The 54519-nt window shown below is 69.7% G+C and carries 63 protein-coding genes and 3 tRNA genes (1 of these 66 only partly in view); 18 read left to right on the top strand and 48 right to left on the bottom strand.

The window, feature by feature from the left end:
* The 4 genes from G8E01_RS11455 to G8E01_RS11440 all read right to left on the bottom strand — a co-directional run.
* A protein-coding gene (locus G8E01_RS11455) for a response regulator (protein WP_166319972.1) crosses the window boundary here: on the bottom strand, nucleotides 1-266 show its beginning. Its footprint begins 427 nt before the window's first position; only the first 266 of its 693 coding nucleotides appear in the window; it begins with the start codon at nucleotides 264-266; its stop codon lies off the left edge, out of view.
* A complete protein-coding gene (locus tag G8E01_RS11450; protein ID WP_166319970.1) occupies nucleotides 254-1525 on the bottom strand; it encodes a sensor histidine kinase in 1272 nt (423 codons plus the stop codon). Before G8E01_RS11450 ends, G8E01_RS11455 begins: the two co-directional genes overlap by 13 nt.
* 63 nt (nucleotides 1526-1588) lie before the next feature.
* The gene (locus G8E01_RS11445; RefSeq protein WP_166319968.1) at nucleotides 1589-3583 is read right to left on the bottom strand and encodes a diguanylate cyclase domain-containing protein; all 1995 of its coding nucleotides are present in this window, start codon (nucleotides 3581-3583) and stop codon (nucleotides 1589-1591) included.
* Between the two features lie 36 nt (nucleotides 3584-3619).
* Nucleotides 3620-5686, bottom strand: a complete 2067-nt coding sequence (locus G8E01_RS11440) for a diguanylate cyclase domain-containing protein (RefSeq protein WP_166319966.1) — start codon at nucleotides 5684-5686, stop codon at nucleotides 3620-3622.
* A 93-nt stretch (nucleotides 5687-5779) separates the two neighbouring features.
* Between G8E01_RS11440 and G8E01_RS11435 the strand changes: the two genes are divergently transcribed.
* Entirely contained in the window at nucleotides 5780-6478 is a 699-nt protein-coding gene (locus G8E01_RS11435) for an EAL domain-containing protein (RefSeq protein ID WP_166319964.1), read from the top strand.
* Here G8E01_RS11435 and G8E01_RS11430 read toward each other — a convergent pair whose 3' ends face one another.
* The 3 genes from G8E01_RS11430 to G8E01_RS11420 all read right to left on the bottom strand — a co-directional run bounded on the left by G8E01_RS11430 (nucleotide 6479) and on the right by G8E01_RS11420 (nucleotide 8730).
* Nucleotides 6479-6688, bottom strand: coding sequence for a hypothetical protein (locus tag G8E01_RS11430; RefSeq protein ID WP_166319962.1), 210 nt, complete (start codon nucleotides 6686-6688; stop codon nucleotides 6479-6481).
* Nucleotides 6685-8103 carry a glycosyltransferase family 2 protein gene (locus G8E01_RS11425; RefSeq protein ID WP_166319960.1) on the bottom strand — a complete coding sequence of 473 codons (1419 nt, stop codon included), beginning with the start codon at nucleotides 8101-8103 and terminating at the stop codon, nucleotides 6685-6687. The genes G8E01_RS11430 and G8E01_RS11425 overlap by 4 nt, the downstream gene beginning before the upstream one ends.
* 78 nt (nucleotides 8104-8181) lie before the next feature.
* A complete protein-coding gene (locus tag G8E01_RS11420; RefSeq protein WP_166319958.1) occupies nucleotides 8182-8730 on the bottom strand; it encodes a TetR family transcriptional regulator C-terminal domain-containing protein in 549 nt (182 codons plus the stop codon).
* A 117-nt stretch (nucleotides 8731-8847) separates the two neighbouring features.
* On the opposite strand from G8E01_RS11420, the gene G8E01_RS11415 reads away from it, so the two are divergent.
* Genes G8E01_RS11415 through G8E01_RS11400 form a run of 4 tightly spaced genes read left to right on the top strand, consistent with a single transcriptional unit; the run spans nucleotide 8848 to nucleotide 13585 of the window.
* Nucleotides 8848-11721, top strand: coding sequence for a hypothetical protein (locus G8E01_RS11415; protein WP_166319956.1), 2874 nt, complete (start codon nucleotides 8848-8850; stop codon nucleotides 11719-11721).
* 40 nt (nucleotides 11722-11761) lie between these two features.
* The gene (locus G8E01_RS11410) at nucleotides 11762-12433 is read left to right on the top strand and encodes a FadR/GntR family transcriptional regulator (protein ID WP_166319954.1); all 672 of its coding nucleotides are present in this window, start codon (nucleotides 11762-11764) and stop codon (nucleotides 12431-12433) included.
* Nucleotides 12433-12762: an L-rhamnose mutarotase gene (locus G8E01_RS11405; protein WP_166319952.1), complete on the top strand. Its 330-nt coding sequence runs from the start codon at nucleotides 12433-12435 to the stop codon at nucleotides 12760-12762. The genes G8E01_RS11410 and G8E01_RS11405 overlap by 1 nt, the downstream gene beginning before the upstream one ends.
* 4 nt (nucleotides 12763-12766) lie before the next feature.
* Nucleotides 12767-13585 carry an amidohydrolase family protein gene (locus G8E01_RS11400; RefSeq protein WP_166319950.1) on the top strand — a complete coding sequence of 273 codons (819 nt, stop codon included), beginning with the start codon at nucleotides 12767-12769 and terminating at the stop codon, nucleotides 13583-13585.
* Here G8E01_RS11400 and G8E01_RS11395 read toward each other — a convergent pair.
* Both G8E01_RS11395 and G8E01_RS11390 read right to left on the bottom strand, forming a co-directional pair.
* On the bottom strand, nucleotides 13582-14520 hold the full coding sequence (locus G8E01_RS11395) for an aldo/keto reductase (RefSeq protein WP_166319948.1): 939 nt from the start codon (nucleotides 14518-14520) through the stop codon (nucleotides 13582-13584). The genes G8E01_RS11400 and G8E01_RS11395 overlap by 4 nt on opposite strands.
* Entirely contained in the window at nucleotides 14517-15812 is a 1296-nt protein-coding gene (locus G8E01_RS11390; RefSeq protein WP_166319946.1) for an L-fuconate dehydratase, read from the bottom strand. Before G8E01_RS11390 ends, G8E01_RS11395 begins: the two co-directional genes overlap by 4 nt.
* Before the next feature lie 111 nt (nucleotides 15813-15923).
* On the opposite strand from G8E01_RS11390, the gene G8E01_RS11385 reads away from it, so the two are divergent.
* The 6 genes from G8E01_RS11385 to G8E01_RS11360 all read left to right on the top strand — a co-directional run bounded on the left by G8E01_RS11385 (nucleotide 15924) and on the right by G8E01_RS11360 (nucleotide 22038).
* Complete coding sequence (locus tag G8E01_RS11385) at nucleotides 15924-16760, top strand: fumarylacetoacetate hydrolase family protein (RefSeq protein WP_166319944.1); 837 nt, start codon at nucleotides 15924-15926, stop codon at nucleotides 16758-16760.
* Complete coding sequence (locus tag G8E01_RS11380) at nucleotides 16757-17500, top strand: SDR family NAD(P)-dependent oxidoreductase (protein WP_166319942.1); 744 nt, start codon at nucleotides 16757-16759, stop codon at nucleotides 17498-17500. Before G8E01_RS11385 ends, G8E01_RS11380 begins: the two co-directional genes overlap by 4 nt.
* Nucleotides 17501-17645: 145 nt before the next feature.
* Nucleotides 17646-18863 carry an ABC transporter substrate-binding protein gene (locus G8E01_RS11375; protein WP_166319940.1) on the top strand — a complete coding sequence of 406 codons (1218 nt, stop codon included), beginning with the start codon at nucleotides 17646-17648 and terminating at the stop codon, nucleotides 18861-18863.
* A 14-nt stretch (nucleotides 18864-18877) separates the two neighbouring features.
* Nucleotides 18878-19819 (top strand): carbohydrate ABC transporter permease, encoded by a 942-nt coding sequence (locus tag G8E01_RS11370; protein WP_166319938.1) that lies wholly within the window; start codon nucleotides 18878-18880, stop codon nucleotides 19817-19819.
* On the top strand, nucleotides 19812-20666 hold the full coding sequence (locus tag G8E01_RS11365; RefSeq protein ID WP_166319936.1) for a carbohydrate ABC transporter permease: 855 nt from the start codon (nucleotides 19812-19814) through the stop codon (nucleotides 20664-20666). The genes G8E01_RS11370 and G8E01_RS11365 overlap by 8 nt, the downstream gene beginning before the upstream one ends.
* A gap of 25 nt (nucleotides 20667-20691) precedes the next feature.
* Entirely contained in the window at nucleotides 20692-22038 is a 1347-nt protein-coding gene (locus tag G8E01_RS11360) for an alpha-L-fucosidase (RefSeq protein WP_166319934.1), read from the top strand.
* Between the two features lie 35 nt (nucleotides 22039-22073).
* On the opposite strand, the gene G8E01_RS11355 is transcribed toward G8E01_RS11360, so the two are convergent.
* A complete protein-coding gene (locus G8E01_RS11355; RefSeq protein WP_166319932.1) occupies nucleotides 22074-23090 on the bottom strand; it encodes a LacI family DNA-binding transcriptional regulator in 1017 nt (338 codons plus the stop codon).
* Nucleotides 23091-23209: 119 nt separating this feature from the next.
* Between G8E01_RS11355 and G8E01_RS11350 the strand changes: the two genes are divergently transcribed.
* From G8E01_RS11350 to G8E01_RS11330, 5 genes are all read left to right on the top strand, one after another.
* On the top strand, nucleotides 23210-25303 hold the full coding sequence (locus G8E01_RS11350; RefSeq protein ID WP_166319930.1) for a beta-galactosidase: 2094 nt from the start codon (nucleotides 23210-23212) through the stop codon (nucleotides 25301-25303).
* Nucleotides 25304-25339: 36 nt separating this feature from the next.
* Entirely contained in the window at nucleotides 25340-26686 is a 1347-nt protein-coding gene (locus tag G8E01_RS11345; RefSeq protein ID WP_166319928.1) for an ABC transporter substrate-binding protein, read from the top strand.
* An 84-nt stretch (nucleotides 26687-26770) separates the two neighbouring features.
* On the top strand, nucleotides 26771-27715 hold the full coding sequence (locus G8E01_RS11340) for a carbohydrate ABC transporter permease (RefSeq protein ID WP_205827582.1): 945 nt from the start codon (nucleotides 26771-26773) through the stop codon (nucleotides 27713-27715).
* Complete coding sequence (locus tag G8E01_RS11335) at nucleotides 27712-28635, top strand: carbohydrate ABC transporter permease (protein ID WP_166319924.1); 924 nt, start codon at nucleotides 27712-27714, stop codon at nucleotides 28633-28635. Before G8E01_RS11340 ends, G8E01_RS11335 begins: the two co-directional genes overlap by 4 nt.
* Before the next feature lie 69 nt (nucleotides 28636-28704).
* Nucleotides 28705-31041: an arylsulfatase gene (locus tag G8E01_RS11330; protein WP_166319922.1), complete on the top strand. Its 2337-nt coding sequence runs from the start codon at nucleotides 28705-28707 to the stop codon at nucleotides 31039-31041.
* Nucleotides 31042-31142: 101 nt separating this feature from the next.
* On the opposite strand, the gene G8E01_RS11325 is transcribed toward G8E01_RS11330, so the two are convergent.
* The 5 genes from G8E01_RS11325 to G8E01_RS12605 form a co-directional block, all read right to left on the bottom strand.
* A tRNA-Met gene (locus G8E01_RS11325) sits at nucleotides 31143-31216 on the bottom strand.
* Nucleotides 31217-31239: 23 nt separating this feature from the next.
* Nucleotides 31240-31311 (bottom strand) — tRNA-Thr (locus G8E01_RS11320).
* A gap of 88 nt (nucleotides 31312-31399) precedes the next feature.
* Entirely contained in the window at nucleotides 31400-32563 is a 1164-nt protein-coding gene (locus G8E01_RS11315; RefSeq protein WP_166319920.1) for a M23 family metallopeptidase, read from the bottom strand.
* Between the two features lie 163 nt (nucleotides 32564-32726).
* A complete protein-coding gene (locus G8E01_RS11310) occupies nucleotides 32727-33545 on the bottom strand; it encodes an inositol monophosphatase family protein (protein WP_166319918.1) in 819 nt (272 codons plus the stop codon).
* A 20-nt stretch (nucleotides 33546-33565) separates the two neighbouring features.
* Entirely contained in the window at nucleotides 33566-34420 is an 855-nt protein-coding gene (locus G8E01_RS12605) for a hypothetical protein (RefSeq protein WP_205827570.1), read from the bottom strand.
* A gap of 245 nt (nucleotides 34421-34665) precedes the next feature.
* Between G8E01_RS12605 and G8E01_RS11300 the strand changes: the two genes are divergently transcribed.
* A tRNA-Tyr gene (locus tag G8E01_RS11300) sits at nucleotides 34666-34747 on the top strand.
* A gap of 168 nt (nucleotides 34748-34915) precedes the next feature.
* Here the strand turns inward: G8E01_RS11300 and G8E01_RS11295 are convergent.
* From G8E01_RS11295 to rpsJ, 32 genes are all read right to left on the bottom strand, one after another.
* A complete protein-coding gene (locus G8E01_RS11295; protein ID WP_166319916.1) occupies nucleotides 34916-35860 on the bottom strand; it encodes a cation diffusion facilitator family transporter in 945 nt (314 codons plus the stop codon).
* On the bottom strand, nucleotides 35860-36360 hold the full coding sequence (locus G8E01_RS11290; RefSeq protein ID WP_240921453.1) for an ArsR/SmtB family transcription factor: 501 nt from the start codon (nucleotides 36358-36360) through the stop codon (nucleotides 35860-35862). Before G8E01_RS11290 ends, G8E01_RS11295 begins: the two co-directional genes overlap by 1 nt.
* Nucleotides 36361-36476: 116 nt before the next feature.
* On the bottom strand, nucleotides 36477-37118 hold the full coding sequence (gene rplQ, locus G8E01_RS11285; RefSeq protein WP_166319914.1) for a 50S ribosomal protein L17, sunset domain variant: 642 nt from the start codon (nucleotides 37116-37118) through the stop codon (nucleotides 36477-36479).
* 35 nt (nucleotides 37119-37153) lie between these two features.
* Nucleotides 37154-38143 (bottom strand): DNA-directed RNA polymerase subunit alpha, encoded by a 990-nt coding sequence (locus G8E01_RS11280; protein WP_166319912.1) that lies wholly within the window; start codon nucleotides 38141-38143, stop codon nucleotides 37154-37156.
* 146 nt (nucleotides 38144-38289) lie between these two features.
* Nucleotides 38290-38688 carry a 30S ribosomal protein S11 gene (gene rpsK / locus G8E01_RS11275; RefSeq protein ID WP_110589697.1) on the bottom strand — a complete coding sequence of 133 codons (399 nt, stop codon included), beginning with the start codon at nucleotides 38686-38688 and terminating at the stop codon, nucleotides 38290-38292.
* Between the two features lie 25 nt (nucleotides 38689-38713).
* Complete coding sequence (gene rpsM / locus G8E01_RS11270; protein WP_155048157.1) at nucleotides 38714-39088, bottom strand: 30S ribosomal protein S13; 375 nt, start codon at nucleotides 39086-39088, stop codon at nucleotides 38714-38716.
* Between the two features lie 144 nt (nucleotides 39089-39232).
* Nucleotides 39233-39349, bottom strand: coding sequence for a 50S ribosomal protein L36 (gene rpmJ, locus G8E01_RS11265; RefSeq protein WP_155048158.1), 117 nt, complete (start codon nucleotides 39347-39349; stop codon nucleotides 39233-39235).
* Between the two features lie 66 nt (nucleotides 39350-39415).
* Nucleotides 39416-39634, bottom strand: a complete 219-nt coding sequence (infA, locus tag G8E01_RS11260) for a translation initiation factor IF-1 (RefSeq protein WP_029151296.1) — start codon at nucleotides 39632-39634, stop codon at nucleotides 39416-39418.
* A gap of 156 nt (nucleotides 39635-39790) precedes the next feature.
* The gene (locus G8E01_RS11255) at nucleotides 39791-40471 is read right to left on the bottom strand and encodes a DsbA family protein (RefSeq protein WP_166319910.1); all 681 of its coding nucleotides are present in this window, start codon (nucleotides 40469-40471) and stop codon (nucleotides 39791-39793) included.
* 27 nt (nucleotides 40472-40498) lie between these two features.
* A complete protein-coding gene (gene map, locus G8E01_RS11250) occupies nucleotides 40499-41356 on the bottom strand; it encodes a type I methionyl aminopeptidase (RefSeq protein ID WP_166319908.1) in 858 nt (285 codons plus the stop codon).
* Between the two features lie 9 nt (nucleotides 41357-41365).
* Entirely contained in the window at nucleotides 41366-41959 is a 594-nt protein-coding gene (locus G8E01_RS11245; protein WP_166319906.1) for an adenylate kinase, read from the bottom strand.
* Nucleotides 41956-43278, bottom strand: a complete 1323-nt coding sequence (gene secY, locus G8E01_RS11240; RefSeq protein WP_166319904.1) for a preprotein translocase subunit SecY — start codon at nucleotides 43276-43278, stop codon at nucleotides 41956-41958. The genes G8E01_RS11245 and secY overlap by 4 nt, the downstream gene beginning before the upstream one ends.
* A 121-nt stretch (nucleotides 43279-43399) precedes the next feature.
* Nucleotides 43400-43861: a 50S ribosomal protein L15 gene (rplO, locus tag G8E01_RS11235; protein ID WP_420826128.1), complete on the bottom strand. Its 462-nt coding sequence runs from the start codon at nucleotides 43859-43861 to the stop codon at nucleotides 43400-43402.
* On the bottom strand, nucleotides 43858-44043 hold the full coding sequence (gene rpmD, locus G8E01_RS11230; protein WP_155048162.1) for a 50S ribosomal protein L30: 186 nt from the start codon (nucleotides 44041-44043) through the stop codon (nucleotides 43858-43860). The genes rplO and rpmD overlap by 4 nt, the downstream gene beginning before the upstream one ends.
* Entirely contained in the window at nucleotides 44043-44738 is a 696-nt protein-coding gene (gene rpsE, locus G8E01_RS11225) for a 30S ribosomal protein S5 (RefSeq protein WP_338100813.1), read from the bottom strand. The genes rpmD and rpsE overlap by 1 nt, the downstream gene beginning before the upstream one ends.
* The gene (gene rplR / locus G8E01_RS11220) at nucleotides 44735-45094 is read right to left on the bottom strand and encodes a 50S ribosomal protein L18 (RefSeq protein ID WP_155048163.1); all 360 of its coding nucleotides are present in this window, start codon (nucleotides 45092-45094) and stop codon (nucleotides 44735-44737) included. The genes rpsE and rplR overlap by 4 nt, the downstream gene beginning before the upstream one ends.
* A gap of 2 nt (nucleotides 45095-45096) precedes the next feature.
* Nucleotides 45097-45633 (bottom strand): 50S ribosomal protein L6, encoded by a 537-nt coding sequence (rplF, locus tag G8E01_RS11215; protein ID WP_166319898.1) that lies wholly within the window; start codon nucleotides 45631-45633, stop codon nucleotides 45097-45099.
* A gap of 6 nt (nucleotides 45634-45639) precedes the next feature.
* Nucleotides 45640-46038 (bottom strand): 30S ribosomal protein S8, encoded by a 399-nt coding sequence (gene rpsH, locus G8E01_RS11210; protein WP_155048165.1) that lies wholly within the window; start codon nucleotides 46036-46038, stop codon nucleotides 45640-45642.
* Nucleotides 46039-46195: 157 nt separating this feature from the next.
* A complete protein-coding gene (gene rplE, locus G8E01_RS11205; RefSeq protein WP_155048166.1) occupies nucleotides 46196-46777 on the bottom strand; it encodes a 50S ribosomal protein L5 in 582 nt (193 codons plus the stop codon).
* Nucleotides 46778-46787: 10 nt separating this feature from the next.
* Nucleotides 46788-47159 carry a 50S ribosomal protein L24 gene (gene rplX, locus G8E01_RS11200; protein ID WP_155048167.1) on the bottom strand — a complete coding sequence of 124 codons (372 nt, stop codon included), beginning with the start codon at nucleotides 47157-47159 and terminating at the stop codon, nucleotides 46788-46790.
* 3 nt (nucleotides 47160-47162) lie between these two features.
* Nucleotides 47163-47531, bottom strand: coding sequence for a 50S ribosomal protein L14 (gene rplN / locus G8E01_RS11195; RefSeq protein WP_166319896.1), 369 nt, complete (start codon nucleotides 47529-47531; stop codon nucleotides 47163-47165).
* A gap of 29 nt (nucleotides 47532-47560) precedes the next feature.
* Nucleotides 47561-47848, bottom strand: a complete 288-nt coding sequence (gene rpsQ, locus G8E01_RS11190; RefSeq protein ID WP_155048168.1) for a 30S ribosomal protein S17 — start codon at nucleotides 47846-47848, stop codon at nucleotides 47561-47563.
* Nucleotides 47848-48156 carry a 50S ribosomal protein L29 gene (gene rpmC / locus G8E01_RS12990; RefSeq protein WP_155048169.1) on the bottom strand — a complete coding sequence of 103 codons (309 nt, stop codon included), beginning with the start codon at nucleotides 48154-48156 and terminating at the stop codon, nucleotides 47848-47850. Before rpmC ends, rpsQ begins: the two co-directional genes overlap by 1 nt.
* On the bottom strand, nucleotides 48156-48575 hold the full coding sequence (gene rplP / locus G8E01_RS11180; RefSeq protein ID WP_155048170.1) for a 50S ribosomal protein L16: 420 nt from the start codon (nucleotides 48573-48575) through the stop codon (nucleotides 48156-48158). The genes rpmC and rplP overlap by 1 nt, the downstream gene beginning before the upstream one ends.
* On the bottom strand, nucleotides 48575-49330 hold the full coding sequence (rpsC, locus tag G8E01_RS11175; RefSeq protein WP_166319894.1) for a 30S ribosomal protein S3: 756 nt from the start codon (nucleotides 49328-49330) through the stop codon (nucleotides 48575-48577). The genes rplP and rpsC overlap by 1 nt, the downstream gene beginning before the upstream one ends.
* Nucleotides 49330-49725 carry a 50S ribosomal protein L22 gene (gene rplV, locus G8E01_RS11170; RefSeq protein WP_155048172.1) on the bottom strand — a complete coding sequence of 132 codons (396 nt, stop codon included), beginning with the start codon at nucleotides 49723-49725 and terminating at the stop codon, nucleotides 49330-49332. Before rplV ends, rpsC begins: the two co-directional genes overlap by 1 nt.
* A 26-nt stretch (nucleotides 49726-49751) precedes the next feature.
* Nucleotides 49752-50033: a 30S ribosomal protein S19 gene (rpsS, locus tag G8E01_RS11165; protein ID WP_166319892.1), complete on the bottom strand. Its 282-nt coding sequence runs from the start codon at nucleotides 50031-50033 to the stop codon at nucleotides 49752-49754.
* 12 nt (nucleotides 50034-50045) lie between these two features.
* Nucleotides 50046-50885 (bottom strand): 50S ribosomal protein L2, encoded by an 840-nt coding sequence (gene rplB, locus G8E01_RS11160; RefSeq protein WP_166319890.1) that lies wholly within the window; start codon nucleotides 50883-50885, stop codon nucleotides 50046-50048.
* 27 nt (nucleotides 50886-50912) lie between these two features.
* Complete coding sequence (rplW, locus tag G8E01_RS11155) at nucleotides 50913-51212, bottom strand: 50S ribosomal protein L23 (RefSeq protein ID WP_155048174.1); 300 nt, start codon at nucleotides 51210-51212, stop codon at nucleotides 50913-50915.
* Nucleotides 51209-51865 carry a 50S ribosomal protein L4 gene (rplD, locus tag G8E01_RS11150; protein ID WP_155048175.1) on the bottom strand — a complete coding sequence of 219 codons (657 nt, stop codon included), beginning with the start codon at nucleotides 51863-51865 and terminating at the stop codon, nucleotides 51209-51211. The genes rplW and rplD overlap by 4 nt, the downstream gene beginning before the upstream one ends.
* A 5-nt stretch (nucleotides 51866-51870) precedes the next feature.
* Complete coding sequence (gene rplC, locus G8E01_RS11145) at nucleotides 51871-52530, bottom strand: 50S ribosomal protein L3 (RefSeq protein WP_166319888.1); 660 nt, start codon at nucleotides 52528-52530, stop codon at nucleotides 51871-51873.
* Nucleotides 52531-52538: 8 nt separating this feature from the next.
* Nucleotides 52539-52847, bottom strand: a complete 309-nt coding sequence (rpsJ, locus tag G8E01_RS11140; RefSeq protein WP_110589670.1) for a 30S ribosomal protein S10 — start codon at nucleotides 52845-52847, stop codon at nucleotides 52539-52541.
* A gap of 487 nt (nucleotides 52848-53334) precedes the next feature.
* Here rpsJ and rfbB point away from each other — a divergent pair, with 487 nt between their 5' ends.
* Nucleotides 53335-54333, top strand: a complete 999-nt coding sequence (gene rfbB / locus G8E01_RS11135; protein ID WP_166319886.1) for a dTDP-glucose 4,6-dehydratase — start codon at nucleotides 53335-53337, stop codon at nucleotides 54331-54333.
* A gap of 55 nt (nucleotides 54334-54388) precedes the next feature.
* Here rfbB and G8E01_RS13130 read toward each other — a convergent pair whose 3' ends face one another.
* Entirely contained in the window at nucleotides 54389-54508 is a 120-nt protein-coding gene (locus G8E01_RS13130; RefSeq protein WP_420826127.1) for an elongation factor 1-alpha C-terminal domain-related protein, read from the bottom strand.
* Between the last annotated feature and the right edge of the window lie 11 nt (nucleotides 54509-54519).

The raw sequence follows: 54519 nt of genomic DNA, 5'->3' as shown, positions 1-54519 counted from the left end.
CGCTCCTCCACGTACTGCGAGAGCACGAGGACCGCCTGGGCGGGATCCTGCCGGCGCAGGGCGAGGGCCGCGCGGATCCCCTCATCCGTAAACGTCGGCGGGAGACGCACGTCGACGATCGCGAGGTCGGGTGACAGGTCGGCGGCCGCGGCGAGCACACGCGAGGCGTCGGGCAGGGCCGCGACCACCTCGTGGCCGGCGTCGGCCAGCAGGCGCGAGATGCCCTCGCGCAGGAGGACGGAGTCCTCGACGATCAGGATGCGCACGGGACGCTCACCTCCAGGGACGTGGGCCCGCCGGCGGGGCTGTCGAGCCGTGCCGTCCCGCCGAGGGCCGCAATGCGGTTCTGAATGCCGTCGATGCCGCCGCCCGGGATGACCCGGGCCCCGCCGACGCCGTCGTCCTCGACCCGCGCCCACAGCGCGCCCGCGTCGGGGCGGTCGCGCACCACGACGCGGGCGGCGCTCGCGCGCGAGTGCTTCGCGGCGTTCGTGAGACTCTCGGCGATCGCAAAGTAGACGGCGGCCTCGGCGTCTCGCCCGGCGCGCTGCGACATGCGCACGTCCAGGGTGACGGGGATGTGCGAGCGGCTCGCGAGGGCGCTGAGCGCCGCGTCGAGGCCGCGGTCGTCGAGGACCGAGGCGTGGATCCCGCGCGCGAGCTGCCGGAGCTCGGTGATGGCCGCCTTGGTCGAGGTGTGCGCCTCCGCGACCAGTTCCTTCGCGCGCTCCGGATCCGTGTCGATCTTCTGCTGCGCGAGTCCGAGGGTCATGCCGACAGAGACGAGCCGCGGCTGGACGCCGTCGTGCAGATCGCGTTCGATGCGGCTGCGCTCGACGTCGCTGGCGCGGATCGCCTCGTGGCGCTGGTTCACGGCGTCGCGGGCCTGGGCGGCGAGCTGCGCCTCACGGATGGGCGCGATCAGCACGCGGGCGAGCACGCCGTGGAGCAGGGCGACCCCGACGAGCGCGGCGAGCGCGAGCGCCGCGACGACGATGCCCGCGACCGGCGCCCACCCCGATTCCAGGGGCAGGAGGTCCCACAGCACGCGCGCGTTCGGCGGCGCGTAGAGCGGCGCGAACGCCGCCGCAACGGCCGCCACGAGCGCCGCGACGAGCGCCACGGCGATCCAGCCGAGGACGGTCGCGATCGCGAGGTGGGCGATCGCGCGCCACATGCCGCCGTCGATGAACTGGAGCCAGATGGTGTGGAGGAACCCGACGAACCCGCGCTTCGGCGAGCGCCTCGCCCGCAGCATCGGCATCCCGAAGCCGTAGAGCCCCTCGACGCGCGCCGTCTCGAGGAAGGCCGCGGCGAAGAGCGCGTAGACCATGGCGACGAGCAGGAGGACGCCGAGGCCGAAGGCCGCGAGGCCGCCCACGCCGGTCGTCAGGAGCGTCCCCAGCACCGTGAAGCACGCGGCGCCGTAGAACGCCATGAAGCCGAGGTGCGCGATGGTGCCGATCAGCCGCAGCGGCGAGGACAGCGGCGGCGGCGCGACGGGAGGGGCGGTCTGCGAGGTCATGCCTCCAACGTATGCGGGGCGCAGCGCGCACACAGCGGGGCGATCCTCCGGGCTCGCCGGGGGTTATCCCTCCCGCGTGGGGGGACGGGCCGTGCCGCGGAGCGCCTTCCGCACGCCGAGCGCCTGGTCCGCGCGGTGCAGCACAGGGTCGAGCTCTTCCCCCGCCTGCGCAATGGCGATGCCGTACGTCCAGGGATTATCGGCGTGCGCGTGGAGGCGCTGCAGGATCCGTTCGGCGTCCTCCAGGCCGATGCCCGGGAGGAGAATCACGAATTCATCGCCTCCAATCCGCGCGATCACGTCGACGGGACGAAGCTCAGAGCGCCACGACTCCACGGCGTCTCGCAGCGCGGCGTCGCCTCGCGCGTGCCCGAAGGTGTCGTTCAGCGTCTTGAAGTGGTCAAAATCGATGGCCGCAACCGCGAACGCGCCGGTCGTGCGCGCTGCGTGCCGCTCGACCCGGGGCACGCGCAGCGCGAGCCCCCGTCGATTCAGCGCGCGGGTGAGCGGATCGCGTCCCGCCGCGCGCATCAGGCTCGCGCTGGACGCGATGATGACCTCGAGCAACAGCCACGCGGTGAGGGCGGACACGACGATCGGGCCCGCTCCGATGAGCTCAATCATGCTCGGCGCCAGCAGGAACGCGCCGCCGAAGGTCGCGATGACGACGCCGACAATCATGCGCGCCGCGCGCGGGGAATAGAACGTCGCCACGATGACGGCGATAAGCGGCAGCCCGAAAATCGCCTGGAAGATCGCCCCGCGTTGGTCGGTGAACGTGGCGTGCGCGAGCGCGCTCACGGCGAGGATCGTGATCCATATCACGATGCCCACCGAGGGGAACTGCCTTCCCCGCACCGCAACGATCACCGCGAAGGCCAGACTCGCGGCCCCACCGATGAGGGAGATCACGGCGCCGGTGCGGCTTTCCGTCTCCCATGCGGCCACGAAGGCGCTCGCGGCGAACGCGACCCCGGCGAGCACCCAGATCCAGGTGTAGCGGGTCTCGCGGGCGAAAATGCTCACGCGCGTACTCGCGCCCCCGGAACGGTCGGGGTGTCGCGCCGAACCCGCCGAACCCACACGACGCTTATCGGCGTACAGGGCGGGGTCGGCCGCACGCACCGTGTCTTCGATGGTCCCCGTCAGAGGGACCATGCCCGCGGCGAACGCGTGGGGAGGATTCGTGCGGAGTGAGGTCAGCACCTTGTGCGCGGCGTGCTCGTCGAGAGCGCTGAACACCATCACGAACTCGTCCCCACCCCACCTGGCGACGACACCGCCACGCGGCAGGTCCCGACGCCAGCCGTCGACGCTCTCGCGGAGCACTTGGTCGCCCTCGGCATGGCCCAGGCGATCATTGATCTGCTTGAGGCCGTTGAGGTCCGCGGCCACGACCCACACCTGCTCGCCGTTGCGCCGCAGGCGGCTCAGCCACCGCGCCAGCCCGCGGCGATTGAGCGCACCGGTCAGGGGGTCGACCAACGAATACGCCCGCATGTCTTCTGCCAGCGCGATGGACAGCTCCGCGATGATCACGCTGACCACGAGCCCGAAGAGCATTCCCCACGGATACGCGAACAACGCCTCCCGGAAGGTGTCGTTTCCGATGAGACCACACGCGAAAATGCCGATGATGACAACAACGAACCCGCGCGCGACCGCGGGGCGAAAACTCCACCCCGCGTACGCGGCCGCGATCGGGACGAGCAGCGCCGGGCTCACAAAGCGCTCAGCGGTCGTGACGTGGGTCAGCCCCATGCTCACCGCGACGGCCAGGGCGAGGATCGCCACAGCCCCTGCACGCGGGGAAAACCGCCGCCCGGCAACAAGAGCGGCGACGATCATTCCGCTGCACAGCAGGAGCGCGCACCACGTGACGACGCGGACGGCAACCGACCCGCCCGCGGCGATCTCGCTCGGCAAGAAGTAGGCGACGACAAGGAGGACGACGGCGCATCCGACGGCGGTCATGGCGGACGCCGTGGACTGCATGCGCGCGAATCTGCGTGCGCGCGACTTCACCACAGCGCCCACGCCGTCCGTCGATCGCGTCACGCTCGCGCCCCTTCTCCGTCACGAATCTGCGCCATCCTAGCCGCCGGACTGTCGTGGCAACGGTGCGCCTCGCTCGCGCTCTGAGGCGTCTCGCGCAGGCAACTGAGTGTCCGCCGACCCGTGGGCCGCGCGGGCCGTGCCCCGGAGCGCCTTCCGCGCGCCGAGCGCCTGGTCGGCCCGGTGCAGCACGTGGTCCACACCCTCGTCGCGGGAGACCTCGGCGACGCCCCACGTCCACGGATCCGCCGCGCCGTCGCGCAACCGCGCCATGAGGTGCTCGGCCGCCGACTCGTCGGCCCCGGGCAGGACGACGACGAACTCGTCGCCGCCGACACGCGCGATGAGGTCCCCCGCGCGCAGGTCCGCGCGCCACTGCGCGACCGCCTCGCGCAACGCGGCGTCGCCGCGCGTGTGCCCCTGCGTGTCGTTCAGCACCTTGAAGTGGTCGAAATCGATCGCGACGACGGAGAGCGGCGCCCGCCGATGCCGCGCCCGCGCTTCAAGGCGCGGCATCGTGTGCGCCAGCCCGAGGCGATTGAGCGCGCCCGTGAGCGGATCGCTGCTCGCCGTGCGGCGCAGGCTCGCGCTGGAGGCAACGACGACCTCCAGCAGCAGCCACGCGGTCGCCGCCGACACCAGCAGCGGCCCGTTCCCGAGGGTCGAGACGAACGTGGGGGCCATGAGCACGGCTCCCCCGAGCGCGGCGAGGAACACCGCGACGATGGTGCGAGCCGCACGCGGCGCGAACAGCGTCGCGACGACGACCGCGATCAGCGGCATGCCGAACACGGCGTGCAGGAGCGCACCCCGCTGATCGGTGAGGAGCGCGTGCGCGGTGGCGGCCGACGCGAGCACGGCGATCCAGACGACAACGGCGGCGCGAGGGAATCGGCGACCCGCGAGGGCCGCCGTGGCGGCGAAAACCAGGCTGACGGATCCGTTGACGGTGGAGATCGCCGCGCCCACCGGGCTGTCCGTCGCGAACGCGGCGGTGTACGCGCTCGTGGCGAAGGCAAGGCCCGCGACGAACCAGAGGCGCGTGTATTTCGTCTGACGGGCGAGGACACCGAACCGACTGGCGGCGAGCGCGTCGTCCGGCGACTCCGCGGCGCGAGGGACGCCCTCACCCGCGCGCTTGGCAGCGTAGAGCTCGGGGTCCGCGGCGCGCACGGCGGCGTCCACGGTCGTCGCGAGCGGCGCAAGACCCGCCGCGAACGCGTGAGGGGAGGCCGCGCGCATGCGCGCGATGACTCCCCGGGCGCTCTCCTCGTCGGGCGCAGAGAATGCCCACACGAACTCGTCGCCGCCCCAGCGCGCGATGAGGCCACCCTCGGGCAGCGCCCGCGCCCAGCCCGTCACGCTCTCGCGGAGGACCTGATCCCCCTGCGCGTGCCCCCGGCGATCGTTGACCACCTTCAACCCGTTGAGGTCGACGGCGACGATCCAGACGCGACCCGAACGCCTGCGCAGCTCTCGCATCCGACGCGCGAGCCCGCGGCGGTTGAGAGCGCCCGTCAGCGGGTCGACAAGCGAATAGGACCGCATGTCCTCCGCCAGCGCGATGGACAGCTCGGCGACGATGAAGCTCACGATGTACCCGAACACGATGCCCCACGGGTACGCCGCGAGCGCGTCTCGGAACGTGGCGTTCGACAACAGCCCGGCGCTGATGACGACGACCACAACCCCCGCGAGCGCGCGGGCCTGAACCGGCGGAAAGGTCCACCCCGCGTAGGCCGCCGCAACGGGCACGAGGAGGACGGGGCTCACAAAGCTCTCGGGGGTCTGTACGGATGCCACGCCCACGCCAATCGCCAGCGCGGTCGCCACGATCCCGACCGCACCGGCGCGGTCCGGGAAGCGGCGCCCGGCGCACAGCGCGCCGACGACGACGGACAGGCAGACGAGGATCGCGAACCACGCCGCGGCCGTCTCGGCGGGGCGTGCGCCCTCCTGCGGGATCGCGGGGAGCAGCGTCGCGATCACGATCCCCACGAACGCGCACCCGATCGCGGTCATCGCGGAAGAGGTCGATTGCCGTCGGCCGAACGAGCGCAGGGCGGACAGCACGCGGCTTCCGGCCCGGTCGGTCGATCGCGCCACGTCGTCTCCCTCCGCGGTATTTCGCCAGCCTACCGGCGCGTCCCGGAGCGAGGTATGGGAACTGGGCCCACGCGGCAGTACCTTTAGCCCGACATGGACACGTCATCGGAGAACCCGACGCACGCGGAGCGGCACGAGCCGGGCCGAGATCGCGACGCGCATCGCATCGTCTTCCAGCCGTTCGTCGAGTTTGCGACGCGCGAGGTGCGCGGTTACGAGGCGCTGGCGCGCTTCGAGGACGGGCGGATCCCGCCCGCGCACCTCGAGCAGGCCGAGGCCGAGCACCGGCGTCGCGCCCTCGAGCTCCGGCTGCTCCACAGCGCGGTCACCGCGGCCGAGCACCTTCCGGCGGACATGATCGTGACGGTCAATGCGTCCGCCGACACGCTGATCGCTCCCGAGCTCGGCCGCCCCTTCCCCGCGGGCCGGCGTTGGGGCATCGAGCTCTCCGAGACGTCGGCCCTGCCGCCGGAGACGGACCTGCTCGTCGTGTGCCACGCGGTCGGCGCGCAGCTCCTCCTCGACGACGTGGGGGCCGCGAACGCGTGCGAGGAATGGATCCGCACGATCCACCCCGACATCGTGAAGATCGACCGCGCCGTCGTCTGGGGCGCGGCGGAGGGCGATCCGCTGCGATCCGCGGAGCTCGACGCGTTCTCCCGCGCGGCGCGCGACGTCGGCGCCACGGTGGTCGTGGAGGGCATCGAGACCACGGCGCACCAGACGACGGCCGTCTCATACGGCGCGACCCACGGCCAGGGCTACCTCTACGGCCGGCCGGGGCCCGTCTGATCACACGGGGTCGTCGGGATGGATGCTGCGCGTTTCGGCGCGGCGCGAGCGGCCGCGGTGCGTGAGGCGCGGCGCGGGGAAGATCTTCAGGAGCGCGAGCGCCATGTAGAGGATCGTGTTGACCGCGACGAACGACGCGAGCACGGCGACCCAGCCGCTCTGCAGGACCTCGACGGGAAACAGGATCCCCGCGGGCAGCGGCGCGATCACTCGGCCGCCCCCTCGGCGTCGGCCGGGGGCAGGTGCGACCAGGTGGCCTCACGCCCGAACGTCATGTCGATGATGCCCTTCACGAAGACGATGTCGATGAACAGGTCGTAGAGCAGCTCCGGAAACACGAGCAGCGCGACCAGCCGCGCCCGCCAGCCCCCCGCCCAGACCGTGACGAGGCGCTCCAGCACGAACACGGCGCCGATGATCAGCCAGAACGTGAACCAGACCCACTGGTCGATCGAGACGAGGAACAGGAAGACGAAGAGGAAGTAGCTCGCGAGCGCGATGACCGAATACCCGATGCCGATTTGCTGCGCCCAGTACCGGGTCGTGGTCGCCGTGATGCCGTAGGCCCCCAGGTTCTCGACCGCGCCGCGTTGCCACCGGAGCCGCTGCTTCCACAGCATGCGCCACGACGGCATGATCTCGGTCGTCACCGTGCAGCTCGTCGGCGACACGATGAGCCCGCCGAGGCTCTTGATCGCGATCGTGATCTCGTTGTCCTCCGTCAGCGCCACGGTGTCGTACACGTCGCCGGGGATGCCGGGGATGAGGTCGCCGCGCGCCGCCGCCACGGCGCGCAGCGCCGCGGGCCGGAAGACCGAGGCGGTGCCGCTCAGGACGAACACGCGCCCGCGGCGGCGCTCGATCTCGCGGGAGTAGCGGGTGTATTCGTTGCGCTGGAACTGGCCGAGGAGCCCGCCGCCCTCGTCGCCGAGGAACAGCCCGCCCACGGCCATGAGGGCGCGGTCGGAGGTCATCCGGGCCCTGGCCGTTTCGAGGAAGGTCGTGCTCGCGAAGCTCGTGTCCGCGTCCATCACGAGGACGCCGTCGTTGTCGCCGAGCTCGGGCAGGATCCGCGAGAGCGCCTGGTTGAGGCCGCCCGCCTTCTTCGCCGTGTTGTCTACCGTCTCGAGCACCTCGACCCCCGCCGCGCGCGCAATCTCGACGGTCCTGTCGGTGCAGTTGTCGGCGATGACGATGATGCGCTCGGGCGGCGTCGTCTGGGCCGCGAGCGACGCCAGCGTGGCGGAGAGGTTGTCCTCCTCGTTGTGCGCGGGGATGAGCGCCGTCACGGTCACCTCGCCGGCGAACACGCCGCGCGTCGCCGCCATGATGCGGCGGGGCGACAGCGGCCGGTCGACGCGGGTCGGATCCGCCGTGCGCGAGCGGTTCGCCGTGCGCGCCTCGTACCATGCGACGCTCGTGCCGGCGGCCACGGCAAGGGCGATCGCGGCCAGGATGATCCAGAGCGCCGGCGCGTGCGCGTCGTACCAGACGTCCACGCCCCAGATCTCGACCACCTCGGGCCGCCAGAGCGGCCGCGGCGCGCCGAGCGCGATCACGACCAAGAGCGCGATCGCCGCCGCCAAAGTGACCCCGATGATCGCGAGTCCCGTGAACCTCCGCATACGTCCTCCCCACCCCCGACGCTAGCGCCCCGATGCCCCGCTTTCGCCCATCGGAACGTCGGCGTGTAGGTATATCGGTCAGGGCGTGAGGGCGGCGGCGCGCGCCCGAAGAACGTCGCGCGCGATCGCGGGCGGGAGCGCCCCGCGCTCCGAGACGACTTGAACGGCGAGGCCGTCGGCGAGCGCGCTCAGCTCGGTCGCGCCGCGACGCGCGGCGGCGGTCGATGCGCCGCAGGCATCAAGGGTCTCCGCGAGCTGCCGGCGGCGATCGGATGCCAGCCCGACGATCGCGTCATTCGTCGCGTCGTCGACGGCGGCGTGCGCGGCGAGCGCCAGCCACACGCGGGCGAGCGGATCCACGCTGCTGGCGGGGATCCGCGCGTCGAGGAGCGCCGCGAGACGTTCGCGGGGTGCGGCGGGGAGGTCCCTCTCCTCGTCGGCCGCATGGAGCACGGCTGCGGCCGCGGCCAGCATCGCGGCCTTGGTCGGGAAGTGGTGCTGCACGGCCCCGATCGACAAACCCGCGCGGGCGGCCACGCGCCGTACGCTCACCCCATCCATGCCCGCGTCCGCGAGAACGGCCAGGAGGGCACGGGTGACATGGAGGCGCGGGGGGAGCTCGGGCACGGGTCAACAATACAGTTGTATGCGGTGCGCACCTCGCCGCCGGAATGCGGAAACTATCGCGCGCCGAAGCCGCGCGGTAGCGTGACGCGTATCGGACGGGCTTCGGGGGGAAGCAGTATGACGACACAGCGCACCATCACGAAACTCGCGGCGCTCGGAGTTGCCGCCGCGCTCGCCGTAGCGGGTCTCGTTTCGGCCGCGCCGGCCGCCGCCGCGGGCGAGGCGCGCCTGTCTCTGTTCAAGCAGATCGAGAACCTCGCGACCGGCTCGAGTGTGGGCGACCGCTCGCTGTGGGACGTCCAGGCCGTCAACGTCGACACGGGCGAGGTCATCCGCGGGCAGGGCCTCAACGGCGTCCAGAGCGAGCTGGTGCCGGCGGGAACCTACGAGATCTCGGAGATCGTCACCGAGAACTCCCCCGGCGGGTACCGGTTCGCGAGCTGGGACTGCGGCGGCGACGTCACGACCGAGCCCGTCCGCATCATCACGATCGAGGCCGACGAGCAGCTGACCTGCACGATCACGAACGAGGCGATCTCCCCGACCATCACCCTCGTCAAGAACGTCGACGGAGGCGGCGCGGATCCGTCGGACTGGACGCTCGAGGCGCAGGGGCCGATGAGCGTGTCGGGCGCGAGCGGATCCGAGGCGGTCACGCAGCAGCCCGTGCGCATCGGCCAGTACACCCTGCGCGAGTACGGCGGGCCCGAGGGGTACGAGGCCGGCTCCTGGACGTGCGTCGACTCGGCGACCACCCCCGCAACGGCGATCCCCGTCGACGGGAATGGCGCCATCGCCGTGGAGCTCGCGCAGTCGATTACCTGCTCGATCACGAACACCGCCGCCTACCCCCAACTGTCGCTGGTCAAGGAGGTGGCGGGCCCGGAGGGGGTACCGCTCGACGCGGCGACCGAGTGGGAGCTGTCGGCCACGGGGCCGACGCCGGTGTCCGGCGTGACCGGATCCACCGCCGTCACCCACGCGGGCATCGCCGCCGGTGTGTACACGCTCGCCGAGAACGGACCCGCGGGCTACACCGCGAGCGACTGGGCCTGCGTCGACGTGCGCACGGGATCCGAGATGGCGGCCCCGGGGGGCGTCCTCACGGTGACGGGGGACGAGGACATCGAGTGCACGATCGTGAACACCTTCGAGGGCGGGCATCTCACGCTCGTCAAGCGCGTGGAGGACAGCGCCCAGCCGCCCACGTCGTGGGAGCTGTCGGCCGCGGGGCCGGACGAGACGATCTCGGGCGCGACCGGATCCGCGGCCGTCACCGACGCGACGGTCGTGCCGGGCACCTATCAGCTCTCGGAGACCGGCCCCACCGCCGGGTACGTCACGGACGGCTGGGTGTGCACGGGGTCGAATGACTACGTGAGCGAGGTCGCTGTCGCCGCGGGCGAAGACGTCACCTGCACGATCACCAACACGGCGCAGACCTCGCACCTCACCCTCGTCAAGGAGGTCGTGAACACCGGGGGCGGCGCCGCCGGCGCCGAGGACTTCGTTCTCGCGGCGACAGGCTCCGAGGGCGCGATCACGGGGGCGTCCGGATCCGCCGACGTCACGTTCGCGGCGGTGGAGCCGGGCGATTACGCCCTCGCCGAGGCCAGCGGCCCGGACGGGTACGCGTCCCGCGGATGGTCCTGCGTCGACGACGACACCGGCAACGCGTTCGATGGCCTATCGGACGATGTCGTGACGATCCCCGACACCGACACCTCGGTGACCTGCACGATCACGAACGCCTGGACGGGGTCCACGCTGACGCTCGTGAAGAACGTCACGGCCGAGGCGGGCACGCCCGCCGCGCCCGAGGAATGGACTCTGTCGGCGGAGGGCACCGCCGGCGCGTTCTCCGGGTCGACCGGCGCCGAGTCGGTGACCCGCGTCGCCGTGCCGGCAGGCAGCGTCTGGTCGCTCGACGAGTCGGGCGGGCCGGAAGGCTACGTCTCCGAGGGCTGGTCCTGCACGGGCGCCGAGCTCGTGGGCTCGGACGCCACCGTCGCCGGCAGCACCGACGCCGTGTGCACCGTCACCAACGCCGCTGTGATGCCGACCCTCCAGCTCGAGAAGGTCATCGAGGGGCAGCAGTTCCGCGATGCGGCCACGCCGACGAGCTTCCTCCTGCTCGCCCGCGGCCCGGGAGCCGCCGCCTACCTCGGCTTCGGCGGCACGACGGAGCGCGAGACGGCGCCCGGCGCGTACGTGTTCCGCGAGGTCGGACCGCGCGGATACGAGGGGACCTGGGCGTGCGAGGCGCAGGACGCCGGCGGCAACCCCATCGCCTTCGACCCGGAGACCCGTACCGCCACGCTCGACTACGGCGACCGCGCCCTGTGCATCGCGACGAACCGCGCGATCGGGCCGACCCTCGCGCTCGCGAAGAACGTCGAGGGCGGGACGCTCACGCCGGAGGACTGGCAGGTCTCGGCGACCGGCGTCGGTTCCGCGCTCACCGGCGCCGGCGAGGTCTCCGCGACGGGCGTCGACGCGGGCGTGTACGAGCTTGATGAGTCGTCGTCCGCGGAGGGCGCGGGCGACTACGTCCCCGGCGAGTGGGTGTGCGTGGTCGACGACGCCGATGCGGGCGACGCGCTCACCCAGTCCGGCGCCGGGACGGCGGAGCTCGCACTACGCCTCGGTCAGGTCGCATCGTGCGAGATCACGAACACCTACGACCCGATCGACGTCACGCCTACGCCGGATCCCACCACGGATCCCGAGCCCACGCCGGATCCCACCCCGAGCCCCGACCCCACGCCCGATACGACCACGGACCCCGGGACCGACCCCACTCCGTCGGCCACCGCCGTGACGGGGCCCGAGTCGGACGGCGGATCCGGGACGCCCGGCTCGGGCGACGCGGGGCCGACCTCGGATCTCTCGCCGACGGGCGGAAGCATCCTCTGGCCCGCGCTCGGCGGCGCGCTTGTGATCGTCGTGGCCGGCTTGGTGATCGTCGCCGTCGCGCGTCGGCGCTCGTAGCGGGACTCCACAGACATCCGATCATTGCTAGGGTGGGGCCATGGCCGTCACCGACGAGGCGATTCTCAAAATTAAGGACATGATCGTGTCCGGCGAGCTGTCGCCCGGCAGCCGGCTCCCCCCGGAGAAGGAACTGAGCGAGCGGCTCGGCCTCTCGCGCAGCTCGCTCCGCGAGGCCGTCAAAGCGCTGGAGGTGATCCGCGTCCTGGACGTGCGCCGGGGCGACGGGACGTACGTCACGAGCCTCAAGCCCGATCTGCTCCTCGAAGCGATGAGCTTCGTCGTGGACCTTCACCAGGACGACTCAATCCTCGAGATCCTCGCCGTGCGGCGGATGCTCGAGCCGAAGGCCGTCGCGCTCGCGAGCGCGCGCATCGGCGAGGAGGAGCTGGGCGAGCTGGATCGCCTGCTCGAGGACATCGCGCACGACACCGACATCGAGCACCTGGTCGCACACGACGTGGACTTTCACGCGCGGATCGCGGGCGCGTCGGGCAACGCGTACCTCGCCCACCTCGTCGACTCGCTCTCGAGCCACACCGTCCGGGCGCGCGTCTGGCGAGGCATCACGCAGGGCGGATCCGTGGCGCGCACGATCGACGAGCACCGCGGCATCGTCGAGGCGCTGCGCCACGGCGACGCGGAGCTGGCGGAGGCGCTCATGATCGCGCACGTCTCGGGCGTCGAGCGCTGGCTACGGGGAGCACGCTGATGCGCGTCGTTCTGCACTCCGAGATCCGTCCCGGCGCCGAGGCAGACTACGTCCGCCGCCACGCGCGGATCCCCGACGACCTCGTCGCGACGTTCACGCGCATCGGTATCCGTGACTGGACGATCTGGCGCTCCGGCGAACGCCTGTTCCACCTTGTCGATTGCGACGACTGGGACGCGGCGCGCGCCGCCCTGGCGGATGACCCGGCCGACCACGCCTGGCAGGCAGACATCGGACGCTTCGTCGAGCTGTTCCGAGATTCCGACGGCGCGGAAGGCACGGCACCGCTCGCCGAGGTGTGGGACCTGCGCGCCCAGCGGGAGGGCTGAGGCGATGCCCCTGCTCGACGCGCACGCGCACGTGTGGGATCCACGATCCCTCCCCATCGACTGGGTCGCGGGCACGCCGCTCGACGGGCCGCGCCTGCCGTCCGCGCTCGCCGACGGAGTGACGACCGCGTGGATCTTCGTCGAGGCCGACGTGCGCGCGACGCCGCTCGAGGAGGTGGCGTGGGTCGAGTCGCTCGCCTGGCCGGGCCTCGCGGGCATCGTCGCCGACATCGACCTCGCGCACGCCGCGGCGGACCTCGAGGCGCTCGGCGCCCGACCGCTCGTCCGCGGCGTGCGGCACCTTCTGCAGAGCCTCCGCGACGAGGTGTTCGCCGATCCGGCCGTCCGCGAGGGCCTCCGCGCCGTCGGCGCCGCGGGCCTCGCCTTCGACGCGTGCGTGCGGTTCGAGCAGCTCGACGCGCTCTGCGGGCTCGTGGACGCCGCACCCGAGACGACGATCATCCTCGACCACTGCGGCAAGCCGCCGGTCGACGCCGGGCCGGCCTCGGTGGAGGGGCGCCAGTGGCGGGCGGCCCTCAAGCGCCTGGCCGAGCGGCCGACGGTGCGCGCCAAGCTGTCGGGTCTCCGCGGCGAGGCGTCGACGACCGCGGCGTTCGACGCGCACGCGCTGGCGTTCCTCGCCGAGACGATCGCGGCGTTCGGGCCCGAGCGCTGCCTCTACGGCAGCGACTGGCCCGTGAGCACGGGGCGGGACGCGGGGCTCGAGACGACGCGATGGGCCGAGATGGTCCGCGCGGCCAGCGGATCCGCGTGGGACGGCGTCGCGCACGCGAACGCGCGCGACGCCTACCGGATCCGCTAGGGCGCGAGGCCCTCGTCGCGCAGCGCCTCCCAGAGCTCCTCCGGGATCGGGGCCGCGGCGTGCGCGAGGTTCTCGCGCACCGCGGCGGCGCGGGAGGTGCCGACGATCACGCTCTCCACGGCGGGGTGGCGCAGCGGGTACTGGATCGCGGCCGCCGGCAGCGCGACGCCGTGCCGATCGCAGACCTCGCGCAGGCGCTCCGTGCGCCGGAGGAGCTCGGGCGGCACGTCGCCGTAGTTGTAGTGGGCCCGGGACGGATCCGCCGCCGCGAGGAGCCCCGAGTTGAACACGGCGACGGCGAGCACGCGCACGCCGCGCTCCGCGCAGAGCGGCAGGAGGTCGGCGAGCGCGGGCTGCTCGAGCAGCGTGTACCGCCCCGCAATCATGACGACGTCCAGGTCGCCCTCGCGCACGGCACGCGCGGCGGCCTTGGCGCTGTTGACGCCCACGCCGATCCGCTCCACCAGTCCGCGAGCGCGCAGCTCCGCTAGCGCGGGCAGGCCCCGCCGGAGGCCGTCGTCGAGCCCGTACACGTCGGGGTCGTGAAGGAAGAGGGTGTCGACGCGGTCGAGCCCGAGACGCGACAGCGAGTCCGCCAGCGAGCGCTCCATACCCTCGAGGCTCGGGTCCCACCGGCGGACGAGATCGTCCGGAACGGCGAACCCATCGGCCGCGTCCGTGCCGCCGGCAAAGTGCGGGTTCGGCTCGAGGATCCGGCCCACCTTCGTCGACAGGCGGAAGGCGTCGCGGGGCTTGTCGCGGAGGAACTCCCCGAGGCGCCGCTCGCTGAGGCCCAGCCCGTAGTGCGGCGCCGTGTCGAACGTGCGGATCCCGCCCTCCCACGCGGCATCGAGGGCCGCGCGGGCCTGGGCGTCGGGCACCTCGCGGTACAGGTTCCCGATCGACGCGGCGCCGAACCCCAGCCGCTCGATCACGCGGTCACCCCCGCGGCGCGGCGCGTGTACTCGGCCCGGGAGTCGGCGCGCATCTCGGTGCCGGCGCCCGGCGCCTCGGGGGCGAGGTAGCGCCCGCCCTCGACGCGCGTCGGCGTCACGAAGTGCTCGTGGAGGTGGTCGACGTACTCGATCATGCGCCCGTCCATCGTCCCGGATACAGCGACGAAGTCGAACATCGAGAGGTGCTGCACGGCTTCGCAGAGGCCGACACCGCCCGCGTGCGGGCACACGCGCACGCCGAACTTGGCCGCGAGGAGGAGGTGGGCGATGTTCTCGTTCACCCCGCCGACCCGCGCCGCGTCGATCTGCATCACCTCGAGCGCGCCCGCCTGGAGGAACTGCTTGAACATGACGCGGTTGTGCACATGCTCACCCGTGGCGACCGGGACGGGGGCGATCCCCTGCGCGATCGCGGCGTGGCCCAGGAGGTCGTCGGGGCTCGTCGGCTCCTCGACCCACGCGAGGCCGTAGGGCGCGAGGTCGCGGATCCAGTCGATCGCGTCCGAGACGTCCCAGCGCTGGTTCGCGTCGATGGCGATGGGGAACCCCTCCCCCACGACGTCACGGGCGATCGCGAGGCGCCGGATGTCGTCCTCGCGCGAGGCGCCCACCTTGAGCTTGATCTGCCTGAACCCGTCGGCGATCGCCTCGCGACACAGCCGAGCGAGCTTCTCGTCCGAATAGCCGAGCCACCCGGGCGTCGTCGTGTAGGCCGGGTAGCCAACGCGCACGAGGGTCTCCTCGCGCTCGCGGCGCCCCGGTTCGGCGGCGCGCAGGATCTCGACGGCCTCCTCGCGCGTGAGCGCGTCGCTCAGGTAGCGGTAGTCGACGAGGTCCGCGAGCTCCTCGGGGCTCATGCGCGCGAGCAACCGCCAGAGCGGCAGCCCGGCGCGCTTGGCCTTGAGGTCCCAGAGCGCGTTGAGCACCGCACCGATGGCCATGTGCATGACGCCCTTCTCCGGCCCGAGCCACCGGAGCTGCGAGTCGTGCGCGAGGAGGCGCCAGGCGGATCCCATGTCCGCCAGCAACGGCTCCGCCTCGCGGCCCACGAGGTGGTCGCGCAGCAGGTCGATCGCGGCTACCTGGACGTCGTTGCCCCGGCCAATCGTGAACGCGAAGGCGTGCCCCTCGTGACCGTCGCCCGCGTCGGTGCGGACGACGACATAGGCCGCCGAATAGTCGGGATCCGGGTTCATGGCGTCGGAGCCGTCGAGCTGCGCCGAGGTCGGAAAGCGAATGTCCGCCGTGTCGACGGAAGTGATGGTCGTCATTGATCCTCCTGGGGAAACCATAAACATCGGATCTCTGTGGCGTCAACTGCTACGCTCAACCCGTGCGACCCGCGAGGGTCGGCACAAAGTTCGGATGTTCAAAGGAGAATCATGCATCTCGCCCGCATCGGGGCGCCGGGGGCAGAGCGCCCGGTCATCGCCCGATCCGACCACTTCCTCGATCTGTCCGGCCTGACCACGGACATCGACGGCGCCTTCCTCGAGAACGGTCTGGCGGCCGCGCGCGCGGCGGCCGACGCCGGCGAGCTGCCGCGCATCGAGCGCGCGGGCCAGCGCCTCGGCGCGCCGATCGCCCGCCCGTCCGCGATCGTGTGCGTCGGCATGAACTACGCCGCGCACGCGGCCGAGTCCGGATCCGCCCCGCCCGAGGACCTCGTCGTCTTCCTCAAGACCCCCAACACCCTCGCCGGACCGGACGACGACGTCCCGCTCCCGCCCGGGAGCACGAAGACGGACTGGGAAGTGGAGCTCGGCGTCGTCATCGGCCGCCGCGCGAGCTACCTCGCCTCGCCCGCCGAGTCGCGGGCGCACATCGCCGGATACGTCGTCGCGAACGACCTCTCGGAGCGCGAGTGGCAGCTCGAGCGCTCGGGCGGACAGTGGAGCAAGGGGAAGGCCTTCCCCGGCTTCTCGCCCGTCGGCCCCCACCTCGTCACGGCCGACGAGGTGGACCCCGCGAGCCTCCGCCTCCGGAGCTTCGTCAACGCCGAGCCCCGCCAGGACTCCTCCACGGCCGACCTCATCTTCGGCGTCGACGAGATCGTGTATCGCCTCAGCCAGTTCCTCGCCCTCGAGGCGGGAGACCTCGTCCTCACGGGCACGCCCGAGGGCGTCGCGCTCTCGGGGCGCTTCCCCTATCTCGCCTCGGGCGACGTCGTCGAGGTCGAGATCGAGGGCCTCGGATCGCAGCGGCAGGTGATCGCATGAGCGGCTACGACGGGCTCGTCGCGATCGTCACGGGCGGCGCGTCCGGCATCGGCGCGGCGATCGCACGCCGCCTCCGCGGCGACGGTGCCACGGTCGCGTGCTTCGACGTCGCGGAGCCGCCGACGCCGGACGATGTGCGGGTCGACATCACCGACGACGCCGCCGTGCGCGCCGCGGTCGCGCGCGTGGCCGAGCGCCACGGGCGCATCGACGTCGTCGTGAACAACGCCGGCATCGGCGCGCAGGGAACGATCGAGGCGAACTCCGACGAGGAGTGGCACCGCGTGCTCGACGTCAACCTCGTCGGGCCCGTGCGCGTCTCGCGCGCGGCGCTGCCGTGGCTACGGCAATCCCCGCACGCGGCGATCGTCAACATGTGCTCGATCGCGGCGAGCGCGGGCCTCCCGCAGCGCGCCCTGTACGGCGCGAGCAAGGGTGCCCTCGCGGCGCTCACGCTCCAGATGGCGGCGGATCACGTGCGCGAGGGGATCCGGGTCAACGGGGTGAGCCCCGGCACGGCGGAGACCCCGTGGGTCACGCGGCTCCTCGACGCCGCCCCCGATCCGCAGGTGGAGCGCGAGGCCCTCGCCGCGCGCCAGCCCCACGAGCGCCTCGTCCAGCCCGAGGAGGTGGCGGACGCCGTCGCCTATCTCGCGCACCCCGCGTCCGCCTCGACCATCGGCACGATCCTCGAGGTCGACGGCGGGATGTCGGGCCTCCGCCTGCGGCCGCGTCAATGATCGGACCCATAGCGCCGAGAATTTGCCGTACTGACGCCGAAATGACCATTGACTCGCTAAACATCGGATGATTGAATCGCAAACGTCCCCCAACGCTCGACGCCACGGCGGCGCCGCGGGCGGGGCGCACATCAAAGGAGATGTCATGAAAACACGTGCAGGTATCGCGGTGGCCGCGGTCGGCGCGCTCGCGCTGACCGGCTGCTCGAGCGGATCCGGCGGATCCGACGGCGGGCTCGTCTGGTCGATGTGGATCGGATCCACCGAGGACCAGGCGGCCTGGGAGACCGTGGCCGACGCGGGCGCCGAGGGCGCGGGCCTCGACGTCACGTTGCAGGGCGCGCCGTTCGCCGACTACTGGACGAAGCTGTCTACCCAGCTGGGCACCGACGCGGCGCCGTGCATCGTCTCGATGCAGAGCCTGCGCGTGAACCAGTTCGTGGACGGGCTCCTGCCGCTCGACGACCTCATGGCCTCGGGCGACTTCGACGCCGCGGCCTTCGACGAGGGCGCCATGGCGGCGCTCGCGTACGACGATCAGCAGTTCGCGATCCCCTACGACACCGGCCCCCTCGTCATGTACTACAACCGCGACGCTCTCGAGGCGGCCGGCGTCTCCGACCCCGCCCCGGGCTGGAGCGTGTCCGACTTCGAGGATGCCGCTGCCGCGCTGGCCGACAACGATCAGGTCGCGCTCGCCACGAGCGTGGAGGACCTCTACCTCGAGGCCACGCTGCTCTCCTACAACGGCACCCAGCTCCTGTCGGAGGACGGCACGTACAACCTGTCCTCGCCGGAGGCCGCGGAGGGCGTCGAATGGCTCGCGGGTCTCGTGGCCGACGGGTACGCCACCCGCGCCGACGGCGCGGACGCGACCGCCGACGACAACGCGTTCACGAACGGATCCGCCGCGATGCTCGTGGGCGGCCCGTGGCAGTTGCTCGACCTGAACTCGAAGACGGACTTCGAGGTCGGCGTCGCCACGATCCCGGCGGGAGACGCGGGCCAGGCGACATACGCGGCGGGATCCGGTTTCGGCATCTCGACGACGTGCGACGACCCCGAGGCCGCGTTCGCGGCCATCACCGCGATGACCTCGGCGGACATTCTCGGCGACCTCGCGGAGCAGGGCCGCGCCTTCCCTGCCCGGACGGCCGAGCAGCAGGCGTGGTACGACAACTCCGGCGTCGACGGGCTGCAGGAGCCTTTCGACAGCGCGCTCGCGAGCGCCGTACCGCTTCCCGGAAGCGCCCAGGGCGACCAGTTCAACCAGCTGCTGGCCCAATACGGGGCGCAGATGGTCAACGGCGACCGCCCCGCCGCCGATGTTCTCGCGGACATCGCGAGCCAGCTCGGCGGATGACGAAGGGCCCCTCGATGACCGCCCTCGCGCATCACGAGTCGGCCACGCTCACCCTCGTGGTGCCGCCGGAGGAGCGCCGTCGCGCCCGCCGGCGGCGCCCCGGGGCGTGGGGTTACGCCTTCGTGGCTCCCCACGCCCTCGGGCTCGCGTTCTTCACCCTCGTCCCGATCCTCATCGCGGCGGTCATGAGCCTGCACGTCTGGCCCATGATCGGGGATCCGACCTGGATCGGCCTCGGAAACTTCACGGCGCTGTTCGCCGACGAGACCTTCCGGGTCGCGCTCGGCAACACCCTGTTGTTCGTCGTGTTGTACCTGCCGCTCAACCTCCTCGTCTCGCTCGGAATGGCGGCGTGGCTGTCGCCGAAGATCCGCCACCGGCAGCTCTTCCGCGTGCTGTTCTTCCTCCCGACCGTCACGCCGATCGTCGCGAACGCCGTCGTCTGGCGCATGCTGTACCAGCCGGGCGGCGCCATCGATGGGACCACGACCGCGCTCTTCGGGGTCTCCTTCCCCGACGTGCTGCAGGATCCGCGCTTCGCGATGCTCGCGATCGTCGTCATGAGCGTGTGGCAGGGCTTCGGCTACAACATGATCGTGTTCTCCTCGGCGCTCGATTCCGTGCCGGAGAGCCAGCTCGAGGCCGCGCAGCTCGACGGCGCGAGCGCGTGGACGACGTTCTGGAAGATCCAGGTGCCGCTCATCTCGCCGTCGATGTTCTTCGCGACGACGATGACCCTCATCACCTCGTTCCAGGTCTTCATCCAGCCGTACATCATGACCAAAGGCGGCCCCGGGAACTCCACGATGACGCTCGTGCAGTTCATCTACAACCAGGGCTTCACGTTCCAGCAGCTCGGCCTCGCCGCCGCGGCCGCGTTCGTGCTGTTCGTCGTGATTCTCGGCGTGACCGCCGTGCAGTTCCTCGGCCAGAAGAAGTGGGTGCACTATGAGTAACGCCATCGCCGCGCACCCCGCCGCGCGGCGCGCGCGCCGCGCGATCGGATACGTCCTCCTCTGCCTCGTCGCGCTGGCGTTCATCTCGCCGCTGATCTTCATGGTCGCGACGTCGCTGAAGCCCGCGAACGAGATCTTCTCGACGCCGCCCACCCTGCTCGGATCCACGATCGAGTGGTCGAACTACGCCGAGGTCTTCGCCTACGCGCCCTTCGGGCGCTATCTCGTGAACGGCCTGATCGTCGCAGTCGCCGGGACGATCATCACGCTCGCCGTCTCGGCGCTGTCGGGCTACGCCTTCTCGCGGCTGCAGTGGCGCGGGCGCGGCGCGACGTTCACCGTCTTCCTCGCGACGATGATGCTGCCGCAGGAGGTCATCATTGTGCCCGGCTTCGTGCTCATGCGCGCGCTCGGCTGGGTGGACTCGTATGCGGCCCTCATCGTGCCGTGGGCGTTCACGGCGCTCGGCGCCTTCCTGCTGCGGCAGTTCTTCCGCAGCGTCCCGCAGGAGCTCGAGGACGCCGCGCGCATCGACGGCGCGGGCACGGTCGGCACCTTCTGGCGGATCATGTTCCCGCTGGCCCGGCCGACCCTCGCGGTGCTCGCCGTGTTCACCTTCATTGCCTACTGGAACTCGTTCCTGTGGCCCCTCATCGTCGTCAACGACGTGGCGCGGCTCGGCACGATCCCCCTCGGCCTGCAGCAATTCTTCGGTCAGCAGGGCACCCAGTGGCACCTCATCATGGCGGCGTCGGTGATCTCGATGCTGCCGACGACGATCCTGTTGATTGCTCTCCAGCGCCACCTCGTGCGCGGGATCGTGACCTCCGGCCTCGGCGGCCGATAACCCCCTCCTAGAAAGGACCTTTCGCATGGCGATGTTCAAGGACGAACCCACCCGCCCCGACGTCTACGCAGGCTTCGAGCGCGACACCCCGGAGTGGTTCCGGGACGCAAAGCTCGGAATCTTCGTGCACTGGGGGCCGTACTCGGTCCCCGCGTGGGCCGAGCCCATCGGCGCCCTCGGCACGATCGAGAAGGACGTGTGGCAGCGCCACAACCCGTACGCCGAGTGGTACTACAACACCATCCGGATCGAGGGGAGCCCTGCCCGCGCGCACCACGAGGAGGTGTACGGGGGCGCCGACTACGACGACTTCCTCGACCAGTGGCGGGCGGAGGACTTCAACGCCGACGAGCTCATGTCCCTCGTGAAGGCCACCGGCGCACGCTACTTCATCCCGACGACGAAGCACCACGACGGCGTGACGCTCTGGGACGCCCCGGGCACGGGCGATCGCAACACGGTCCACCGTGGCCCGCACCGCGACCTCGTCGGGGAGATGCGGGACGCTGCGGAGCGCGCCGGGATCCGCTTCGGCGTGTACTACTCGGGCGGCCTCGACTGGCACGTCGGCGGCCAGCCCCCGATCGTCGACGTCATCGACGACGCGCACCGGCCGCTCGACAAGGCGTATGCCGACTACGCGTTCGACCACGTCGCCGACCTCATCGAGCGCTACCGCCCCGAGGTGCTCTGGGGCGACATCGAGTGGCCCGACGCGGGCAAGCCCGAGGGCGACAAGAGCATGGCGGAGCTGTTCCGCAGGTTCTACGCCGCCCGCCCGGACGGGGTGTCGAACGACCGCTGGGGCGAGACGCACTGGGACTTCCGTACGAGCGAGTACGAACAGGGCCGCGACCAGGAGACCGGCATGTGGGAGAACTGCCGCGGCATCGGCTTTTCTTTCGGTCACAATCGTCGCGAGGACGAGTCGAACTCGCTCGACGCCGTCGGCGCCATCACCCACTTCCTCGACGTCGTCTCGCGCGGAGGCAACTTCCTGCTCAACATCGGCCCCACCGCGTCGGGCCGGGTGACCGACGTGCAGCGCGCGACGCTCGAGGGCCTCGGCGCGTTCAACGCGGCCCACGACGAGGCGATCTTCGCCTCCCGCGTGCTGGATGCGCAGGTCGCGCGACCGTCGGACGAGCCCTGGGTGCGCTGGACCCGCACGGGCGACGTGGCGCACGCCTTTGTGCTGGCGCCCGCGGGGGAGGTCGTGACGCTCGACGTCACGCCGGGGGCCGTCGACGGATCCGCCGCCACGGCCACGGACGGGACGACCGTCTCCGCGGAGGGCGACCAGATCCGCGTCACGGTCGGCACGCCGGCTGTCGCCGGCCCCGTGCGGGTCGACCTGCCGATCACCGCCTGAGGCCTGAGGGGGGGGACGGATCCGCTCCCCACCCCTCAGACCCGGCGCCCCGTGGAGCGCCGACGGATCAGCTCGGGGCGGCCCGGCGCACGAATCGCGCCGCCCGCCCCCTCGTCGATCCGCGCGACGAGCTCGCCGAACGCCTGCCGACCGCGCGCCGCGAAGTCGATGCGGAGCGTCGTGAGCGGCGGGTCGAAGTACGCCGCCTCGGGGATGTCGTCGATGCCGGCGACGCTGACGTCCTCGGGGATGCGCAGGCCGCGCTCGCGGAGCGCGAGCATGACCCCGAGCGCCATCTGATCGTTCGCGGCGACGTAGGCCGTGGCGTCGGGGAGCTCGGGCAGCGCCGCGACGGCGTCATGCCCCGACCTCGCCGACCAGTCGCCCGGGAGCTCGGCGACGACCTCGATCCCCGCCCGCGCCGCCGCCGCGGCCACGGCGCGCGCGCGATTCCGGCTCGCGGACCAGTTCGCGGCGCCCGCGACGTGCACGAGGCGCTCGTGCCCCAGATCCGCCAGGTGCGCGATCAGCTGCGGGATGCCGCTGACGGCGAGTTCCGTGGCCCCGCCTCCCGGCTCGTCCGCCTCGGCGTGGATGTGGAACGGTACGCCGAAGGCGGTCTCGGCGAAGGCGCGATTCATCTCATCCGTCGACGACAGCGCAAGGACACCGGCGAGCCGGCGCTGCCGCAACTCGCCCAGGGTCCGCTCGATGGCCCGCGGGTCGTGCACGTCGAGGGTGATGAGGTCGAGGACGTAGCCGGCCTCGCGCGCCGCGGCCGTCGCGCCCTCCGCGGTGCGCGCGGGGCCCACCTGCGCCAGCTCGTGCGTGAGCGCCGCGACGATGTGCGACGTGCCCGACTTGAGGCTGCGCGCCGTGAGGTTCGGGCGGTAGTCGAGCGTCGCGAGCGCTTGCTCGACCCGCTCCCGCGTGTGCGGGCGGATCCCCTCGTATCCGCGCAGGAACCGGCTGACGGTCTGGTGCGATACGCCGGCCGCGCGCGCGACGTCGTAGATCGTCGCCGGGCGTCCCGCGTCCTCGTGCGCCGCCATCGCCGCCCCTTTCCCGTGATCAAACTGGGTCTTGACACCACATGTTATCGACAACATCATGGGTCGCATCGGAATGTTTCCGATAACAAGGACCGATTCGAACAACGGAGTCTCGATTCATGGCCACCCCCCTCCCCGGCGACGGGCTGCTCTTCGGCGCGGCCTACTACGCCGAATATCACACCTCGGATCGCACCGAGCTCGACCTGGACCTCATGCGCGCCGCGAACTTCACGGTGATCCGGGTCGGCGAGTCCGTCTGGTCGACCTGGGAGCCGCGCGACGGCGAGTTCGACCTCGACTGGCTCCAGCCCGTCCTCGACGGCGCCCACGCCCGCGGGATCCACGTGATCCTCGGCACCCCCACCTACGCCGTGCCACCGTGGCTGCAGCAGGCCTACCCCGAGATCGCCGCCGAGACGAGCACGGGATCCCCGATGCCCTGGGGCGCGCGGCAGGAGGTCGACTACTCGCACCCGGCGTTCCTGTTCCACGCCGAACGCGTCATCCGCAAGGTCGTCGAGCGCTACGCCGACCACCCCGCGGTCATCGGCTACCAGGTCGATAACGAGCCCGGGATGCTGCTCCCCCACAACCGCGGGACGTTCCGCCGGTTCGTGCGCCGCCTGAAGGCCCAGTACGGCGACGTCGAGACGCTCAACCGCGAGTGGGGGCTGACCTACTGGTCGCACCGCCTCGCCGACTTCTCAGAGCTCTGGACCCCGGACGGCAACTCGCTCCCGCAGTACGACCTCGCCTGGCGGCGCTACCAGGCCGACCTCACGACCGAGTTCATCTCGTGGCAGGCAGACATCGTCCGCGAGTACGCCCGCCCCGAGCAGTTCGTCACGACCTGCATCGCCTACCCGCGGCCTGCGCTCGACGACCGCACGCTCACCGAGAACCTCGACATCGCGGCCGGAAACCCGTACTACGCGATGCAGGACCACCTCGCCCTCGGCGAGGCCCTGCCGCCCGCCACGCCGTGGACCACGAGCGGGGTCCCCGGGCTCCTGCGCCAGGCCGACCGGATCTTCTCCTCCCGCCAGGCCCGTTTCCTCGTCACGGAGACGAACGCCCAGTCGATCGGCGGATCCGCCTTCAACCTGCCGCCGTACCCGGGACAGCTCAAGCAGGCGGCGTACGCGTTCGTCGCGCGCGGCGCGGCGATGATCGAGTACTGGCACTGGCACACCCTGCCGTATGGAACCGAGACCTACTGGGGCGGGATCCTGCCCCACAGCCTCGTGCCGGGGCGCGTGTACCGCGAGCTCAGCGAGGTCGGCGCCGACTTCCGCGACCTCGGGCCCGCGCTCGACGGCTACGAGCCGAACGCCGACGTCGCGGTGCTGTGGTCGACGCCGAGCCGGTTCGCGCTCGACTTCTTCCCCGCGCTCGCGAAGGAGGACGGATCCCCGGACAGCGCGTCCTACGAGCGCATCTTCGACGCCACCTATCGCGGTGTCATCGAGGCCGGCGCCGAGGCCCGCATCCTGCACGTCGAGCAGGCCGAGGCCCTCGGAGCCGAGGAACTCGCGCGCCGCTTCCCCGTCCTCATCGCCGCGGGGCTCTACGTCGCCGATGACGCGCAGCTCGACCTCCTGCGCGCGTACGCGCACGCCGGCGGTCACCTGATCGTCGGGATCCGCACGGGCTACGGCGACGAGGAGGCGCGGGCGCGCGTCGAGACGGCGCCCGCACGCCTCGCCGAGGCCGCCGGGGTCTCCTACGAGGAGTTCTCGAACCTGGCCGCGCCGCTCGGCCTCGACGGCGCGGCCAGGCTCGGGCTGTCGGGCGGCGCCCGGGCCACGGCCTGGGCCGACGGGCTGATCCCCGACGGCGCCGAGGTGCTCGCCACCTACGACCACCCGCGGTTCCGCGACTTCGCGGCCGCCACGACACAGACCTACGGCGCGGGGCGCATCACGGTTCTCGGCACGGTGCCGTCGCCGGAGCTCGCCGCCGACATCGTGCGGTACGCCGTCCCCTCCCCGCGCTCGCGCGCGTACCTCGAGAGCGCGGATCCGTCCGTCACGGTCGCCTCGGGGACGCTCGCCGACGGATCCGTCGCGCTGTTCGCCTTCAACTGGAGCGACCGGCCCGTCACCGTCACGGCCACCGCGGCCATGCGCGAGGCGGTCGGCGGATCCGCCCACCACGCGGGCGACGAGATCGCCCTCGCACCGTGGGGCGCGCTCGCGCTCCTCGCCTAATCCTCACCTCCCCCCTCACACAACAGGAATGAGCACATGAACACGGCACGCACCACAGCAACGGCGCTGGCGGCCTCCGCCCTGGTCTTGGGCACCCTCACGGGGTGCTCGGGCGGATCCGGTGGCACCGCCGAGACGGAAGAGATCACGCAGGATCAGTTCGACGAGGCGATGAGCACGCCGACCGAGCTGACCTTCTGGACGTGGGTCCCGGACATCGACAAGGAGGTCGCGCTCTTCGAGGCCGAGTACCCGGAGATCGACGTCACGGTCGAGAACGTCGGCCAGGGCCTCGCGCACTACCAGAAACTGCGCAGCGCGCTCGCGGCCGGCGAGGGCGCCCCGGACGTCGCGCAGATCGAGTACCAGTACATCCCCTCGTTCGTTCTCGCGGAGTCGCTGCTCGACCTCGCCCCGTACGGCGCGGACGACATCTCCGGCGACTATGTCGAGTGGGCCTGGAACCAGGTCTCCCCCGGCGACGAGGTCTGGGCGATCCCGCAGGACGTCGGCCCCATGGGCAACCTCTACCGCGCGGACATCCTCGCGGAGGCCGGGATCGACGAGGCGCCCGCGACCTGGGAGGAGTACGCCGAGGCCGCGCAGGCGGTCAAGGACGAGACCGGGTCGTACATCTCCAACCTCGGCGCCACGCAGGCGGGCCAGATGATCGGCTTCTTCTGGCAGAAGGGCATCAAGCCGTTCGGCTACGACGGCGCCGAGACCGTCTCGATCAACGTCAACAGCCCCGAGGCGAAGGAGGTCGCGGACTACTGGACCGACCTCATCCAGCGCGACCTCGTCTCGACCGACGTCGACTTCAACGACCAGTGGTATCAGGGCCTCGCGAACGGCACCTACGCGGGCTGGCTGACGGCGGCGTGGGGCCCGGTCTTCCTCCAGGGCACGGCCGAGAACACCTCGGGCCTGTGGCGCGCGGCGCCGCTGCCGCAGTGGTCGGAGGGCGACAACGTCTCGGGCAACTGGGGCGGATCCTCGGACGCCGTGCTCGCCACGAGCGAGAACCCGATCGCGGCCGCCGAGCTCGCGCGCTTCATCAACCACGACGAGGAGTCCGCGCTCATGCTCGCCACGGAGCAGTTCTTCTTCCCGCCGCAGAACTCGGTCCTCGAGGATCCGGAGTTCACGGGCGGCGAGTCGGAGTTCTACGGCGGCCAGCAGGTGAACGCCCTGTTCGCGGACATCTCGCAGACGGTCGACACCGAGTTCCAGTGGCTGCCGTTCATGGAGTACGTCTACTCAAGCTACGAGGAGACCATGGGCACCGTCATCGCCGACAAGGGTGACATCGCGGCCGCGCTCGACGAGTGGCAGCAGCAGCTCGTCGACTACGCCGAGGGCCAGGGCTTCACGATCGAGTGAGCCCCTCGCGGGGGCGCCCGGACGGGCGCCCCCGCCCCATCCGCCACCCCGCGAACCAGGAGGATCTTCGTGTCCGCACCCCCGATGCTCAGAGCCGAGCGTCCCCGCACCGCAGCGCCGCGGCGACGGGCCAGCACCAGCAGGCGCCGCCAGAACACCGCCGCCTACCTCTTCGTCCTTCCCTTCTTCATCGTCTTCATCGCGATGCTCGTCGTGCCCCTCGTGTACTCGGGCTACCTCAGCCTGTTCGAGAGCAAGCTCATCGGCGGCGACGTCTTCGCGGGGCTCGCGAACTACGCCCGCGCGCTCGGCGACTCCGCGTTCCTCGCGAGCATCGGCCGCATGGGGCTGTTCCTCGTCGTGCAGGTCCCGCTCATGCTCGCGATGTCGCTGTTCATCGCGCTCGCGCTCGACAGCGGGCGCGCCCGCGGATCCCGATCCGCGCGCCTGCTCGTGTTCATGCCCTACGCGGTGCCCGCGGTCGTCGCGACCCTGATGTGGGGCTACCTGTACGGCCCCGATTTCGGGCCGCTCGCGCAGATCGCCCGCGGCGTGGGGTTCGGGACCCCCGACTTCCTCTCCCCCGGCAACATCCTCGGGTCGATGATGAACATCGTCACGTGGGAGTTCGTCGGCTACAACATGATCATCATGTACGCCGCCCTGCGCGCCGTGCCGGCCGAGCTCTACGAGGCCGCGGAGATCGACGGGGCAGGGCAGTTCCGCGTCGCCTGGAGCATCAAGATCCCGGCGATCCGCCCCGCCATCATGCTGACGGTCATCTTCTCGATCATCGGCACCTTCCAGCTGTTCGCGGAGCCGAGCCTGCTGAACAGCATCGCGCCCGACGCGATCACGAACTCCTTCACGCCGAACTACTACGCGTACAACCTCGCGTTCATCAACCAGGAGCTGAACTACGCCGCGGCGATCGCCTTCCTCCTCGGCATCTTCATCGCGGTCGTCTCCTACGTCGTGCAGCTTGCGACGGGCCGGGCCGAGCGCCGCGAGCGAAAGGCAGAGCGATGACGAACCTCGAGACCCGGACCATCGTCACGGGCGGCCGCGAGCCGCGGCGCCGCACTCACCGGCGCTACGACCCGCAGAAGCGCCGCAGCCTCCTCTTGACCATCATCCTGTGGCTGCTCGCGGCGTACTTCGTGCTCCCCCTGTGGTGGCTGCTGGTGTCGGCGACGAAGGGCAACTCCGACCTGTTCACGACCTTCGGGCTGTGGTTCGCGAGCGACTTCAGCCTCTGGGACAACCTGCAGACGCTGTTCACGGTGCGCGACGGCATCTTCAGCCGCTGGATCGTCAACACCGTCCTTTACGCGGGCCTGTCGGCGCTCGGCGCGACGCTCCTGTCCGCGATGGCCGGATACGCGTTCGCGAAGTACGACTTCCCCGGCAAGAAGATCCTGTTCAGCGCGGCTCTCGGCGCCATCATGATCCCCCTGACGGCGCTCGCGCTGCCGACGTACCTGCTTTTCTCCAACGCGGGCCTCACGGACACGCCCCTGGCGATCATCGTGCCGTCGCTCGTGAGCCCGTTCGGCGTCTACCTGATGCGGGTCTACGCGGCCGACGCGATCCCGACGGAGCTCCTCGAGGCGGCGCGCGTGGACGGATCCGGCGAGTTCCGGATCTTCTGGCAGGTGGGCCTGCGCCTGCTCGGCCCGGGCCTCGTGACGGTGTTCCTGTTCTCGCTCGTCGCAACGTGGAACAACTACTTCCTGCCGCTAATCATGCTGAACTCGTCCGACCTGTACCCCATCACGGTCGGCCTCGCGCAGCTGCAGTCGGCCGCGTCGGCGGGCGGCGGCGCGCAGGCGCTGTTCTCGACCGTGATCACGGGATCCTTCGTGTCGATCGTGCCGCTCGTGATCGCCTTCCTCTTCCTCCAGAAGTACTGGCAGAGCGGCCTCGGGACGGGAGGCGTGAAGGGGTAATCACCCCCTGTCGCGCGGGGTGGATGGGGCGCTACGGTTCGGCGAGAGGTCTCATCGAAACGGAGCGCCATGTCCACCCCGCGTCACCATCTCCCCGTCGACCGCAACCGTCTCGTCGCCGACACCCCCGTCGACGCGCGCGACGCCCACGCGCCCGCCCCCGCGGATCCGCTGCGTCCGCCGAAAGGCGCGCCGAACGTTCTCGTCATCCTCGTCGACGACATGGGCTTCGGCGCGAGCAGCGCCTTCGGCGGGCCGTGCGAGATGCCCGCCGCCGAGCGGCTCGCGGGCGAGGGCGTGCGGATGACGCGCTTCCACACGACGGCGCTGTGCTCGCCCACCCGCCAGGCGCTCATGACGGGGCGCAACCACCACTCGGCCGAGATGGGGGCGCTCGCCGAGGTCGCCACGTCGTTCCCGGGGTACACCGGGGTCCGGCCCGACGACTGCGCGCCGATCGCGCAGGTGCTCCGGATGAACGGGTACGCCACCGCCATGTTCGGCAAGCACCACCAGACGCCCCCGTGGGAGACGAGCCCCGCGGGGCCGTTCGACCGGTGGCCGACCGGCGAGGGATTCGAGCACTTCTACGGCTTCATCGGCGGGGACACGCACCAGTACACCCCGGCGCTCGTCGAGGGCACGACGCCCATCGAGCCGCCTGCCACGTACGAGGAGGGGTACCACCTCTCCGAGGACCTCGTCGATCGCGCGATCGAGTGGACCGATACGATCCACACGCTCACGCCCGATAAGCCGTGGTTCACCTACCTCGCGTTCGGCGCCACCCACACCCCGCACCACGCCCCGCAGTCCTACCTCGACGCGATGCGCGGAAAGTTCGACCACGGATACGACGAGCAGCGGGCCCGCACGTTCGCCCGGCAGCGCGAGCTCGGCGTCATCCCCGAGGACGCCGAGCTGACGGACCCGAACGCGAAGATCCCCGCGTGGAACGAACTGACGCCCGAGGACCAGGCGGTCGGGACGCGGCTCTTCGAGGCCTACGCGGCCATGGCCCGCCACATGGACGACCAGGTCGCGCGCATGGTTGCGGCCCTCGAGGAATCGGGTCAGCTCGACAACACGCTCGTCTTCTACATCCTCGGCGACAATGGCGCCTCAGCCGAGTCCGGCGCGTACGGCACCTTCAACGAGATGGCGTACCAGAACAACGTGCTTATGACGACGGCGGACATCCTCCCGCACCTCGACGAGATCGGCGGGCCGAAGTCCTTCAACCACGTGCCGTCGGGCTGGGCGCAGGCGATGAACACGCCCTACCAGTGGAGCAAGATCGTGGCCTCGCACTGGGGCGGCACACGCACGGGCATGGTCGTGCGCTATCCGGGCGCGGTGCCCGCCGGCGAGAACCGCTCGCAGTTCGCGCACGTCATCGACATCGTCCCGACGATCCTCGACTTCGCGGGGATCCCCGAGCCGACGAGCGTGAACGGGATCCGCCAGCGCCCCCTGGAGGGCACGAGCTTCAAGGACGCCCTCGCGGATGCCGAGGACCCCGAGCGTCACCTCACGCAGTACTTCGAGATCGCCGGCAACCGCGGGATCTACCACGAGGGCTGGACCGCAGTGACGCAGCACCTGTTGCCGTGGCCGGACCCGGACGACGACATCCCCGCCCTCTCCGCGGATACCTGGGAGCTGTACGGACCGGACGATTGGACACAGTCGCGCGACCTCGCCGCGGAGATGCCCGAGAAGCTCCGAGAGCTCCAGGACCGCTTCCTCATCGAGGGCGCCAAGTACAACGTGCTGCCCCTCGACGATCGCGAGCGGGAGCGATTCGACCCGACGATCGCCGGACGGCCGGATCTCATGGGCGCGCGCACGCGCCTCGAGCTGCGCCCCGGGATGCAGCGCCTGAACGAGAACACCGTGCTGAACGTGAAGAACCGGTCGTTCTCCGTGACCGCCGACCTCGAGGCGCCGGAGGGCGAGCCGCTCCAGGGCGCGGTGATCGCGCAGGGCAGCGGGTTCGGCGGCTGGGCGCTGTACTTCCGCGACGGCGTCGCGTGCTACGCGCACAACTTCGTCGGGCTGGCGACGTACCGCGTGCGCGCGGACGCGCCCCTCACCCCGGGCGCCCACACGCTCCGCCTCGAGTTCGCCTACGACGGCGGCGGCACCGGCAAGGGCGGGACGGCGACCCTCCTGTGCGACGGCGAGGTGATCGGATCCGGCCGCATCGAGAAGACCGTGCCGGGGCTGTTCTCCTTCGACGAGGGCCTCGACATCGGGCTGGACACGCTGGATCCGGTCGTGGACGACTACCGCTCCCCCCGCGGGGAGTTCACGGGCCACCTCGGACGCGTCGTCGTCGACACGTCGGACGACCAGTTCACCGATCCGAACCTCGTGCTACGCGCGCGCTACCGCCGGCAGTAGGGCAGACGCCAGGCGCCCCCGACCGGAGCGGCCGGGGGCGCCTGGCGTGAATACGCCACGCAGATACGACAAAACCCCGGGTGGAGCCGGGGTTTTATCTGTAGCAGGAGCGGGGCTTGAACCCGCGACCTCACGATTATGAGTCGTGCGCTCTCACCAACTGAGCTACCCTGCCGCGGCACGTCTCTCGACGATGCGAGCCCCGAGTCAGGATTGAACTGACGACCCCTTCCTTACCATGGAAGTGCTCTACCACTGAGCTATCGGGGCGTGATGCCCGTAAAGGGCAACTGAAAAAGGATACCAAACCGGCGCGGGATCCTCGAATCCCGTCACCGCCGGGCGTTGCGGATCCGCGTCACTCCGCTTCGGTCACCTCGGCGCCGAGCTGGTCCGCCTCGGCCGTCGCGACCTCGGCGGCCTCGTCGTCGCTGTAGTGCGTGTTCGCGTACGTCTCGAGCCACGGCAGCGGGTCGATCGCGGTGCCGCCGATCCGAATCTCGAAGTGCATGTGGGCGCCATACGAGCGGCCGGTGTTTCCCGTGAGGCCGATGACGTCCCCCACCTCGACGGTCTGCCCGGCCGTGACGCGCAGCGAACCGTACTGCATGTGCGCGTAGTGACTGGTGACGACCTGGCCGTCGATGACGTGGTCGATGTAGACGTTGACGCCGTACGCCCCGCCCGCCTCGGTGGCGATCCGCACGACGCCGTCGGCGACCGCCTGCACGGGCGCGCCGTCGCCGGGCGTGAAATCGATGCCCTCGTGGAGGCGCCCCCACCGGTAGCCGTACGGCGAGCTCATGCTCGTTCCCACGGCGAACGGCCACTGGATGTCGGCGGTCGGGTCGTTCTCGAAGAACGCACCGGACGTGCTGATTCCGTCGGCCTCCGCCATCTCCGAGAACGTCGCGGCCTCGTAGCCCTCGACGCGCATCAGCTGCGCCTCGGCGACGTCCTCGCTCGACACGTACGCCTGCAGCTCGCTTTCGGCCGAGGCGACGGAATCCGTCTCCGCCGCGGCGGCCGTCTCGCTCGTCGCGGCCGGCTCCAGCGCCGACGCCGCGAGCGGGAGGGCCGTCCCCAGCGCGAGCAGGGCCACCGCGCCGACCGAGGCGAGCGACGCCGTGGCGCCGGCGAACCGCCGGAACGGCGTGCGCAGCGCGGCGGAGGCGTGGGACCGACGCGTGGGCGCGGGGGCCTTCTCGGCCTCCTCCTCGACGCGGATCGGCGCCTGCTCGCCCGTGAAGTTCAGCGCTGCCGCGGCGGCAGCGAACGCGTCGTGCGGCGTCTCGGCGCCGTTCTGGGCGGGCACGGCGCGCGCGAGCGGCTCGGTGTAGTCCGAGGCGCGCGCCTCGTCGATCGTGGCGGAAACGGCCGCGGAGGCCTGCTCGCGCTCTCGCATCTCGCGGCGGCTCAGGGGGCGCTCTGCGGCGCGGTCGACGCGCCCGTCCGCCGCCTGTGCGGCGCGGCGCGAGCGGCGCGAGGGCGCAGGCTCGGCCGTACGGGAATCAGGAGTCAATCGAACGCACTTTCAGACACGCTCCACACGGAGCACGAACTCGGGTGTGTCACGATGCGGGGGAGCAAAGTAACGAACTGGTAACCACGCTATCCGACCAGGCTCGAATCGCCAAGTCGGATTGGCCCCTCCCAGGGATCCCCCACGGGACTTTCCGCGAACGCTACTCGTCGGACGTGACGCCGGAGATCCGGTCGGCGATGCGCTCGACGAGGCCCGCCTCGCCGGCGACCGTCATGCGCCGGCCGAACCGGTCGGCCGGAAGCTCGCGGATCGCGCCGCCCGCCTCAACGACGAGCAGGGCGCCGGCCGCGACGTCCCAGGGCTGCAGCCCGCGCTCGAAGTAGGCGTCGATGCGGCCGGCCGCGACGTAGCTGAGGTCGATCGAGGCCGCGCCGATGCGGCGCACGTCGCGCGCGATCGGCATGACGCTGCGCACCGTGTCGATGTCGCCGGCGTGCGTGCGCGGGTCGTAACCGAAGCCCGTCGCCACGAGCGCTCCGGCGGGGAACTCCGTGGCCACACGGATCCGCTGGGTGTGCCCTCCCGCCTCGCACACGGATCCGCTGCCGCGGGCTGCCGCGTAGGTCTCGCCGAGCGCGGGGTGGTGCACGACGCCCGCGAGCGCGGTCCAGGTCGCGAGCGTCTCGCCGCCTTCGACCGCTGCGATGCTCACGCCGTAGCTCGGCATGCCGGACGCGTAGTTCACGGTGCCGTCGATGGGATCCACGACCCACGTCACGCCCGAGCACCCCTCTGCGGTGCCGGATTCTTCGCCGAGGAAACCGTCGTCGGGCCGCTCTGTGGCCAGCCGCCCCCGGATGAGCGCCTCGACCTCGCGATCGGCCTCCGTGACGATGTCGGCGAGCGTCGACTTGCTCGCCGCGACGCGCACCCCCTCCGCGCGGCGGCGCTCGGCGAGTGCGCCCGCCTCGAGCGCAATGTCACGGGCCAGGTCGCGGAGATCCTCGTCGCGGGTCATACCCCCACGCTACCGGCCGCTCAGGCGGGCGGAGCCGGCCGCGGCGGCGCGGGGTGCGGGGCCGGCGGGGCGGCCTGCGGCGCCGGGCCGAACTCGCGTGCGCCGGGCGTGGGGACGCCGGTTGCCTGCGCCGCGAAGTCCGGCTGCCCGTCCGGGAGCATGGGCAGGGGCGTCGCTCCGTCGGAGTAGGTGGGCCACGGGAGCGGCTCCGCCGCCGCGGGCGCGGCAGGAGGCGCGGAGACGCGCGAAGCCGGCGCCGGCGCGGGCTGCGCCGCGGGCGCGGACGCGGGAGACGCCGGCGCCGGGTGCGCCGGCGCGGCGCGCGGGGCGAAGAGCGCGGTGATGAGCGGGACCAGCGCGGTGCCGACCGCCCCGAGGATCGCGAGCGACACCATGATGCGCCCGTAGATGTCGGGATAGTCGAACGCGCGCGGCAGGGCGAGCGGCACGAGCGCCATCCCCAGCAGCGCGACGACGAGCACGGTCGTCACGACCGCGAGGATCCGGGTGAAGGTGCGCACGTACTTCGCGTGCGCGCGCCACAGCAGACGCTGGTGCACGAGCGTGAGCTGCAGGAGGACGACGATGAGGACGAAGTTGCCGACCCAGAGCATGGCGCGGAAGGTGTCCCACGGCGACCAGACGAGCGCCAGGCCGCACAGGAGCGCGACGATCCAGCTCGCCATGCTCGCCAGCACGAGCCATGGCTCCCTCCCCGGCGCGAGGCTCGCGTCGAGCAGCGCGACGCCGGCGAATCCCGCCAGCAGCAGGATGGTCAGGAAGGCCTTCGGGATCACGTCACCCTGGGGCGCGAGCAGCACCCACACGACGCAGACGATGGCCGAGGCGATGAGCGCCCCGATCGCTACCCACATGACGCCGCGTAAGAACCGCGACGACCCGGCGGCCCCGGATCGATCCGGCTGCGGATATGGCTGCGGTGTCGACATGTCTCCCCCTCGGAATCGACTCGCCCCATCCTCCCACCGCGCTCGCGCGCTCGCGAGGGCAGAGCTGCCCTGCCACGCCCGGCGGTGCCGATTTTCGCGGGCGCGGATCCGTGCGTATGATGGTCTCTTGCGCATCCGGTTGGCTGGAAAAGTTGGTCGGGCGCGTACCTGGCGAGTTGCCCGAGCGGCCAAAGGGAGCTGACTGTAAATCAGCCGCGGAATGCTTCGGGGGTTCGAATCCCTCACTCGCCACCGGGGATTGTGCAGACTACTCGTTCTGCGGATCCAGGAAACGTGAAAAAGACGAAGCCCCCGGAGGAATCCGGGGGCTTTGTCGTGCCGGGGCCGCGGTGCCGGAGCCGTGCGGGAATCAGCGTGTCCACGATCAGGGGTCACACACCTCGGGCCCCCATCAGCACGTCAGGCGTGCTTGATTGTTTCTGCCTCGTGCTCGCTGACGTGTTCTGTCTCGATTTGGAAGGTCGAGTGATGCACGGCCACCTCGAAGTGCCCGGCTACGCAGTCCTTCACGTTATGGAGGACCTCCGCGGCATGCCCGTCAGTGAAGCAGGCGTCCTCGACGACGACGTGCGCGGTGAGGGTCGGCAGTCCGGTGGCGACAGTAGACGCGTGAACGTCGTGGACGTCCTTGACGTGCTCTAGCTCGAGGATGTGCTCGCGCACCTTGTCGAGATCGAGACCCTGAGGAGTGAACTCCATGAGCACGCTGGCCGTTTCGCGCATCAGCGTGAAGGCACGAGGAACGATCAGCGCAGCGATGAACAGGCCTGCAAGGGCGTCCGCCTGTTGGAACCCCGTCGTGGCGATCACGATCGCGGCGACGATGACACCGAGCGAGCCGAGGGCGTCATTGAGGACTTCAAGGAAAGCTGCGCGCATGTTGAAACTGGCACCACGACTGGAGGACAGGATCGTGATTGCAATGATGTTCGCGGCCAGGCCCACGATGCCGAATATGAGCAACTCTGCGGCTGGAACCTCTGGCGGCTCGAACAGGCGCCGGACTCCGTCGATGGCCGCGTAGAAGCCGACAACGAGCAATAGTGTCGCCTGGCCGAGTGCTGCAATCACCTCGATACGTCGGAACCCCCAGGTGCGCTTGGAGTTCGGAGGGCGCAGCATCAGGGTCGCCGCAATCAATGCGACCAATAAGCCAGATGCATCGGTGATCGCGTGCGCCGTATCCGTCAACAGCGCGAGACTGCCCGTCATGACGGAGCCGACGGCCTGCGCGACCACGATCGTCGCGGTGATGCCGAAGGCGATCCAGAGTTTCCTGCGATGGTCGGCGGGAAGTCCGATGCTCTCATCCACAGTGGGACCATGGTTGTGCCCTGCGCCCATCAGCCGCCCTCCGTTCCATTGCCATTCATGTGCCAGGGATGACGAAGATGCGCACACAGCTCCGCCGTTGTGCCCGTTACATCCAGAAGCCGCTCTGCCGCGGCGATAAGCCCTGAGATCGCCACCGGATCGGAAAGCGAGTACCAAGACGACCGACCATCCGGACGGACAGTCACAAGCCGACATTCAAGAAGAAAACTCAAGTGCTTACTCACTGTCGACTGCGCCAGACCGATGTGATCCACCAGGTCGCGCACACGGTGCTCCCCCCACGCGAGGTGCTGAAGGACCGCGAGACGCGTGGATTCACCCAGCGCGTGAAACAGGTGTGAATAGACGGCGGTCGCCACTTCGTCGAGTTGCCTTGGACCCCGTTCCATCATCGTCATTCGGCGATGATAATTTTTCGGATCGATGAAGACAAGCTCCTGATCCGATCTGATACTGATAACCACCGCCGCTTCAGCAATCTCGCCGTCACGCCCTGCTAAGCGCGGCATCGTTTTCGAACGGTGTCGCGCTCAGGAGCTTTTTGCACCCGGACCCGCGGCGCGCGCTCCGAGGAACGACAAACGCCCCCGGGACTCATCCCGGGGGCGTTCGTGGTGGCGCGAGCTTAGTTCGCGAAGCCGGCGGCCTCGGCCGCCTCGGCGGAGCGGAAGTACACGTCGGCCTTGACCTGCGCGTAGCCGCTGTCGCCCGGGGCGTAGAACTTCTTCGTGGCGTTCTTGCCCTTGACGTCGAAGCCCTCGGGGGCCGAGCCGTCCTCGAGGGGCTGCGCGACGTCGTCACCCGTCGCCTCGGTCTCCTCGGCGGGCGCCTCGGTGACCTCGACCTCGTCCTCGGCCACGGCCGCGGGGGCCTCCTCCGCCTTCGGCGCGGCCGCGGTCTTCGGCGTCACCGGGTCGAGCACGAGCTCGATCGCGGCCATGGGGGCGTTGTCGCCCTTGCGGAAGCCGATCTTCGTGATGCGCGTGTAACCACCCTCGCGCTCGGCGACCAGCGGCGCGATCTCGGTGAAGAGAACGTGCACGGCCTCCTTGTTGCGGAGGATCGACAGCGCGCGACGGCGCGCGGCGAGGTCGCCGCGCTTGCCGAACGTCACGAGACGCTCGGCAACGGGACGCAGGCGCTTGGCCTTCGTCTCGGTCGTCTTGATCGACTTGTTGATGAACAGCGCCGACGCGAGGTTCGCGAGGATGAGGCGCTCGTGAGCGGCGCCGCCGCCGAGGCGGGCACCCTTCGTGGGCTTAGGCATATCTCGTTACTCCAGTATCAGAAGAGTCGGGTGGATCAGAGCGTCTCGTCGTCGTAGCCGCCGTAGAAGTTCGAGCCCTCGAAACCGGGCACCGAATCCTTGAGCGACAGTCCGAGCGAGGTGAGCTTGTCGCGCACCTCGTCCACCGACTTCTGTCCGAAATTGCGGATGTTCATGAGCTGCGTCTCCGAGAGGCCGACGAGCTCGCTGACCGTGTTGATTCCCTCGCGCTTGAGGCAGTTGTACGAGCGAACCGACAGGTCGAGGTCCTCGATCGGCATCGAGAGCTCGTTCGAGAGCACCTGCTCGACCGGCGCGGGGCCGATCTCGATACCCTCAGCCTCTTCGTTCAGCTCGCGCGCGAGGCCGAAGAGCTCGACGAGCGTGCGGCCGGCCGAGGCCACCGCGTCGCGCGGGAGGATCGAGGCCTTGGTCTCGACGTCCAGCACGAGCTTGTCGAAGTCGGTGCGCTCGCCGGCACGCGTCGCGTCGACGCGGTAGGCGACCTTGACGACGGGCGAGTAGATCGAGTCGATCGGGATCTGGCCCGCCTCGGCGTACTCGTTGCGGTTCTGACCGGCCGAGACGTAGCCGCGGCCGCGCTCGATCGTGAGCTCGAGCTCGAACTTCGCGTTGTCGTTGAGCGTGGCGATGACGAGCTCGGGGTTGTGCACCTCGACGCCGGCGGGAGCCGAGATGTCGGCCGCCGTGACCTCGCCCGCACCCGTCTTGCGCAGGTACGCCGTGATGGGCTCGTCGCGCTCGCTCGAGACGACCAGCTGCTTGATGTTGAGGATGATCTGCGTGACGTCCTCAACGACGCCCGGGATCGTGCTGAACTCGTGCAGCACGCCGTCGATGCGGATGCTCGTGACGGCCGCGCCCGGAATGGACGACAGCAGGCTGCGGCGCAGCGAGTTGCCGATCGTGTAGCCGAAGCCGGGCTCGAGCGGCTCGATGACGAACCGGCTGCGGAACTCGGAGATCTTCTCCTCGGTGAGGGTAGGACGCTGTGCGATGAGCACTATGTGTTCCTTTCGATCAAGTGACCGCTATATGACACTTGGTGAATGAGGTCTTGAGTTGTGACTCGTGCGCGCGGACCGCGCGCAGGTGGAACGACGTTCGCCGGGGCGCCGCGCTCGTCGCGCAGCACCCCGGCAAAACATGCTCAGACGCGGCGACGCTTGGGCGGGCGGCAGCCGTTGTGCGCCTGCGGCGTCACGTCCTGGATCGACCCGACCTCGAGGCCCGCGGCCTGCAGCGAGCGGATCGCGGTCTCGCGGCCCGAACCCGGACCCTTGACGAAGACGTCGACCTTCTTGACGCCGTGGTCCTGCGCCTGGCGCGCGGCAGACTCGGCGGCCATGCCGGCGGCGTACGGCGTCGACTTGCGCGAGCCCTTGAAGCCCACGCCACCCGAGGACGCCCAGCTCAGCACGGCACCCGACGGGTCGGTGATCGAAACGATCGTGTTGTTGAACGTCGACTTGATGTGGGCCTGGCCCAGCGCGACGTTCTTCTTCTCCTTGCGGCGCGGCTTGCGCGCGGCAGACTTCGGTGCAGCCATCGTGTTCTCCTAAACCTTTACGCGCTCAGCGTGCCTTCTTCTTACCGGCGACCGTGCGCTTCGGGCCCTTACGGCTACGCGCGTTGGTCTTGGTGCGCTGGCCGCGCACGGGCAGGCCACGACGGTGGCGGATGCCCTCGTAGGAGCCGATCTCGACCTTGCGGCGGATGTCGGCGGCGACCTCGCGGCGGAGGTCACCCTCCACCTTGTAGGTGCCCTCGATGTGGTCGCGGAGTGCGACGAGCTGGTCGTCCGAGAGGTCCTTGACGCGGATGTTCTCGTCGATGCCCGTGGCTGCGAGGATCTCACCCGAACGGGTGCGTCCCACGCCGTAGATGTACGTGAGTGCGATCACCACGCGCTTGTCGCGCGGGATGTCAACGCCGGCAAGACGTGCCATGCGATATCTCCTGTGTGTTGGTGGAGGTGTGGAGCAGGATCGGTGCCCGGGCCTCCGCCCCGAGGTGTCCCCCGCGCGTCGCGGGTTCTGATCCTGCCGAAAATGTGGAGTTGTCGTCCTGAGGGATCCGCCGGAGCGGATCCGTCAGCCCTGGCGCTGCTTGTGGCGGGGGTTGGACTTGCAGATGACCATGACCCGGCCGTTGCGGCGGATGACCTTGCAGCTCTCGCAGATGCGCTTGACGCTGGGCTGAACCTTCATGATGTTCCTTATCGCTGTCTTCGTGCCCGAGGGATGCCTCGGGCCGTTACTTCTCGGCCGGGCCGATCAGCGGTAGCGGTAGACGATGCGCCCGCGGGTGAGGTCGTAGGGGCTGAGCTCCACGACCACGCGGTCCTCGGGAATGATGCGGATGTAGTTCTGTCGCATCTTGCCCGAGATCGTCGCGAGCACCTTGTGCCCGTTGGTGAGCTCAACGCGGAACATCGCGTTGGGCAGCGCCTCGGACACCGTGCCTTCGATCTCGATGACACCGTCTTTAGCCATAGACTCGCTAACCTTCTCGGCAGACCGGCCGGTCTGCGGTGAATGTGATGGGCGATGCTTCGGCGCGCGTAAACGCAGGCGCAAAGCACCAAAGATCTATAGTAGACGACGCGCCCGGGTTGATCAACCCGGGCGCGTCGCGACGTGCTAGTGGCGTCAGTCGAGGTTCGCGACGATGTCGGTCTGCGGATCCATCGTCACAGAGATCAGCTCCCCGTTCACCGCGACGGTGGGCGTCGAGATGCCCGAGGCGCCCTCCTGGATCGGGGTCTCCTGCGTCATCTGAGTGACGTAGTCCATGTACTCGCCGTTCGCGATGCAGTCCGCCGCGCCCTCGGCACCCGCGTCGGCCGCGTACCCGGCGATCTCGTCGTCCGTCATGCCCTCGGTCGCCTCGGCCGGCTGGTTGCGGTACATGAGGTCGAAGAACGGGTAGACGGCGTCGCCGTTGTCCTCGGCCACGCAGTACGCCGCGCTCGCGGCGCGGGTCGAGAACTGCGTGCCCTGCGACGCGTTGTCGAGGATGGAGATGGGGTGGATGTTCAGCGTGATCTCGCCGCTCTCCACCAGCTCCGTGACGGTGTCGCTGTACGCCTCGAACGCCTGGTTGCAGTACGGGCACATGAGGTCGACATACTCGTCGACCGTCTGGTCCCCGTCGCCGATCGCGATCGCGCCCGTGTCCTCGTTGATGATGCCCGCGGCCGGCGCCTCGGCCGGCGCGCTCGCGGCGTTGTTCATCCACACGACGAGGCCGCCGACGGCGACCACCGCCACGACCACGATCACGGAGATCACGATCGCGAACCCGTTGCTCTTCTTGCCTGCTGTTGCCATCTTCTCGTCCGTCTTCTCCGGGTGCCGTTAGGGGATCGGGGTGGGGGTCACGCCGAAGTCAGCGAGGCCTGCGGCGCCGCCGTCGGCGGCCGTGAGCACCCAGATGCCCCCAGCATGCACGGCGACGCTGTGTTCCCAATGGGCACCGCTGGATCCATCGAGAGTTGTGATCGTCCAGTCGTCGTCCTCGACGAAGACGTCTTCGCCCCCCGCCGTCATCATCGGCTCGACGCACAGGCACAGGCCCGGCTTGATCTCCGCGCCGCGACCCGGCGTGGCGTAGTGGAAGAGCGTCGGATCCTCGTGCATCCGGCGGCCGATGCCATGGCCGACGTAGTCGCGGAGGATCCCGGCGGGCTGCCCCGTCGACGGCAGCGGATTCGACTCGATGTAGTCCTCGATCACGGCGCCGACCTGGCCGAGGTGCTGCGCGGAGGCGAGCGCCGCGATGCCGGCCCACATGGATCCGCGGGTCACGTCGCTCAGCTCCTCGCGCTGACGGACAAGCTCCGGATCCTGCCCCTCCCCCGGCACAATGAAGGTGCGCGCGGAATCGCCGTTCCAGCCCGCGTCGGTCTCGGCGCCGCAGTCGACGGAGACGATGTCGCCCGCCTCCAGCACGCGCTCGCCCGGGATCCCGTGCACGACCTGCTCGTTCACGGACACGCACACGGTGTGGCGATACCCCGGGACAAGCTGGAAGTTCGAGTGCGCTCCCTGCGCGACGATCACGGACTCCGCGATGCGATCGAGCTCGAGGGTCGTGATGCCCGGGCGGATCGCCGCGGCCACGGCGTCGAGCGCCTCGGCGGTGATCCGCCCCGGCTCGCGCATGCCGCGCAGCTGCTCGGGCTTCTTGTAGATCGACCGACGGAAGGGGCGCACAGGAAGGCCTTAGGCCGCGGCGCGGACGAGGCCGCGGGCCTCGAGCGCGGCGAACACGCGCGCCGTGATCTCGTCGAGGGACCCGACGCCGTCGATGCGGTCGACGATCCCGCGCTCGGCATACGTGTCGACGATCGGCGCGGTCTCGCTCTCGTAGATCGCCAGGCGGCGCGCGACGGCCTCCTCCGTGTCGTCCGTGCGGCCCTGCTCACTCGCGCGCTGCACGATGCGCGAGATCGACTCCTCGCGCGGGACGTCCAGGAGGATCACGGCGTCGAGCGCCTCGCCCCGCCCCGCGAGGAACTCGTCGAGGTGCGCGACCTGCGCACGGTTGCGGGGGTAGCCGTCGAGAAGGAACCCGCCCGCCGCGTCGTCCTGCGCGAGGCGATCGCGCACGATCTCGCTCGTGACCTCGTCCGGCACCAGGTCGCCGTTGTCGGTGATCGCCTGGACCTTCTTGCCGAGCTCCGTGCCGCCCGCGATGTTCGCGCGGAAGATGTCGCCCGTCGAGACGACGGGGATCCCGAAGGCCTCCGCGATGCGCACGCCCTGCGTGCCCTTGCCCGAACCCTGCGGGCCGACGATCAGGAGCCTGGTGGTCATCGGAGGAGCCCTTCGTAGTGGCGCTGCTGCAGCTGCGCGTCGATCTGCTTGACGGTCTCGAGCCCCACACCCACGATGATGAGGATCGACGCGCCGCCGAACGGGAAGTTCTGGTTGGCCTGCACCGTGGCCAGCGCGATGAGCGGGATGAGCGCGATGAGGCCGAGGTAGATCGACCCCGGGAACGTGATGCGCGTGAGCACGAAGTCGAGGTACTCCGCCGTCGGGCGCCCCGCGCGCACGCCGGGGATGAAGCCGCCGTACTTCTTCATGTTGTCCGCGACGTCGACCGGGTTGAAGGTGATGGCGACGTAGAAGTAGGTGAAGCCGACGATGAGAAGGAAGTACACCGCCATGTAGAGGGGGTGGTCGCCCGTCGTGAAGTACTGGCCGATCCACGTGACCCACTCGGGCGGAGCGGATCCGTCGGTCGGGGTGTTGAACTGGGCGATGAGCGCCGGAATGTACAGCAGCGACGACGCGAAGATCACGGGAACCACGCCCGCCATGTTCACCTTGATGGGGATGTACGTGTTCGTCCCGCCGTAGGTGCGGCGCCCGACCATACGCTTGGCGTACTGCACGGGGATCCGGCGCTGGGACTGCTCGACGAACACGACCAGCGCGACGATGACGATGCCGATCGCGAGCACGAGGAGGAAGATCTCGAAGCCGCGCGCGGCCCAGATCGCGCCGAGGGCGCCGGGGAAGGTCGCCGCGATCGACGTGAAGATGAGCAGCGACATCCCGTTGCCGATGCCACGCTCCGTGACGAGCTCAGCCATCCACATGACGAGGCCCGTACCGGCGGTCAGCGTGATGATGATCATCGCCTGGGTGAACCAGCTGGTGTTCGTCAGGAGGTTGTTGCACTCCGCGATGTCGGTCACGCCGAACAGCTGCCCCGAGCGCGCCACCGTCACGAGCGTCGTCGACTGCAGGAGCGCGAGCGCGATCGTCAGGTAGCGCGTGTACTGGGTGAGCTTCGCCTGGCCCGCCTGGCCCTCCTTGTGGAGCGTCTCGAAGTGCGGGATCACGACGCGCAGCAGCTGCGTGATGATGGTGGCCGTGATGTACGGCATGACGCCGAGCGCGAAGATCGACAGCTGCAGGAGCGCGCCGCCGGAGAAGAGGTTCACGAGGGAGAGCAGGCCGCCCGCGCCGGCCGTCTGGTCGAGACAGCTCTGCACGTTGGGGTAGCTGATGAACGGCGCCGGCACGTGCGCGCCGAACCGATAAATGGCGATGATGCCGAGCGTGAAGCCGATCTTCCGACGGAGGTCGGGTGTGCGGAAGATCCGCGCGATGGCGCTGAACAAGAAACTGCCTCCCAGAACGGACGGTGCGCGCGCGGAGAGCGCACACCAGCCACCAGACTAACGGAAAAGGGCCGGGAGCTTGTCGCTCCCGGCCCTACCGGTATGACGCACCAGGGGTGCGTTACTTGATCGAACCGCCCGCGGCCTCGATCTTGGCCTTCGCCGACGCCGACACCTTGTCGACCGCGACGTTCAGCGCGACGGCGATCTCGCCGTCGCCCAGAACCTTGACGAGCTGGTTCTTGCGCACGAGGCCCTTGTTCACGAGGTCGGCGACGGTGATGTCGCCACCCTCGGGGAAGACCTCAGCGAGCTTGTCCAGGTTCACGACCTGGTACTCGGTGCGGAACGGGTTCTTGAAGCCGCGCAGCTTCGGCGTACGCATGTGCAGCGGCATCTGGCCACCCTCGAAGCCCACGCGCACGGTGTTACGCGCCCGCGTGCCCTTCGTGCCACGACCGGCCGTCTTACCCTTCGAACCCTCACCGCGGCCCTTGCGGGTCTTCGCCGTGTTGGCCCCGGGGACGGGACGGAGGTGGTGAGCCTTGAGCACGCCGGGGCGCTCGTTGTTCTCAGCCATCAGTCGATCTCCTCAACCTTGACGAGGTGAGCGACCGCACGGACGTAGCCGCGGGTCTGCGCGTCATCGGGGCGAACCACCTGGTCGCCGATGCGCTTGAGACCGAGGCTGCGCAGCGTGTGACGCTGGTTCTGCTTCTCGCTCACCTTGGACTTGATCTGCGTAACCTTCAGACGCGCGGCCATCAGGCACCTACCTTCGCAGCAGCGGCGGCCTCGGCCTCCGCACGGACGAGACGGGCGGGCGCGACCTGGTCGAAGTCGAGGCCACGGCGCGCGGCGACCGCACGCGGCTCCTCGAGCTGCTTCAGGGCCGCGACCGTCGCGTGCACGATGTTGATCGTGTTCGACGAACCGAGCGACTTCGAGAGCACATCGTGAATACCGGCGCACTCGAGGACGGCGCGGACGGGACCACCGGCGATCACACCGGTACCGGCCGAGGCCGGACGCAGCATGACGACACCGGCAGCGGCCTCGCCCTGGACGGGGTGCGGGATCGACTGGCCCGAGCGCGGAACGCGGAAGAAGTTGCGCTTCGCCTCCTCGACGCCCTTCGAGATCGCGAGCGGAACCTCGCGCGCCTTGCCGTAGCCGACGCCCACGAGGCCGTTGCCGTCACCCACGACGACGAGCGCCGTGAAGCTGAAGCGACGACCACCCTTGACGACCTTCGACACGCGGTTGATCGTGACGACGCGCTCGAGGAACTGGCTGTCGTTGCCCCGACCGTTGTTACGGTCGTTGCCCCGACGGTCGCCGCGGCCACCCCGGCCGCCGCGGTCGTTGCCGCGACGCTCCTGGCGCTGCTCGGCCTGCGCCTGCTCGGGCGCAGCCTGACCGGCTTCGGTGGTCACTTCGGTCTCCTTGTTGTCACTCACAGGCTCAGCCCTCCTTCGCGGGCGCCCTCGGCGATCGCGGCGACGCGACCGGCGTAGCGGTTACCGCCGCGGTCGAACACGACGGCCTCGATGCCAGCGGCCTTCGCGCGCTCGGCGAGAAGCTCGCCGACCTTGCGGGCCTTAGCGGTCTTGTCGGACTCGGCCGAGCGCAGCTCGGTCTCGAGCGTCGACGCGGAGGCCAGCGTGTGACCCTGCGCGTCGTCGACGATCTGCACGAAGACGTGGCGGGCGGAGCGCGTCACGACGAGACGCGGACGCTCTGCGGTGCCCACGACCTTCTTGCGAAGGCGAGTGTGGCGGCGCGAACGCGCGGCGGACTTCGACTTCACAGCCATGATTACTTACCAGCCTTTCCGGCCTTGCGGCGGACCTGCTCGCCGGCGTAGCGCACACCCTTGCCCTTGTACGGCTCGGGCTTGCGGATCTTGCGGATGTTGGCGGCGCACTCGCCCACGGCCTGCTTGGAGATGCCGCTGACCGTGATCCTCGTGTTGCCCTCGACCGCGAAGGTGATGCCTGCGGGGGGCTCGATCACGACGGGGTGCGAGAAGCCGAGCGCGAGCTCGAGGTTCGAGCCCTTCTGCTGGACGCGGTAACCCGTGCCCACGATCTCGAGGGACTTCGAGTAGCCCTGCGTCACGCCGATGATGCTGTTGTTGATGAGCGTGCGGGTCAGGCCGTGCAGGGCACGCGACTCGCGCTCGTCGTCGGGACGGGTGACGAGAACCTGGTTCTCCTCGATCTTGGCCTGGATGGGCTCAGCGACCTCGAGGGCGAACTCGCCCTTGGGGCCCTTGACCGCAACCGACTGGCCGTCGATCTTCACTTCGACGCCGGCGGGAATGTCAATGGGAAGACGTCCAATACGCGACATTGTCGATCACCACACGTAGGCGAGAACTTCTCCGCCCACGCCCTTCTGCTCGGCCTGGCGGTCCGTCAGGAGGCCGCTGGAGGTGGACAGGATGGCAACGCCGAGGCCGCCGAGCACCTTGGGGAGCTCGTTCGACTTGGCGTAGACGCGCAGGCCGGGCTTCGACACGCGCTTGATGCCCGCGATCGAGCGCTCACGGTTGGCGCCGTACTTGAGGGTGAGCGTGAGGGTCTTGCCGACGCGAGCGTCCGACTCCTCCCAACCCGTGATGTAACCCTCCTGCTGGAGGATGTCCGCGATGTGCGTCTTGAGCTTGCTCGACGGCAGCGACACCTGGTCGTGGTGCGCCGAGTTCGCGTTGCGCAGACGGGTCAGCATGTCTGCGACCGGGTCTGTCATGGTCATATGAAATGTCCTTTGTTCATGAGGTTTCGGCTGCCGTTACACGACAGACGACCTTCCACGACGTGGATAGCCAATATTCGATTGTCCGCCAGGATGCCGGACCCGGCCAAACCGGATCCGGCATCCTCAGCGTTTTACCTGTTTCGGCGGGACCGAATCAGGAGTTCTTGACGAACGGGAAGCCGAAGTGCGTCAGCAGCGCCCGGCCCTCGTCGTCGGTCTTCGCGGTCGTGACGACCGTGATGTCGAAGCCGCGAACGCGGTCGATCTTGTCCTGGTTGATCTCGTGGAAGATCGACTGCTCCGTCACACCGAAGGTGTAGTTGCCGTTGCCGTCGAACTGCTTCGGCGACAGACCGCGGAAGTCGCGGATACGGGGCAGCGCCAGGGAGATCAGGCGGTCCAGGAACTCCCACGCGCGGTCGCCACGAAGCGTGACGTGCGCGCCGATCGCCTGGCCCTCGCGCAGCTTGAACTGCGCGATCGACTTCTTGGCCTTGGTCACGACGGGCTTCTGACCCGTGATGGCCGTCAGGTCGGCCACGGCGCCGTCGATCACCTTGCTGTCGCGAGCTGCCTCGCCGACACCGGTGTTCACGACGACCTTGACCAGGCCCGGGACCTGCATGACGTTCTCGTAGCCGAACTCATCCTGCAGCTTCTGGCGGATCTCCTTGCGGTAGACCTGCTTCAGGCGCGGCTGGATTTTGCCAGCCTGCGCGGCGGTGTCCGTGCTCATGTGCTAACCCTTACTTTCCCTTGGGGTCGGGGATGTCCGTGCCCGAACCCTTGGCGACGCGAACGCGCACGGTCTTCTTGACGCCGTCCTTGACCTGCTCCTCCACGCGGTATCCCACGCGGGTCGGCTTCTTGGTCTCGGGGTCGACGATCGCGACGTTCGACACGTGGATCGGAGCCTCGAAGGTCTCGATGCCACCCGTCTTGGTGCCGCGCTGCGTCTGACCGACGCGGTTGTGCTTGGTGATGTAGTTGACGCCCTCGACGATGACGCGGTTCCCGAGAACCTCGAGCACCGTGCCCTGCTTGCCGCGGTCGCCGCCGCGCTCCTGCGTGGCGCCGGTGATCACCTGGACGAGGTCGCCCTTCTTGATCTTGGCCATGGCTTACAGCACCTCCGGGGCGAGCGAGACGATCTTCATGAACTTGCGGTCACGAAGCTCACGACCGACCGGGCCGAAGATACGGGTGCCGCGGGGCTCCCCGTCGTTCTTCAGGATCACGGCGGCGTTCTCGTCGAACTTGATGTACGAGCCGTCAGCGCGGCGCGTCTGCTTCACGGTGCGGACGACGACCGCCTTGACGACGTCGCCCTTCTTCACGTTGCCGCCGGGGATCGCGTCCTTGACGGTGGCGACGATGGTGTCACCCACGCCCGCGTAGCGGCGGTTCGACCCACCGAGCACGCGAATCGTGAGCAGCTCCTTCGCGCCGGTGTTGTCGGCGACCTTGAGGCGAGATTCGTTCTGAATCACTGGTTACTCCTTCAAGCGAGCCCGAGGGCTTACTTGGCCTTTTCGACGATCTCGACCAGGCGCCAGCGCTTGGAGGCGCTCAGCGGACGGGTCTCGTTGATCACGACGAGGTCGCCGATGCCGGCGGTGTTCTGCTCGTCGTGCGCCTTGAGCTTCTTCGTGCGACGGATGACCTTGCCGTAGAGGGGGTGCTTTACGCGGTCCTCGACCTCGACGACGATCGTCTTGTCCATCTTGTCGCTCACGACATAGCCGCGAGCGGACTTGCGGTAACCGCGCTCGACGGCGGTCTCCTCAGCCTTCTTGTCGGTGGCCATCACTCAGCCTCTCCCTCGGCGGGAGCCGACTCGTCGGCGCCCTTCGCCTTGCTCTTCTTGGCCTTCTTCGGGGCCGCGGGCTCCGGCGTGGCGCGGATCCCGAGCTCGCGCTCGCGGATCACGGTGTAGAGACGCGCAATGTCGCGCTTCACGGCGCGGATGCGACCGTGGCTCTCCAGCTGGCCGGTGGCCGACTGGAAGCGCAGGTTGAACAGCTCTTCCTTGGCCTTACGCAGCTCCTCGACGAGGCGCTGGTCTTCGAACGTGTCGAGCTCGGTCGTGGCGAGCTCCTTGGTGCCGATCGCCATTACGCGTCGCCCTCCTCGCGCTTGATGATGCGTGCCTTGAGCGGCAGCTTGTGCATTGCCCGGGTGAGCGCGCCCTTGGCGAGCTCCTCGCTGACGCCCGCGACCTCGAAGAGGACACGGCCCGGCTTGACGTTAGAGACCCACCACTCCGGCGAACCCTTACCCGAACCCATGCGGACTTCGGCGGGCTTCTTCGTGAGCGGACGGTCGGGGTAGACGTTGATCCACACCTTGCCGCCACGCTTGATGTGACGCGTCATCGCGATACGAGCTGCCTCGATCTGACGGTTCGTCACGTAAGCGGGGGTCAGGGCCTGGATGCCGTACTCGCCGAACGACACCTTGGTGCCGCCCGTCGCCTGGCCGCTGCGCTTGGGGTGGTGCTGCTTGCGGTACTTGACCTTGCGGGGGATCAGCATTACGCCGTTGCTCCTTCCGGGGCCTTCTTCTCGGCGGCGTCGTTACGACGCGGCCCACGACGGCCACCACGGTCGCGCGCCGGCTTCTTCGAAGCCTCCTCGCGAGCGAGTTCCTTGTTCGTGAGGTCGCCCTTGTAGACCCAGACCTTCACGCCGATACGACCGAAGGTGGTCTTCGCCTCGTAGAAGCCGTAGTCGATGTTCGCGCGCAGCGTGTGCAGCGGCACACGACCCTCGCGGTAGAACTCCGTGCGGCTCATCTCGGCGCCGCCGAGGCGGCCCGAGACCTGAATCCGAACGCCCTTGGCGCCGGCGCGCATGGCGCCCTGCAGCCCCTTGCGCATCGCGCGGCGGAACGCCACGCGCGCAGCGAGCTGCTCGGCGACGCCCTGGGCGACGAGCTGAGCGTCAGCCTCGGGGTTCTTGACCTCGAGGATGTTCAGCTGGATCTGCTTGCTCGTGAGCTTCTCGAGCTCCGTGCGGATCCGCTCGGCCTCCGCGCCGCGGCGACCGATGACGATGCCGGGACGGGCGGTGTGGATGTCGACACGAACGCGGTCACGCGTGCGCTCGAGGTCGATACGGCTCACACCGGCACGGTCGAGGTTCTTCTGCAGAAGCTGACGGATCTTGATGTCCTCAGCAACGTAGTCGGCGTACCGCTGGCCCGGCTTCGTCGAGTCAGCGAACCAACGGGACGTGTGGTCCGTCGTGATGCCGAGGCGGAAGCCGTAAGGGTTGATCTTCTGTCCCATTACTTGCTCGCCTTCTGCTTGCTGCCCTGGGCCGCATCGGCGACCTCGGGCGTCGAGAGCACGACCGTGATGTGGCTCGTGCGCTTCTTGATCTGGTCGGCGCGACCCTGGGCACGGGGGCGGAAACGCTTGAGCGTCGTTCCCTCGTCCACAAAGGCGTTCTTGACGAACAGATCCTGCTCGTTGAGGTACTCGCCGGCGGCGTCGGCCTTCACCTGTGCGTTGGCCTTGGCCGACTCCACGAGCTTGTACACGGGCTCCGAAGCGCCCTGTGCGGCGAACTTCAGGATCGCGAGGGCCTCATCGGCCTGCTTGCCCTTGATGAGCGCGACGACACGACGAGCCTTCTGAGGGGTCACGCGGATGTGTCGCACGCGTGCGATGGACTCCACCATTTCTCTCTCCTCCTCGAGTCGCCGCGTCAGCGGCGACGGCCCTTCTTGTCATCCTTCACGTGACCGCGGAAGGTACGGGTGGGCGCGAACTCGCCCAGCTTGTGGCCGACCATCGACTCGGACACGAACACAGGGATGTGCTTGCGACCGTCGTGGACAGCGATCGTGTGGCCGAGCATGGCCGGGACGATCATGGAGCGGCGCGACCAGGTCTTGATCACGTTCTTCGACCCCGCCTCGTTCTGCGAGACAACCTTGCGAAGCAGGTGCTCGTCGACGAAGGGGCCCTTCTTCAGACTGCGTGGCATCTTCCCAAACTCCTACTTACGCTTCTTGCCCGCGGTGCGACGACGCACGATGTACTTGTCGCTTTCCTTGTTGGCGTGGCGGGTACGACCCTCCGGCTGACCCCACGGGGTCACGGGGTTACGACCACCAGAGGTGCGACCCTCACCACCACCGTGGGGGTGGTCGACCGGGTTCATGACGACACCACGGACGGTCGGGCGGACGCCCTTCCACCGCATGCGGCCGGCCTTACCCCAGTTGATGTTCGACTGCTCGGCGTTGCCGACCTCGCCGATCGTCGCGCGGCAGCGCGCGTCGACGTTGCGGACCTCGCCCGACGGCAGGCGGAGCTGCGCGTAGGGGCCGTCCTTGGCGACGAGACGCACCGAGGCGCCGGCCGAACGCGCGATCTTCGCGCCGCCACCGGGGCGGAGCTCGATGTTGTGGATGACCGTACCCGTGGGGATGTTGCGCAGCGGGAGGTTGTTGCCGGGCTTGATGTCCGCGCCGGGACCCGACTCGACGATGTCGCCCTGCTTCAGCTTCGCCGGAGCGAGGATGTAGCGCTTGGTGCCATCGAAGAAGTGCAGCAGCGCGATGCGCGCCGTGCGGTTCGGGTCGTACTCGATGTGAGCGACCTTCGCGTCGATGCCGTCCTTGTCGGCGCGACGGAAGTCGATCACGCGGTACTGGCGCTTGTGGCCACCGCCGATGTGACGCGTCGTGATGCGGCCCTGGTTGTTGCGGCCACCCGTCTTGGAGAGCGGGCGAAGCAGCGACTTCTCGGGCGTCGAGCGCGTGATCTCGGCGAAGTCGGCCACCGACGAGCCGCGGCGACCGGGAGTCGTGGGCTTGTAGTTGCGAATAGCCATATTCGTTCCTCTAATCCTTCCCAGCTATCAGGCGACAGCCGTGAAGATGTCGATGGTGCCCGACTTCAGCGTCACGATGGCGCGCTTGGTGTCCTTGCGCTTGCCGGTGCCGAAGCGGGTACGGCGGGACTTGCCCTGACGGTTCAGGGTGTTCACCGAGGCGACCTTCACACCGAAGATCTTCTCGATCGCGAGCTTGATCTCGGTCTTGTTCGCGCGGGGGTCCACGATGAACGTGTACTTGCCCTCGTCGATCAGGCCGTAGCTCTTCTCCGAGACCACGGGCGCGAAGATGATCTCGCGCGGGTCCTTGTTGATCGCGGTCATGCCGAGACCTCCTTGGCGCCGGCCTTCATCGCGATGAACGCGTCGATGGCGGCCTGGGTGAAGACAACGTCGTCGCTCGTGACGACGTCGTACGCGTTGAGCTGGTCAGCGGCGATCACGTGGACGTTCGCGAGGTTGCGAACGCTCAGGAAGCCGACCTCGTCGTCACGGTCGAGCACGATGAGCGTGTTCTTCTGCGACGTGAACGTGGCGAGGAAGCCCGCCGCGGCCTTGGTCGACGGCGCCTCGGCGCCGAACGACTCGACCACGTGGATGCGCTCACCGCGAAGGCGGTCGCTGAGCACGCCCGCGAGGGCGGCGGCGATCATCTTCTTGGGGGTGCGCTGCGAGTAGTCGCGCGGCTTCGGGCCGTGGACGATGCCACCACCGCGGTGCTCGGGCTGGCGGATCGAGCCCTGGCGCGAGCGGCCGGTGCCCTTCTGCTTGAACGGCTTGGCGCCGGTACCCGAGACCTCACCGCGACGCTTGGTCGAGTGCGTGCCCTGGCGAGCCGCCGCGAGCTGCGCGACGACGACCTGGTGGATCAGCGGAACGTTCGTCTTGACGTCGAACACCTGAGCGGGAAGCTCGACCGTGCCGGTCTTCTTGCCGTCGGTGCCGAGAACGTCGAGAGCGAGAGTCGAGTCAGCCATGTGCCTCAGGCCCCCTTCACTGCGTTGCGGACGTACACGACGCGGCCGCGCGCACCGGGGACCGCGCCCTTGACGAGCATCAGGCCCTTCTCGGCGTCGACGGCGTGCACCGTGAGGTTGAGAACGGTCACGCGCTCGCCGCCCATGCGGCCGGCCATGCGCGTGCCCTTGAAGACGCGGCTCGGCGTCGCCGAGGCGCCGATCGAACCGGGCTTGCGGTGGTTGCGGTGGGCACCGTGCGAGGCGCCAACGCCGGAGAAGTTGTGACGCTTCATCGTTCCGGCGAAGCCCTTGCCCTTGCTCGTGCCGACGACGTCGACGAGCTGGCCCGCCTCGAACGTCTGGTCGACCGTGATCTCCTGGCCGGCCTCGTAGTTCGCGGCGTCGGCGGTGCGGATCTCGGTGACCTGACGACGGGGCGTCACGCCCGCGGCGGCGAAGTGGCCGGTGAGGGGCTGCGTGACCTTGCGCGGGTCGACCTCGCCCGCCGCGATCTGCACGGCGTTGTAGCCGTCCTTCTCGGGCGTGCGGACCTGCGTCACCACGTTGGGAGCGAGCTCGATCACCGTGACGGGGATCAGCTTGCCGCTCTCGTTCCAGACCTGGGTCATGCCGACCTTCTTGCCGAGCATGCCCTTCGAAATCTTGTTGTTGATGTCAGCCACGTCGCACCTCAGAGCTTGATCTCGATGTTGACGTCGGCCGGAAGGTCCAGGCGCATGAGCGAGTCAACCGCCTTGGGGGTCGGGTCAACGATGTCGATGAGGCGCTTGTGGGTGCGCTTCTCGAAGTGCTCGCGGCTGTCCTTGTACTTGTGGGGCGAACGGATGACCGCCACGACGTTCTTCTCCGTCGGGAGGGGCACCGGGCCCACGACCTGCGCGCCCGCGCGGGTCACGGTGTCGACGATCTTGCGCGCCGACGTGTCGATGACCTCGTGGTCATACGACTTCAGGCGAATGCGGATCTTCTGTCCCGCCATTTGTCTGCTCACTCTCTTTTCGCGTCGTACCTCTCGGGCATTGGACGCACGTACCCTCCGGACACCCTTCGGGTCGGCACCTTCTCGACTCCCGCGCGGATCCGAACCGGATCCGCCCGCAGCGATGCGCCTTGTTCACATGTCAGGCCCACAGGCGCGCGGCGAACCGCGCGATGCAGGTGTGTGAGGTGTTCCTCTGCCCGCGGCCCAGGTCCGAGACGCCGTGGGCGCCGCCTGTGCACTGCCGATGCAGTGATTCGGGCCGCGTGCGCGAGCGCAGGGCGCCGAAATGTGGAACTGGTCTATTCTGCCAGGCGTCGACCCCGACGCGCAACCCGGGCGTGTCGCGCCGCAAGCCCCGGAATCACGCGGATCCGCGGGGTCCGCCAGAAACCTCACAGCAAGCTCCGGGCGGGAACGTCGCCGGGGCGCCCGGACGCCTATTCTGGCAGGTGCGCGTGCGGACGCCGGGCGGAGAGGACACACGATGCAGCGGATCCTGGTCACCGGCGGCGCGGGCTTCCTCGGCGCCAGCTTCGTGCGCCATCTGATGGCCGAGACGGATGCGGTCGTCACCGTCCTGGACGCGCTCACCTACGCCGCCTCGCCCGAGGCCCTGGCGGGCCTGCCGCCCGAGCGCGTCTCGCTCGTCGTCGGCGACGTCGCCGACCCGGCCACGGTGGATCCGCTCGTCGCCGCCGCCGACGCGGTCGTGCATTACGCGGCCGAGTCGCACAACGACAACGCGCTCGACGACCCCCGCCCGTTCCTCGACTCCAACGTCGTCGGCACGTTCACCCTGCTCGAGGCGATACGCCGCCACGACACCCGCCTGCACCACGTGTCCACCGACGAGGTCTACGGCGACCTGCCCCTCGAGGGCACCGAGCGCTTCACGCCGTCGTCGCCCTACCGCCCGTCCTCGCCGTACTCGGCGACGAAGGCGGCCAGCGACCTGCTCGTGCGCGCCTGGGTGCGCTCGTACGGCGTCCGCGCCACGATCTCGAACTGCTCGAACAGCTACGGGCCCTACCAGCACGTCGAGAAGCTCATCCCCCGCCAGATCACGAACGTGCTGTGCGGAGAGCGGCCCCGCGTGTACGGATCCGGCGCGCATGTGCGCGACTGGATCCACGCCGACGATCACTCCTCGGCGGTGCGCGCGATCCTCGAGCGCGGACGGGTCGGCGAGACCTACCTCATCGGGGCCGACGGCGAGCGGTCCAACCGCGCGGTCGTCGAGGCGATCCTCGAGCTCATGGGTCAGCCCCGCGACGCGTATGACCACGTGCCCGACCGCCCGGGCCACGACCTGCGCTACGCGATCGACGCGACACGCCTCCGAACCGAGCTCGGGTGGGCGCCGCGGCACACGTCGTTCGAGGACGGCCTCGCCGAGACGATCCGGTGGTACCGCGACCACGAGGGGTGGTGGCGGGACGCGAAGCTCGCCGCCGAGGAGCGATACGCCCGCCAAGGGCGCTGACACGGCGACGCGGCTGGCGCCCCCTGGGGGCGCCAGCCGCGTCGATTCCCACCGGTTACTCGGCGTTGTTGATGGTGCAGGCCGCGACCGTCGCGTTCGTGGCCTCGTCGATCAACACGAACGACCCCGTCTCACGATTCTTCGCATACGGGTCCACGACCAACGGCGTCGTCATCCGCAACGTCA

This window comes from Microbacterium excoecariae (genome assembly GCF_011326725.1).
Taxonomy (GTDB): domain Bacteria; phylum Actinomycetota; class Actinomycetes; order Actinomycetales; family Microbacteriaceae; genus Microbacterium; species Microbacterium excoecariae.
Note: the sequence above shows the minus strand (reverse complement) of the source record. Positions and strands in the feature narration are given on the sequence as shown.

Coding starts and splice junctions, on each gene's coding strand:
- rpsK (WP_110589697.1), bottom strand. CDS start 38,688: ATGGCTGCACCGAAGTCTGCCGCGCGCAAGCCGCGCCGCAAGGAGAAG.
- G8E01_RS11425 (WP_166319960.1), bottom strand. CDS start 8,103: ATGCGGAGGTTCACGGGACTCGCGATCATCGGGGTCACTTTGGCGGCG.
- G8E01_RS11365 (WP_166319936.1), top strand. CDS start 19,812: ATGAGTAACGCCATCGCCGCGCACCCCGCCGCGCGGCGCGCGCGCCGC.
- G8E01_RS11410 (WP_166319954.1), top strand. CDS start 11,762: ATGGCCGTCACCGACGAGGCGATTCTCAAAATTAAGGACATGATCGTG.
- rplP (WP_155048170.1), bottom strand. CDS start 48,575: ATGCTGATCCCCCGCAAGGTCAAGTACCGCAAGCAGCACCACCCCAAG.
- rplF (WP_166319898.1), bottom strand. CDS start 45,633: ATGTCGCGTATTGGACGTCTTCCCATTGACATTCCCGCCGGCGTCGAA.
- rplW (WP_155048174.1), bottom strand. CDS start 51,212: ATGACCGCGATCAACAAGGACCCGCGCGAGATCATCTTCGCGCCCGTG.
- rpsM (WP_155048157.1), bottom strand. CDS start 39,088: ATGGCACGTCTTGCCGGCGTTGACATCCCGCGCGACAAGCGCGTGGTG.
- G8E01_RS11330 (WP_166319922.1), top strand. CDS start 28,705: ATGTCCACCCCGCGTCACCATCTCCCCGTCGACCGCAACCGTCTCGTC.
- G8E01_RS11435 (WP_166319964.1), top strand. CDS start 5,780: ATGGACACGTCATCGGAGAACCCGACGCACGCGGAGCGGCACGAGCCG.
- G8E01_RS11450 (WP_166319970.1), bottom strand. CDS start 1,525: ATGACCTCGCAGACCGCCCCTCCCGTCGCGCCGCCGCCGCTGTCCTCG.
- rplX (WP_155048167.1), bottom strand. CDS start 47,159: ATGGCCAAGATCAAGAAGGGCGACCTCGTCCAGGTGATCACCGGCGCC.
- G8E01_RS12605 (WP_205827570.1), bottom strand. CDS start 34,420: ATGTGGGTAGCGATCGGGGCGCTCATCGCCTCGGCCATCGTCTGCGTC.
- G8E01_RS11385 (WP_166319944.1), top strand. CDS start 15,924: ATGCATCTCGCCCGCATCGGGGCGCCGGGGGCAGAGCGCCCGGTCATC.
- G8E01_RS11340 (WP_205827582.1), top strand. CDS start 26,771: ATGCTCAGAGCCGAGCGTCCCCGCACCGCAGCGCCGCGGCGACGGGCC.
- G8E01_RS11360 (WP_166319934.1), top strand. CDS start 20,692: ATGGCGATGTTCAAGGACGAACCCACCCGCCCCGACGTCTACGCAGGC.
- rplR (WP_155048163.1), bottom strand. CDS start 45,094: ATGGCTGTGAAGTCGAAGTCCGCCGCGCGTTCGCGCCGCCACACTCGC.
- G8E01_RS13130 (WP_420826127.1), bottom strand. CDS start 54,508: ATGACGACGCCGTTGGTCGTGGACCCGTATGCGAAGAATCGTGAGACG.
- rfbB (WP_166319886.1), top strand. CDS start 53,335: ATGCAGCGGATCCTGGTCACCGGCGGCGCGGGCTTCCTCGGCGCCAGC.
- G8E01_RS11415 (WP_166319956.1), top strand. CDS start 8,848: ATGACGACACAGCGCACCATCACGAAACTCGCGGCGCTCGGAGTTGCC.
- G8E01_RS11255 (WP_166319910.1), bottom strand. CDS start 40,471: ATGGCAACAGCAGGCAAGAAGAGCAACGGGTTCGCGATCGTGATCTCC.
- rpsH (WP_155048165.1), bottom strand. CDS start 46,038: ATGACCATGACAGACCCGGTCGCAGACATGCTGACCCGTCTGCGCAAC.
- G8E01_RS11390 (WP_166319946.1), bottom strand. CDS start 15,812: ATGACGACCATCACTTCCGTCGACACGGCGGACATTCGCTTTCCGACC.
- rpmJ (WP_155048158.1), bottom strand. CDS start 39,349: ATGAAGGTTCAGCCCAGCGTCAAGCGCATCTGCGAGAGCTGCAAGGTC.
- G8E01_RS11350 (WP_166319930.1), top strand. CDS start 23,210: ATGGCCACCCCCCTCCCCGGCGACGGGCTGCTCTTCGGCGCGGCCTAC.
- rpmC (WP_155048169.1), bottom strand. CDS start 48,156: ATGGCGATCGGCACCAAGGAGCTCGCCACGACCGAGCTCGACACGTTC.
- rplB (WP_166319890.1), bottom strand. CDS start 50,885: ATGGCTATTCGCAACTACAAGCCCACGACTCCCGGTCGCCGCGGCTCG.
- G8E01_RS11405 (WP_166319952.1), top strand. CDS start 12,433: ATGCGCGTCGTTCTGCACTCCGAGATCCGTCCCGGCGCCGAGGCAGAC.
- G8E01_RS11375 (WP_166319940.1), top strand. CDS start 17,646: ATGAAAACACGTGCAGGTATCGCGGTGGCCGCGGTCGGCGCGCTCGCG.
- G8E01_RS11245 (WP_166319906.1), bottom strand. CDS start 41,959: ATGACCACCAGGCTCCTGATCGTCGGCCCGCAGGGTTCGGGCAAGGGC.
- rplQ (WP_166319914.1), bottom strand. CDS start 37,118: ATGCCTAAGCCCACGAAGGGTGCCCGCCTCGGCGGCGGCGCCGCTCAC.
- rpmD (WP_155048162.1), bottom strand. CDS start 44,043: ATGGCCGCGCGTCTGAAGGTTACGCAGATCAAGTCCAAGGTGAGCGAG.
- G8E01_RS11400 (WP_166319950.1), top strand. CDS start 12,767: ATGCCCCTGCTCGACGCGCACGCGCACGTGTGGGATCCACGATCCCTC.
- G8E01_RS11380 (WP_166319942.1), top strand. CDS start 16,757: ATGAGCGGCTACGACGGGCTCGTCGCGATCGTCACGGGCGGCGCGTCC.
- G8E01_RS11335 (WP_166319924.1), top strand. CDS start 27,712: ATGACGAACCTCGAGACCCGGACCATCGTCACGGGCGGCCGCGAGCCG.
- G8E01_RS11345 (WP_166319928.1), top strand. CDS start 25,340: ATGAACACGGCACGCACCACAGCAACGGCGCTGGCGGCCTCCGCCCTG.
- rpsS (WP_166319892.1), bottom strand. CDS start 50,033: ATGCCACGCAGTCTGAAGAAGGGCCCCTTCGTCGACGAGCACCTGCTT.
- infA (WP_029151296.1), bottom strand. CDS start 39,634: ATGGCTAAAGACGGTGTCATCGAGATCGAAGGCACGGTGTCCGAGGCG.
- G8E01_RS11355 (WP_166319932.1), bottom strand. CDS start 23,090: ATGGCGGCGCACGAGGACGCGGGACGCCCGGCGACGATCTACGACGTC.
- rpsJ (WP_110589670.1), bottom strand. CDS start 52,847: ATGGCGGGACAGAAGATCCGCATTCGCCTGAAGTCGTATGACCACGAG.
- rplD (WP_155048175.1), bottom strand. CDS start 51,865: ATGGCTGACTCGACTCTCGCTCTCGACGTTCTCGGCACCGACGGCAAG.
- rpsQ (WP_155048168.1), bottom strand. CDS start 47,848: ATGGCCACCGACAAGAAGGCTGAGGAGACCGCCGTCGAGCGCGGTTAC.
- rpsC (WP_166319894.1), bottom strand. CDS start 49,330: ATGGGACAGAAGATCAACCCTTACGGCTTCCGCCTCGGCATCACGACG.
- G8E01_RS11295 (WP_166319916.1), bottom strand. CDS start 35,860: ATGGGCGCAGGGCACAACCATGGTCCCACTGTGGATGAGAGCATCGGA.
- rplV (WP_155048172.1), bottom strand. CDS start 49,725: ATGGTGGAGTCCATCGCACGCGTGCGACACATCCGCGTGACCCCTCAG.
- G8E01_RS11290 (WP_240921453.1), bottom strand. CDS start 36,360: ATGCCGCGCTTAGCAGGGCGTGACGGCGAGATTGCTGAAGCGGCGGTG.
- G8E01_RS11370 (WP_166319938.1), top strand. CDS start 18,878: ATGACCGCCCTCGCGCATCACGAGTCGGCCACGCTCACCCTCGTGGTG.
- G8E01_RS11310 (WP_166319918.1), bottom strand. CDS start 33,545: ATGACCCGCGACGAGGATCTCCGCGACCTGGCCCGTGACATTGCGCTC.
- rplE (WP_155048166.1), bottom strand. CDS start 46,777: ATGAGCACGGACACCGCCGCGCAGGCTGGCAAAATCCAGCCGCGCCTG.